Origin of the sequence: Sphingomonas trueperi, from assembly GCF_040545665.1 — a bacterium.
Lineage (GTDB): Bacteria > Pseudomonadota > Alphaproteobacteria > Sphingomonadales > Sphingomonadaceae > Sphingomonas > Sphingomonas trueperi_B.
The window spans coordinates 1-56,143 of sequence record NZ_JBEPMH010000006.1; the positions used below are offsets into that span (position 1 = coordinate 1).

48 protein-coding genes, 5 tRNA genes and 1 other RNA gene (1 of these 54 cut by a window edge) are annotated in these 56,143 nt (G+C 67.4%); 30 read left to right on the plus strand and 24 right to left on the minus strand.

The features are described from left to right. Nucleotides 1–228 precede the first annotated feature (228 nt). From thiE to tkt, 5 genes are all read right to left on the minus strand, one after another. Nucleotides 229–927 carry a thiamine phosphate synthase gene (gene thiE, locus ABIC65_RS17535; RefSeq protein ID WP_354310424.1) on the minus strand — a complete coding sequence of 233 codons (699 nt, stop codon included), beginning with the start codon at nt 925–927 and terminating at the stop codon, nt 229–231. Between the two features lie 142 nt (nt 928–1,069). Further along, the gene (locus tag ABIC65_RS17540; protein WP_354310870.1) at nt 1,070–1,987 is read right to left on the minus strand and encodes a class I fructose-bisphosphate aldolase; all 918 of its coding nucleotides are present in this window, start codon (nt 1,985–1,987) and stop codon (nt 1,070–1,072) included. A 304-nt stretch (nt 1,988–2,291) separates the two neighbouring features. Further along, nucleotides 2,292–3,482 (minus strand): phosphoglycerate kinase, encoded by a 1,191-nt coding sequence (locus tag ABIC65_RS17545; protein ID WP_354310425.1) that lies wholly within the window; start codon nt 3,480–3,482, stop codon nt 2,292–2,294. Between the two features lie 361 nt (nt 3,483–3,843). Next, a complete protein-coding gene (gene gap, locus ABIC65_RS17550) occupies nt 3,844–4,848 on the minus strand; it encodes a type I glyceraldehyde-3-phosphate dehydrogenase (protein WP_313538451.1) in 1,005 nt (334 codons plus the stop codon). Next, nucleotides 4,845–6,764, minus strand: a complete 1,920-nt coding sequence (gene tkt / locus ABIC65_RS17555; RefSeq protein WP_436286749.1) for a transketolase — start codon at nt 6,762–6,764, stop codon at nt 4,845–4,847. Before tkt ends, gap begins: the two co-directional genes overlap by 4 nt. Nucleotides 6,765–6,948: 184 nt before the next feature. On the opposite strand from tkt, the gene ABIC65_RS17560 reads away from it, so the two are divergent. The 5 genes from ABIC65_RS17560 (at nt 6,949) to ABIC65_RS17580 (ending at nt 8,436) form a co-directional block, all read left to right on the plus strand. Beyond that, nucleotides 6,949–7,173, plus strand: coding sequence for a hypothetical protein (locus ABIC65_RS17560; RefSeq protein ID WP_354310428.1), 225 nt, complete (start codon nt 6,949–6,951; stop codon nt 7,171–7,173). Next, on the plus strand, nt 7,173–7,481 hold the full coding sequence (locus tag ABIC65_RS17565; RefSeq protein WP_354310429.1) for a cell division protein ZapA: 309 nt from the start codon (nt 7,173–7,175) through the stop codon (nt 7,479–7,481). Before ABIC65_RS17560 ends, ABIC65_RS17565 begins: the two co-directional genes overlap by 1 nt. Nucleotides 7,482–7,494: 13 nt before the next feature. Next, nucleotides 7,495–7,654, plus strand: a non-coding RNA gene (gene ssrS / locus ABIC65_RS17570) — 6S RNA. 21 nt (nt 7,655–7,675) lie between these two features. Continuing rightward, nucleotides 7,676–8,230 (plus strand): 5-formyltetrahydrofolate cyclo-ligase, encoded by a 555-nt coding sequence (locus tag ABIC65_RS17575; protein ID WP_354310871.1) that lies wholly within the window; start codon nt 7,676–7,678, stop codon nt 8,228–8,230. Beyond that, a complete protein-coding gene (locus ABIC65_RS17580; RefSeq protein ID WP_354310431.1) occupies nt 8,227–8,436 on the plus strand; it encodes a DUF2842 domain-containing protein in 210 nt (69 codons plus the stop codon). Before ABIC65_RS17575 ends, ABIC65_RS17580 begins: the two co-directional genes overlap by 4 nt. A gap of 139 nt (nt 8,437–8,575) precedes the next feature. Here ABIC65_RS17580 and ABIC65_RS17585 read toward each other — a convergent pair whose 3' ends face one another. From ABIC65_RS17585 to ABIC65_RS17605, 5 genes are all read right to left on the minus strand, one after another. Further along, nucleotides 8,576–9,628 carry a hypothetical protein gene (locus ABIC65_RS17585; protein ID WP_354310433.1) on the minus strand — a complete coding sequence of 351 codons (1,053 nt, stop codon included), beginning with the start codon at nt 9,626–9,628 and terminating at the stop codon, nt 8,576–8,578. Nucleotides 9,629–9,804: 176 nt separating this feature from the next. Continuing rightward, nucleotides 9,805–11,451: a M28 family metallopeptidase gene (locus tag ABIC65_RS17590; RefSeq protein ID WP_354310435.1), complete on the minus strand. Its 1,647-nt coding sequence runs from the start codon at nt 11,449–11,451 to the stop codon at nt 9,805–9,807. 85 nt (nt 11,452–11,536) lie between these two features. Next, nucleotides 11,537–11,613 (minus strand) — tRNA-Asp (locus ABIC65_RS17595). A 70-nt stretch (nt 11,614–11,683) separates the two neighbouring features. Then, nucleotides 11,684–11,760 (minus strand) — tRNA-Asp (locus ABIC65_RS17600). A 46-nt stretch (nt 11,761–11,806) separates the two neighbouring features. Next, on the minus strand, nt 11,807–13,027 hold the full coding sequence (locus ABIC65_RS17605) for an AI-2E family transporter (protein ID WP_436286750.1): 1,221 nt from the start codon (nt 13,025–13,027) through the stop codon (nt 11,807–11,809). 130 nt (nt 13,028–13,157) lie between these two features. On the opposite strand from ABIC65_RS17605, the gene ABIC65_RS17610 reads away from it, so the two are divergent. After that, on the plus strand, nt 13,158–14,633 hold the full coding sequence (locus ABIC65_RS17610) for an FGGY family carbohydrate kinase (RefSeq protein WP_354310439.1): 1,476 nt from the start codon (nt 13,158–13,160) through the stop codon (nt 14,631–14,633). Here the strand turns inward: ABIC65_RS17610 and ABIC65_RS17615 are convergent. Then, nucleotides 14,626–15,129, minus strand: coding sequence for a DUF2306 domain-containing protein (locus ABIC65_RS17615; RefSeq protein WP_354310440.1), 504 nt, complete (start codon nt 15,127–15,129; stop codon nt 14,626–14,628). The two genes, ABIC65_RS17610 and ABIC65_RS17615, sit on opposite strands and share 8 nt — an antisense overlap. 137 nt (nt 15,130–15,266) lie before the next feature. Between ABIC65_RS17615 and ABIC65_RS17620 the strand changes: the two genes are divergently transcribed. Then, nucleotides 15,267–16,079 carry a LytTR family DNA-binding domain-containing protein gene (locus ABIC65_RS17620; RefSeq protein ID WP_354310442.1) on the plus strand — a complete coding sequence of 271 codons (813 nt, stop codon included), beginning with the start codon at nt 15,267–15,269 and terminating at the stop codon, nt 16,077–16,079. Nucleotides 16,080–16,144: 65 nt separating this feature from the next. On the opposite strand, the gene ABIC65_RS17625 is transcribed toward ABIC65_RS17620, so the two are convergent. Next, a complete protein-coding gene (locus ABIC65_RS17625; protein WP_354310444.1) occupies nt 16,145–18,838 on the minus strand; it encodes a TonB-dependent receptor in 2,694 nt (897 codons plus the stop codon). Between the two features lie 179 nt (nt 18,839–19,017). Between ABIC65_RS17625 and ABIC65_RS17630 the strand changes: the two genes are divergently transcribed. Then, on the plus strand, nt 19,018–19,803 hold the full coding sequence (locus tag ABIC65_RS17630; RefSeq protein ID WP_354310445.1) for a DeoR/GlpR family DNA-binding transcription regulator: 786 nt from the start codon (nt 19,018–19,020) through the stop codon (nt 19,801–19,803). A gap of 353 nt (nt 19,804–20,156) precedes the next feature. Here the strand turns inward: ABIC65_RS17630 and ABIC65_RS17635 are convergent, their stop codons facing one another. After that, complete coding sequence (locus ABIC65_RS17635; protein ID WP_436286745.1) at nt 20,157–21,905, minus strand: class I adenylate-forming enzyme family protein; 1,749 nt, start codon at nt 21,903–21,905, stop codon at nt 20,157–20,159. A 159-nt stretch (nt 21,906–22,064) separates the two neighbouring features. On the opposite strand from ABIC65_RS17635, the gene ABIC65_RS17640 reads away from it, so the two are divergent. The 6 genes from ABIC65_RS17640 (at nt 22,065) to ABIC65_RS17665 (ending at nt 29,652) form a co-directional block, all read left to right on the plus strand. Further along, the gene (locus ABIC65_RS17640; RefSeq protein WP_354310448.1) at nt 22,065–23,288 is read left to right on the plus strand and encodes a serine hydrolase domain-containing protein; all 1,224 of its coding nucleotides are present in this window, start codon (nt 22,065–22,067) and stop codon (nt 23,286–23,288) included. Between the two features lie 56 nt (nt 23,289–23,344). Next, the gene (locus ABIC65_RS17645) at nt 23,345–25,369 is read left to right on the plus strand and encodes a 3-hydroxyacyl-CoA dehydrogenase NAD-binding domain-containing protein (protein WP_354310449.1); all 2,025 of its coding nucleotides are present in this window, start codon (nt 23,345–23,347) and stop codon (nt 25,367–25,369) included. Between the two features lie 172 nt (nt 25,370–25,541). Further along, nucleotides 25,542–26,729, plus strand: a complete 1,188-nt coding sequence (locus ABIC65_RS17650) for an acyl-CoA dehydrogenase family protein (protein WP_436286746.1) — start codon at nt 25,542–25,544, stop codon at nt 26,727–26,729. Between the two features lie 160 nt (nt 26,730–26,889). Next, on the plus strand, nt 26,890–28,014 hold the full coding sequence (locus ABIC65_RS17655) for an acyl-CoA dehydrogenase family protein (RefSeq protein ID WP_354310873.1): 1,125 nt from the start codon (nt 26,890–26,892) through the stop codon (nt 28,012–28,014). Beyond that, complete coding sequence (locus ABIC65_RS17660) at nt 28,014–28,889, plus strand: acyl-CoA thioesterase (RefSeq protein WP_354310453.1); 876 nt, start codon at nt 28,014–28,016, stop codon at nt 28,887–28,889. Before ABIC65_RS17655 ends, ABIC65_RS17660 begins: the two co-directional genes overlap by 1 nt. 145 nt (nt 28,890–29,034) lie before the next feature. Further along, entirely contained in the window at nt 29,035–29,652 is a 618-nt protein-coding gene (locus ABIC65_RS17665) for a CAP domain-containing protein (RefSeq protein ID WP_354310455.1), read from the plus strand. Between the two features lie 7 nt (nt 29,653–29,659). Here the strand turns inward: ABIC65_RS17665 and mutL are convergent, their stop codons facing one another. Further along, nucleotides 29,660–31,498, minus strand: coding sequence for a DNA mismatch repair endonuclease MutL (gene mutL, locus ABIC65_RS17670; RefSeq protein ID WP_354310456.1), 1,839 nt, complete (start codon nt 31,496–31,498; stop codon nt 29,660–29,662). Between the two features lie 152 nt (nt 31,499–31,650). Between mutL and ABIC65_RS17675 the strand changes: the two genes are divergently transcribed. The 11 genes from ABIC65_RS17675 to ABIC65_RS17725 all read left to right on the plus strand — a co-directional run bounded on the left by ABIC65_RS17675 (nt 31,651) and on the right by ABIC65_RS17725 (nt 43,144). Continuing rightward, nucleotides 31,651–32,691 carry a rod shape-determining protein gene (locus ABIC65_RS17675; RefSeq protein ID WP_064313791.1) on the plus strand — a complete coding sequence of 347 codons (1,041 nt, stop codon included), beginning with the start codon at nt 31,651–31,653 and terminating at the stop codon, nt 32,689–32,691. Nucleotides 32,692–32,707: 16 nt separating this feature from the next. After that, nucleotides 32,708–33,607, plus strand: coding sequence for a rod shape-determining protein MreC (mreC, locus tag ABIC65_RS17680; RefSeq protein WP_354310458.1), 900 nt, complete (start codon nt 32,708–32,710; stop codon nt 33,605–33,607). Then, nucleotides 33,607–34,116, plus strand: a complete 510-nt coding sequence (gene mreD / locus ABIC65_RS17685) for a rod shape-determining protein MreD (protein WP_354310459.1) — start codon at nt 33,607–33,609, stop codon at nt 34,114–34,116. The genes mreC and mreD overlap by 1 nt, the downstream gene beginning before the upstream one ends. A gap of 3 nt (nt 34,117–34,119) precedes the next feature. After that, nucleotides 34,120–36,147, plus strand: a complete 2,028-nt coding sequence (mrdA, locus tag ABIC65_RS17690; RefSeq protein WP_354310460.1) for a penicillin-binding protein 2 — start codon at nt 34,120–34,122, stop codon at nt 36,145–36,147. Beyond that, on the plus strand, nt 36,147–37,265 hold the full coding sequence (gene rodA / locus ABIC65_RS17695; RefSeq protein WP_354310462.1) for a rod shape-determining protein RodA: 1,119 nt from the start codon (nt 36,147–36,149) through the stop codon (nt 37,263–37,265). Before mrdA ends, rodA begins: the two co-directional genes overlap by 1 nt. Nucleotides 37,266–37,364: 99 nt before the next feature. Next, nucleotides 37,365–37,440, plus strand: a tRNA-Lys gene (locus tag ABIC65_RS17700). Between the two features lie 31 nt (nt 37,441–37,471). Further along, nucleotides 37,472–37,547 (plus strand) — tRNA-Lys (locus ABIC65_RS17705). A gap of 334 nt (nt 37,548–37,881) precedes the next feature. Then, nucleotides 37,882–38,796 (plus strand): ubiquinol oxidase subunit II, encoded by a 915-nt coding sequence (cyoA, locus tag ABIC65_RS17710; RefSeq protein ID WP_354310463.1) that lies wholly within the window; start codon nt 37,882–37,884, stop codon nt 38,794–38,796. Between the two features lie 3 nt (nt 38,797–38,799). Beyond that, nucleotides 38,800–41,463, plus strand: coding sequence for a cytochrome o ubiquinol oxidase subunit I (cyoB, locus tag ABIC65_RS17715; protein WP_354310465.1), 2,664 nt, complete (start codon nt 38,800–38,802; stop codon nt 41,461–41,463). Continuing rightward, a complete protein-coding gene (cyoD, locus tag ABIC65_RS17720) occupies nt 41,460–41,846 on the plus strand; it encodes a cytochrome o ubiquinol oxidase subunit IV (protein WP_354310466.1) in 387 nt (128 codons plus the stop codon). Before cyoB ends, cyoD begins: the two co-directional genes overlap by 4 nt. Before the next feature lie 164 nt (nt 41,847–42,010). Beyond that, the gene (locus tag ABIC65_RS17725) at nt 42,011–43,144 is read left to right on the plus strand and encodes a DUF2252 family protein (protein WP_436286751.1); all 1,134 of its coding nucleotides are present in this window, start codon (nt 42,011–42,013) and stop codon (nt 43,142–43,144) included. A gap of 51 nt (nt 43,145–43,195) precedes the next feature. On the opposite strand, the gene ABIC65_RS17730 is transcribed toward ABIC65_RS17725, so the two are convergent. Beyond that, nucleotides 43,196–43,285 (minus strand) — tRNA-Ser (locus ABIC65_RS17730). Nucleotides 43,286–43,499: 214 nt separating this feature from the next. Between ABIC65_RS17730 and hspQ the strand changes: the two genes are divergently transcribed. The 4 genes from hspQ to ABIC65_RS17750 all read left to right on the plus strand — a co-directional run bounded on the left by hspQ (nt 43,500) and on the right by ABIC65_RS17750 (nt 45,339). Beyond that, on the plus strand, nt 43,500–43,880 hold the full coding sequence (gene hspQ / locus ABIC65_RS17735) for a heat shock protein HspQ (protein ID WP_354310468.1): 381 nt from the start codon (nt 43,500–43,502) through the stop codon (nt 43,878–43,880). Between the two features lie 136 nt (nt 43,881–44,016). Further along, complete coding sequence (gene rplU, locus ABIC65_RS17740; RefSeq protein ID WP_064313799.1) at nt 44,017–44,322, plus strand: 50S ribosomal protein L21; 306 nt, start codon at nt 44,017–44,019, stop codon at nt 44,320–44,322. Between the two features lie 30 nt (nt 44,323–44,352). Further along, nucleotides 44,353–44,622: a 50S ribosomal protein L27 gene (gene rpmA / locus ABIC65_RS17745; protein WP_064313800.1), complete on the plus strand. Its 270-nt coding sequence runs from the start codon at nt 44,353–44,355 to the stop codon at nt 44,620–44,622. 195 nt (nt 44,623–44,817) lie between these two features. Further along, entirely contained in the window at nt 44,818–45,339 is a 522-nt protein-coding gene (locus ABIC65_RS17750; RefSeq protein ID WP_354310470.1) for a GNAT family N-acetyltransferase, read from the plus strand. A gap of 44 nt (nt 45,340–45,383) precedes the next feature. Here the strand turns inward: ABIC65_RS17750 and ABIC65_RS17755 are convergent, their stop codons facing one another. Further along, complete coding sequence (locus tag ABIC65_RS17755) at nt 45,384–46,415, minus strand: SAM-dependent methyltransferase (protein WP_354310875.1); 1,032 nt, start codon at nt 46,413–46,415, stop codon at nt 45,384–45,386. A 188-nt stretch (nt 46,416–46,603) separates the two neighbouring features. Between ABIC65_RS17755 and ABIC65_RS17760 the strand changes: the two genes are divergently transcribed. Then, nucleotides 46,604–47,200: a TetR/AcrR family transcriptional regulator gene (locus ABIC65_RS17760; RefSeq protein WP_354310471.1), complete on the plus strand. Its 597-nt coding sequence runs from the start codon at nt 46,604–46,606 to the stop codon at nt 47,198–47,200. Between the two features lie 16 nt (nt 47,201–47,216). Here ABIC65_RS17760 and ABIC65_RS17765 read toward each other — a convergent pair whose 3' ends face one another. The 8 genes from ABIC65_RS17765 to obgE all read right to left on the minus strand — a co-directional run. Continuing rightward, nucleotides 47,217–49,181, minus strand: a complete 1,965-nt coding sequence (locus ABIC65_RS17765; RefSeq protein ID WP_354310472.1) for an ATP-binding protein — start codon at nt 49,179–49,181, stop codon at nt 47,217–47,219. 44 nt (nt 49,182–49,225) lie between these two features. Further along, nucleotides 49,226–50,428, minus strand: coding sequence for a serine palmitoyltransferase (gene spt / locus ABIC65_RS17770; RefSeq protein WP_354310474.1), 1,203 nt, complete (start codon nt 50,426–50,428; stop codon nt 49,226–49,228). Between the two features lie 5 nt (nt 50,429–50,433). Further along, nucleotides 50,434–50,676, minus strand: coding sequence for an acyl carrier protein (locus tag ABIC65_RS17775; RefSeq protein WP_066720263.1), 243 nt, complete (start codon nt 50,674–50,676; stop codon nt 50,434–50,436). An 83-nt stretch (nt 50,677–50,759) separates the two neighbouring features. Then, nucleotides 50,760–52,313, minus strand: coding sequence for a hypothetical protein (locus tag ABIC65_RS17780; protein ID WP_354310475.1), 1,554 nt, complete (start codon nt 52,311–52,313; stop codon nt 50,760–50,762). A gap of 35 nt (nt 52,314–52,348) precedes the next feature. Next, complete coding sequence (locus tag ABIC65_RS17785; protein WP_354310476.1) at nt 52,349–53,254, minus strand: NAD-dependent epimerase/dehydratase family protein; 906 nt, start codon at nt 53,252–53,254, stop codon at nt 52,349–52,351. Continuing rightward, nucleotides 53,251–54,396: a glutamate 5-kinase gene (proB, locus tag ABIC65_RS17790; protein ID WP_354310477.1), complete on the minus strand. Its 1,146-nt coding sequence runs from the start codon at nt 54,394–54,396 to the stop codon at nt 53,251–53,253. The genes ABIC65_RS17785 and proB overlap by 4 nt, the downstream gene beginning before the upstream one ends. Before the next feature lie 42 nt (nt 54,397–54,438). Beyond that, nucleotides 54,439–55,179, minus strand: a complete 741-nt coding sequence (locus tag ABIC65_RS17795) for a hypothetical protein (RefSeq protein ID WP_354310479.1) — start codon at nt 55,177–55,179, stop codon at nt 54,439–54,441. A 51-nt stretch (nt 55,180–55,230) separates the two neighbouring features. Further along, nucleotides 55,231–56,143: the 3' portion of a GTPase ObgE gene (gene obgE, locus ABIC65_RS17800; protein ID WP_354310481.1), read on the minus strand. Its footprint extends 143 nt past the window's final position; 913 of the gene's 1,056 nt are visible here — the last part of the coding sequence; its start codon lies off the right edge, out of view; the stop codon is at nt 55,231–55,233.

Genomic DNA, 56,143 nt, shown 5'->3' on the forward strand with positions numbered 1-56,143 from the left:
CTGAATTTCGGTGACCGTCGAAGCGTTCCGTTGAAGAGCACCGCGTCGGTGGAGTGGCTTCTATGCGCGGTCCGCCGGACCGTCAACGAGAAAATGAAACTTTCTGTCGTTTTCGTGACAGGGGCTCGAGAAATGGCGGAAATCCGGGATTTTTGAGCCCCGATAATCCCGGCGGGAATGACCGTTTGATGACCATCCCCGCCGAATCAGCGGCGAATCTCGCCAGAATCAGCCCTGCATCCCCGGAATCCCGGCGAAGGCACGCACTGCTTCGGCCTCGTCCCCGCCCCAGACGGCCTGGCTGACCGCGAGGAAGTCCGCACCCGCCTGCACCAGCGGGCTTGCATTGGCCGGGGTGATGCCGCCGATCGCCACGCAGGGAATCTCGAACAGCGCCGACCACCAGGACAGGATCACCGGCTCCGGGCAATGCTCGGTCGTCTTGGTGCTGGTCGGATAGAAGGCGCCGAACGCGACATAGTCGGCCCCCGCCTCGCCTGCTTCCATCGCCAGGTGCCGGCTGTCGTGGCAGGTCACGCCGATCTGGACATTGGGGCCGAGGATCACGCGTGCCTCGCGGGCATCGCCATCCCCCTGCCCGAGATGCACGCCGTCGGCGCCGAGACGCTTGGCGAGGCTGACGCTGTCGTTGACGATAAAAGCGACCTCGGCATCGGCGCAGATGCGCTGCAATGGCTCGGCGAGCTTGGCGGCCTGGTGCTGGTCGACATCCTTCACCCGGAACTGAAAGGCCGCGACGGGACCGGCATCGAGCGCACGGCGCAGGCGATCGGCGAAGCCGCCGGTCACGTCGAGCGGCGAGATCAGATAGAGCTGGCAGGGCGGGCGACGATCGTCGCGGACGAATTTCTCGGCAAAGCCTTCGAGGTTCGCTTCGTCTTCGAGATCGTCGAAGGGTTCGGACATGGGGTACTCCGCTGCTGAAATGTCGGCGGAACTCTACCGCCTTTGTCGGCGGGCCTTCCACCCCCTGTCCTTCGGGGTCAAGCAGCGGCAGTTATACGGCGGCGCCGTCCGGGCGAACCCGTCGGCGCCGCCGGGGCAGGTTTCAGGCCTCCTCGCCCTTGTAGATCGCGACCAGCTTGTCGAGCATCGCCAGCGCTTCAGCGCGCGGGCGCTGGAAGGTGTTGCGGCCGATGATCGAGCCCTGGCCACCGCCTGCGAGAATGTCGCGGGCGTCCTGGTACACGGCATCCGCGCCCTTCGACGCGCCGCCCGAGAAGACGACGATGCGGCGGCCGGCGAAGCAGCTCTGCACGACATGGGCCACGCGGTCGGCCTGGTTGGACCAGTCGGTGCCCTCGTAGAGCTTCTTGGCCTCGGCCTGCTCGATGTTCGCGGCGGGCAGCTTGACCTTGATGATGTGCGCGCCGAGCAGCGCCGCCATGTGCGCGGCATAGGCGCCGACGTCGAGCGCGAGTTCGCCTTCCTTGCTGAGCTTGCCGCCGCGCGGATACGACCAGATCACCGTCGCGATGCCGACCGACGCGGCCTGGGCGCGCATTTCCTTGATCTCCTCCATCATCTCGAACACGCCGTCGGCGCCCGGATAGATGGTGAAGCCGATCGCCGAGCAGCCGAGGCGCAGCGCGTCGTCGACGCCGCCGGTCACCGCCTGATCGATGCCGGTGGCCCAGCTGTTCGAGCTGTTGACCTTGAGGATCGTCGGGATCTGGCCGGCGAAGGTGTCGGCCCCCGCCTCGATCATGCCGAGCGGCGCGGCATAAGCCGAGAGGCCGGCGTCGATCGCCAGCTGGAAATGATAGTGGGGATCATAGGCGTCGGGATTGACCGAAAAGCTGCGCGCCGGGCCATGCTCGAAGCCCTGGTCGACCGGCAGGATGATCAGCTTGCCGGTGCCGCCGAGGCGGCCCTGCATCAGGATGCGCGCGAGGTTCGCCTTCACTCCGGGATTGTCGGAGCCGTAATTGTCGAGGATCGCTTTGACGGCCGGCGTGATGCCCATGATCTTCCTCACATTGGTAATCGATGTGCGGTCCCTATCGCGGCAAATTGGTAACGAAAAGGCTGACAACGCTGGTCACGTGCTGCAGAGCGGAAGTTATTTCGCAGCTGCGGAACAGCTCAATGACCTAGCGGTAAATTGGCTATCAATTGGTCTTTAGAAGCTGTCTCATTGAAGCGGTACCACTGCAACAGGCGCGGTCCGAACCGGGCGGAGGCCAAGAATCAAGCATTCGAGAAGCGCAAAAAGAAGGGGCGGAAACGCTGCTGCGCTCCGCCCCACGTCTTGCCAACTGTTATGAAGGTCAGCGGGCCAGTGCGGCGACGCCGGGAAGTTCCTTGCCTTCCATCCATTCGAGGAAGGCGCCGCCCGCGGTCGAGACGAAGCTGAACTCGCCCGCGACGCCCGCCTGGTTGAGCGCCGCCACCGTATCGCCGCCGCCGGCAACCGAGACGAGCTGGCCTTCCTTGGTGAGCGCCGCCGCGGTGCGGGCGAGCGACACGGTCGCGGCATCGAACGGCGGAATCTCGAACGCGCCCATCGGACCGTTCCAGACCAAGGTCTTGCAGGTCTTGAGCACGTCGGCGAGCGCCTCGGTGGCGGCGGGGCCGACGTCGAGGATCATCTCGTCGGCGCCGACTTCGTGGACATTGACGGTGCGGACCGGCGGATTGGCGCGGAATTCCTTCGCCACCACCACGTCGTAGGGCAGGTGGACGGTGCAGCCCGCGGCGTCGGCCGCGTCCAGGATCTCCTCGGCGGTGCCGGTCAGGTCATGCTCGCACAGGCTCTTGCCGACATCGACGCCGCGCGCGGCAAGGAAGGTGTTGGCCATGCCGCCGCCGATGATCAGGTGATCGACCTTGGCGACCAGGTGCTTGAGCACGTCGAGCTTGGTCGAGACCTTGGCGCCGCCCACTACCGCCGCGACCGGATGCTCGGGGTTGCCGAGCGCCTTGTCGAGCGCGTCGAGCTCGGCTTCCATCTGTCGGCCGGCAAAGGCGGGCAGCTTGTGGGCGAGGCCCTCGGTCGAGGCGTGCGCGCGGTGCGCGGCCGAGAAGGCGTCGTTGACATAGAGGTCGCCGAGCGCCGCGAACCGATCGACCACGGCCGGATCGTTCTTTTCCTCGCCGCCGAAGAAGCGGGTGTTCTCGAGCAGCGCGATGTCGCCGTCGTTCAGCGTCGCGACCGAGGCGGCGTCGCCTTCCCAGTCGATATAGCGAACCGAGCGACCCAGCACCTGTTCGAGCGGCTTCACCACCTGCGAGAGCGAGAATTCGGGGTTGGGATTGCCCTTGGGACGGCCGAAATGCGCGAGGATCAGCACCTTCGCGCCACGGTCGGCCAGTTCGGCGACGGTCTGGATCGCGGCGCGCAGCCGCGTGTCGTCGCTCACCTTGCCGTCGGCCATCGGCACGTTGAGATCCTCGCGGACCAGCACCCGCTTGCCGGTGATGTCGCCCATGTCGTCGAGCGTCTTGAAAGTGCGCGCCATGCTGAACCCCTCGCGTAATGAATTGCTGCGCGAGCGGCATCCTGTTGGCGGCGCGCTCGCACCCTGCGCTTGTGCCGTTGGCCGCCGTGCCGCCCCCGCCCTACCAGCGTCATCCCGGCGAAAGCCGGGATCCATTGGCCTGGACGTCTTGGCTCCTGCCTCGCCCGAGTGGCGAATGGATCCCGGCTTTCGCCGGGATGACAGAAGAAGAGTTGCCCAGCGACACTAAGGCCGCCTTGAGGATGGGAGGGGCTGGTCCTCGGGCTGATCGCCCGTCCAGCCGTCCTCCCCTCCCCTAGCCCCTCCCGCAAGCGGGAGGGGAATTTAGAAGCGTCCCCCGCCGAAGCGGAGGACTTCCGTGTTAGAGCCCCGCCATCACGGTCGCGGTGTCGACCATGCGGTTCGAGAAGCCCCACTCGTTATCGTACCAGCTGACCACGCGGACCAGCTTGCCGTCGATCACCGCGGTTTCCAGGCTGTCGACGGTCGACGATGCGGGCGTGTGCACGATGTCGGCCGAGACGATCGGGTCGGCGGTGTAGACCAGCACGCCCTTGAGCGGGCCGCTCTCCGACGCCGCCTTCAGCACCGCGTTGACTTCCTCGACCGAGGTGTCGCGCTTCGGCTGGAACGTCAGGTCGACGAGGCTGCCATCCGGCACGGGCACGCGGACGGCCGAGCCGTCGAGCTTGCCCTTCAACTCCGGCAGCACTTCGCCCACCGCGCGGGCGGCGCCCGTCGTGGTCGGGATGATCGACATCGCGGCGGCGCGCGCACGACGCAGGTCCGGGTGGATCTGGTCGAGGATCTTCTGGTCGTTAGTATAGGCGTGGACCGTGGTCATCAGACCGCGCTCGATGCCGATCGCGTCGTTGAGGACCTTGGCGACCGGCGCCAGGCAGTTGGTGGTGCACGACGCGTTCGAGACGATGGTGTGCTCGGCGGTCAGCTTGTCGTGATTCACGCCGTAGACGACGGTGAGGTCGACATTCTTGCCGGGTGCCGAGATCAGCACCTTCTTGGCGCCGGCGTCGATGTGCTTCTGGGCATCTTCGCGCTTGGTGAAGAAGCCGGTGCACTCCAGCACGATGTCGACGCCGTTCTCGGCGTGCGGCAGGTTGGCGGGATCGCGCTCGGCGGTCACTTTGATGCGCTTGCCGTCGACGACGATGTCGTTGCCGTCGGCTTCGACGGTGCCCGGATACTTGCCGTGGATGCTGTCACGCGAGAACAGCCAGGCGTTCGACTTGGCGTCCGAGAGATCGTTGATCGTGACCAGCTCGAGGCCGCTTTCCGGGCGCTCGAGGATCGCGCGTGCCACCAACCGGCCGATACGTCCGAAACCGTTGATCGCAACCTTGGTCATGCCTGTTCTCCGTTCAGCTTAGCGAGGATCTGCGGAACGATGGCGTCCGCAGTGAGACCGAAATGTTCGTACAGCTTTAGATAGGGACCCGAAGCGCCGAAGCCATCGACCCCGAAGCGCAAACCATCGTTTCCGGTATAGCGCTCCCAGCCGAAGGTGGTGCCAGCCTCGATCGATACCTTGAGCGCATCCTGCGGCAGGATGTCGCGCTTGTAGCCGGCGTCCTGCGCATCGAAGCGCTCGAAACACAGGACCGAGACGACATCGGCGCCGATGCCCTGGGCTTCCAGCGCCTCGCGCACGGCAACCGCGATCTCGACTTCCGAGCCGGTAGCATACAGCACCACCTTGCGGGGCGCTTCCGCCTCCAGCAGCGCGTAGGCGCCGCGCGCCGAGCGGTTCTCGGCGGCTTCGGTGCGCAGCTGCGGCAGGTTCTGGCGGCTGAGCGCGATCAGCGACGGGCCGTCGGTCTTGGCGAGCGCGGCTTCCCAGGCCTCGGCGGTCTCGACCGCGTCGCACGGGCGCCACACATCGAGGTTGGGGATGACGCGCAGGCTCATCAGATGCTCGACCGGCTGATGGGTCGGGCCGTCCTCGCCGAGGCCGATCGAGTCATGCGTCATCACATAGACGACGCGGGCGTGCTGGAGCGCCGAGAGGCGGATCGCACCGCGCGCATAGTCGGCGAAGACGAGGAAGGTGCCGCCATACGGGATCACCCCGCCGTGCAGCGCCATGCCGTTCATCGCGGCGGCCATGCCGAATTCGCGGATGCCGTAGTTGACGTAGCGGCCGCCATAATTGTCGGCGTCGAGCCGCTGCAGCCCCTTGGTCAGCGTGTTGTTCGAGCCGGTGAGATCGGCCGAGCCGCCGATCGTCTCGTCGAGGATCGCGTTGACCGCCTCCAGCGCCAGCTCGGACGCCTTGCGGGTCGCGACCTTCTGCGGGTTGGCGAGCAGGCTCTGGACATGCGGCTGGAGCAGGTTCGGCTGCACGTCGCCGCGGCGTTCCCAGCCGAGGCGATCGGGGTGGGCTGCGAGGCGCTCGGCCCAGGCGGCGTGCGGCGCGGCGCCACGGGCACCGGCGGCGAGCCAGGCGTCGCGGATGTCCTGCGGGATCTCGAACGCCGGGTGATTCCAGCCGAGCGCGACGCGGGCGGCGGCGACTTCGTCCTTGCCGAGCGGCGAGCCGTGGACCTTGGACGTGCCCTGCTTGTTGGGCGCGCCCCGGCCGATCACGGTGCGGCACTTGACCAGCACCGGCTTGTCGCTGGCGACTGCCTCGTCGAGCGCGCGGACGATGTCCGCCTCGTCATGGCCGTCACATTCGACGACGTGCCAGCCGGTGGCGCGGTAGCGCGCCGGGATGTCCTCGACCGAGGAGAGCGAGACCGCGCCGTCGATCGTGATCTTGTTGTCGTCCCACAGCACGATCAGGCGGTTGAGCTTGAGGTGCCCGGCAATGCCGATCGCTTCGTGGTTGATGCCTTCCATCAGGCAGCCGTCGCCGGCGATCACCCAGGTCTTGTGGTTGACCAGGACGTCGCCGAACACCGCGTTGAGGTGCCGCTCGGCGATCGCCATGCCCACCGCCATCGCCAGGCCCTGGCCCAGCGGGCCGGTGGTGCACTCGACGCCCGGCAGCTCGAAATTCTCGGGGTGGCCGGCGCAGGGGCTGCCGATCTGGCGGAAGTTCTTGATGTCCTCCAGCGTCGGGCGGGCATAGCCGGTCAGGTGCAACAGCGAATAGATCAGCATCGAGCCATGGCCGGCCGACAGCACGAAACGGTCGCGATCGGGCCAGGCGGGATCGGCCGGGTCGAACTTGAGGTAGCGCTGGAAGAGGACGGTGGCGACGTCGGCCATGCCCATCGGCATGCCGGGGTGACCCGAATTGGCGGCCTCAACCGCGTCCATGGAAAGCGCGCGGATGGCGTTGGCGCAATCGGCGAAGGATGCTGTCACGTGATATTCCCCGTCTGGTCGCGCACGCCTTTGGAAGCATGGGGGCCCGCCGTCAACCGTTCGACGAAGGCGTTACGACCTGCATTAACCGTGCTGCCCTTGCCGCTGCGCCGAACCATGCTATCCGGCGACGATAATGTCCGACCCAGTAGCAGATCGTATCGAGCGAGCGCTGAAGCGTATCGAAGTCGCCGCGACCGCGCAGACCCAGGCGCGCGCCAGGCTCGAGACCCGCAACGCGACGTTGCGCACGCGGGTCGAGTCGGCGCTGGTCGATCTGGACGCGCTGATCGCCCGCGAGCGGGAGCTGGAGGCGCAACTCGCCGGCGATGATGGTGACGCGGAAGAGGAGCAGGACTGATGGCGGAAATCACGCTCCAGGTCGCCGGCCGCAGCTACTCGGTATCCGCACGCGACGAGGACATGCCGCACCTGCGCGAGCTGGAGGCGCGGATCGGCCGCCATGCCGATGCCGCGCTGCGCGCCGCCGGCGGGCAAAGCGGCGAGCGCACCCTGCTCTATCTCGCGCTGATCCTCGCAGATGCGCTGGACGAAGCGGAGAAGAAGCCCGCGCCCGCCCCTGCTGTGCCCGAGGGGCTGTTGGAGCGGATCGCCGATCGGCTCGAAGCCGTCGCATCGGCCCTTGAGGAAAGCGACGCGACGTCCTAGATTAGAGCCGTGGCGGGAACTGCCCGGTGCGAGCCTTAGCAATTATCCCTGAGGCTATAATCTTCATCCATGGGAGCTGTCCCTGTGCAGATCCTGGTCTGCAACACATGGTTCCCACCTGACGTTCTGTGCGTCGGTGGATATTCAGGCCAACGGCCCATGGTGGTTCCCGTCACACCTTGCCCGCCAAACCGATGCTGAGCGACAAGCCCGCCCTCCGTGCGCGACTTCGCGCCGCGCGCGACCTGTTCGCCGCGCAATCTAGCACCGCGATCCGCGCGCCCGAGGCGTTCGTCGAACGGCTGACACCCGGCATGATCGTCGCCACCTATTGCCCGGTGGGCAGCGAGGCCGACCCGACCCAGCTCGCCGCCGCCGCTGCCGAGCGCGGCTGTGCGCTGGCGCTGCCGCATGTGATCGACCGCGCGGCACCGATCCGCTTCCTCGCCTGGGAGATGGGTGCGCCGCTGGTTGCAGGTCCGTTCGGCCTGCGCCAGCCGGACGCCGCCAGCCCCGAGGTCGCGCCTGACGTGATCCTGACCCCGCTGATCGGCTACGACCCGCGGCTCAACCGCCTCGGCCAGGGTGCCGGGCATTACGACCGCGCCTTTGCCCGGTTCGAGCAGGCCTGGCGGGTGGGCGTGGCATGGTCCGCGCAGCAGGTCCCTGCCCTCCCCGCTGACATCTGGGACGTGCCGCTTCACGCCGTGGTGACCGAGCAGGGCATGCTGTGGCACGCCGAGCCATGAACCCCAGCTGGCGCAAACCCGCCGGCGCGCTGGCGATCATCGGGCTGATCCTGGTCTGGGTGGTGCTGGTCGCGAGCTTCTCGGGGCAGATCGGGCGGCTGCCGATCCTGGTGCAGACCTTGGTGTATCTGGCGCTGGGGATCGTGTGGATCCTGCCGCTCAAGCCGCTGCTGCGCTGGATGGAGACGGGGCGCTGGCGGGCGTGAGCCAGCGCGTCCGCCTACGGAGAAATGACACGGCAGCATCCAGCGGCCCGGCGGCAAGCGCCCCCAATCTGCCGTTCAAGGCAAGACGCTCCGCCGATACCGAGCGCGGTGCAGGAACGCCCTTCGCTTCACGGCGAGGCTAGCGCTTGGTCGCAAAGGCCAAGGTGAGCCCGAAATCGGGCTGGCTCGAATCGACATCCTTCAGGCGGAAACCAAGGCCGCCGGCGAGTTCCTCCCCCGCAGGGCCATAGGCGGCGTAGGCAATCTGGCCGCCGCCGCTGACAAAACGCCCGGGCGCGCTCATCTCCGAGACCCTACCATCCTTCCGGATCGTGAACGTACCCAGATTTTCGGTTGCGCCGGTGAGGTCGTTCACGCCGGTCAACGTAATCGTGCCCGACAGGGTGCCGTTGGCGAAGTTGACGACCAAACTAACCTGCCCGTCAATTGCGTACACCGGAACGCCGTTCTTGTAGGAATCTCGCAAGCCTATCCCGGTCACGATGCCCTGATACGTCGTGTCGCTGCCGGGAAGCGCCGCACCCACCGGAGTCGTAATGCCGTATGAAAAAGCCCACACAGTATCCGGCCAAAGCAGGGGGGGCTTTGCCGGCAAGGTGCGCCGGTCGTAAATTCCGATCGACGCATAGGTCAGCGCGATCAGCGGATTTGTCGGACCAGGATTAAGCAGTCGCAGGCTATAAGAGGGAAAACGGGTACCAGGCACGCTGTAGAAGGAAAATGCCGGCGTCGATTCGGCCGCCACGCGCTGCGCTTCGCCGAAATCCTCATAGGTGATCGGCTCCGTCCAGGCCGGATCGTAGGTAGGGCTGTACACGCGATACGTTTTGCTGCCGGCAAAATACTTGAAGGTTGCATCCTGCGATCCTGCACCGACATGTTCAACGCCGGTTTGACTCGCGTCATTCCGGCCAAATAGCATAGTCCCATAGGGCGTGACGAACTGCTGATCGTAACGCAGATCGGTGAGCGTCGCGTTCGTCGGGGTTGGAGCAGGTGTCGGTGTCGGTACCGGTGTCGGTGTCGGTGTCGGCACGGGTGTTGGTGTCGGCGCGGGGATTGGCGTCGGGGAAGGTGTCACGACCGGGGCCGGCGTCGAGCTTGGGTCGTCTCCACCGCAACTGCTCAGAAACAAGCCTACCGCAGTCAGTGTATTCAAACGGTAGCGCATGATTAACCCCCTAAGCTCTACAAGCACCTCAATTAGCGAGCGATGGATGCTTGAGCAATGATAGCCGCGCTTCGTCAGCCGTCCTGACACTAGTTCAAGGCACTCTAATCCCTGCTCAGCAGGTTCAGGATCACTATTTCCCGAACGCAGTAGAGAATAAGGTTCGGATCAGCGCATCACTTTCGCTCGCGAATCGCCTTGAACTCCGACCCCGCCTTCCACGTCGGCCAGGCCGTCCCGTTCGCCAGCTCCGCCCCGATCGTACCGAGCAGGTCGATGTCCTGCACCGCCCCCGCGAGATTCCAGTCCGGCCCCCAGGCGTCGCAGGCCTGGTGATAGCACTGCCCCGTATAGGCATCGATCCACGCCTGCCCTGCCACCGTGCCGCCCTGCTTGAGGTCCGAGGCGCCGGCGATTCCCATCAGCAGCAGCGTCGGCACGCCCTGCTTGGCGAAGGAGAAATGGTCCGCCCGGTAGAACAGCCCGCGCTCGGGCAGGCCCTCGGGCGTTACCCGCCGCCCCTGCGTCGCGGCGACGCGGGCCATGTCGTCCTCCAGCGTGTTCTGCCCCTTCCCGACCAGCACCACGTCGTTGGCGAGCCCCGCGGTCTGCAGGATGTCGAGCGTCAGGTTGGCGACGGTCTTGGCCATCGGCACCACCGGATGCTGTGTATAGTAGAGCGAGCCGAGCAGCCCCCGCTCTTCCGCCGTCCAGGCCGCGAAGACGACGCTGCGCTTGGGCGCCGGCCCCGCCTTCATGCTCCGGGCGATCTCCAGCAGCCCGGCGATGCCCAGCGCATCGTCATTGGCGCCCGCGCGGTAGATGCGCCCCTTGGCATCGGGCTTGCCGACGCCGTAGGCATCCCAGTGCGCGCCGAACATCACCGCCTCGTCGGGCCGTTCGCTGCCGGGGATCTTGGCGAGGACATTGTAGCTGTCGACCTGCTCGGCCGTCACCGGCACGTCGGCGGAGAAGCGGACACCTTCCAGCGGCACCGGGCGGAAGCCCGCCTTGCGCGCCTCGACCTGCAGCTTGGCGAGATCGAGCCCCGCCGCCGCGAACAGCCGCGTCGCCGCCCCGCCCTCCAGCCAGCCCTGCAACGCCACGCTGGTCAGGTCCTCGCGCTTGCGGACGATGTCGTAATTCTCGCCGCCGCTGCTGACGACCACGTTCCAGCCATAGCCGGCGCCGGGCGTGTCGTGGACGATCAGCGCGCCCACCGCGCCGCGCCGGGCGGCTTCCTCGAACTTGTAGGTCCACCGGCCATAATAGGTCATCGTCCGCCCACCGAACGTGCCGGCGACCGCCTCGCCCTTCTCGGCGGAAAAGTCGGGATCGTTGACCAGGAACACTGCGACCTTGCCCTTCAGGTCGACACCCTTGAAGTCGTCCCACTGCCGCTCGGGCGCGGTGACGCCGTAGCCGACGAACACCACCTGCGCGTTCGTGATTCGCGCGGCGGCATCGGGGCGAATCGTCGAGACGTAGAGGTCCTTGGCCTGCTCGACCGGCATCGCGCCCTTGGGGCCGTCGAATCGCAGCGTCTGCGGCGCGCCCAGGCGGGTGTGGAGCAGCGGCACCTTCTGCAACCACTGGCCGTCCGGACCGGCCGGCTCCAACCCCAGCGCCTCGAATCGGGCGACCAGATACCCCAGCGCGCGGTCCTCGCCGCGGGTACCCGGCGCGCGGCCCTCGAACGCGTCCGAAGCCATCGTGCGGACGGTCTGTTCGATTCGTTTCGAATCGGCGGCGATCTGGGCCGAGGCTGGGAGGGCGGTGGTGGCGAGAAGCAGCGCGAAGGCGCGAACAGAAGTGCGGATCATCGCAGCGGCTTAGCGCAGAAACGGGCGGGCCTGCAAAGGGACCGGCCAGCGCGCATTTCCCGCATTTCCGGGGAGATGCGCCGCATGGCGCGAGTGACGGGGCTCGAACCCGCGACCTCCGGCGTGACAGGCCGGCGCTCTAACCAACTGAGCTACACCCGCTTGAAACCAAGCGAGGAAATCTTGGACGGCCAATCGCCGCCGGATTCCATCTGGAGTCCCGCAAGGCGAGTGGCGCGAGTGACGGGGCTCGAACCCGCGACCTCCGGCGTGACAGGCCGGCGCTCTAACCAACTGAGCTACACCCGCTTGAGCCAAGCGAGGAGGCGGCACCTAGCCGCGTGTTTTCGGGCTGTCAACCGGATTGATCGAGGTTCGCGCGACGACGCGAACGAATGTCCGCAGGATCGCGCACCAGCGTGCCCTGCTCGAACAGGAAACCGGCGATATCGGGCTTGCCGGCGGCGTTGAGCACGGTCTGGATGATGATCAGCAGCGGCACCGCCAGCAGCGCGCCGGTGGTGCCCCATACCCAGCCCCAGAAGCTCAGCGAGATCAGGATCATGATCGGGTTGATGGTCAGCCGGTGGCCGACGATCAGCGGCGTGACCACGTTCGCCTCGACGAGGTGCGCCGCGATCATGATCGCCGGCGGCACCATCGCCGTGCCGATATCGGCATAGGACATCAGCCCGCCCACCGCGAGCAGCAGCGCCGCGATGACCGGCCCGATGTAGGGGATGTAGTTGAGCAGCGCGACGAGGCCGCCCCACATCAGCGGCGTCGGCATGCCCATCAGCCACAGCGCGCCCGCGACGATCAGGCCGAGCGTCACGTTGATCAGCGTGATCGTGCCCAGATAGGCCGAGGTGTCGTCGACCACGTCCTGGATCACCCGCGCCGTCGCCATCGCGCCGCCGAAGCTGGCGCGGCTGGTGATCGCGCGGCGGCGCAGCCGAGTCCAGCCGGCGAGGAAGAAGTAGATGACGAGGATCGCGAAGAACATCTCGATCAGCGCCGACGGGGCCGAGGTGGTGAACAGGTCCATCAGCGACGTCGGCGGCTGGGCGGCCTGCACAACCGGCTGGCGCACCGGCGCCGATGCGAAGTTGTTGAGCGTCTTGTTCACGAACCGCTCGAGGTTCGAATAGAAGCGGATCAGCGGTTCCAGATTGTGCTGGATCTTGGGGATGCTCTCGGGCAGCCGCCGGATCCACTGCCAGGCCGGCACCACGATCGAGGCGAGCGCGACGTTGGCGGCGGTGAGGAACAGCAGCACGCAGATGAAGGACGCGATCGGCGCGGGCAGCCGGTGCCGCTCCAGCCATTCGAGCAGCGGCACCAGCGCGATCGCGATCACCAGCGAGGCGGTGACCGGCAGGAAGAAGCGCGAGCCAGCCTGGAGCGCGAAGGGCAGCGCCAGCACCAGCCCCATGCCGGCGATCAGCACCAGCGCGGCCATCAGCCGGTCGCGGCGCAGGCTGGGCGCGGGCTCTTCGCCCTCCCAGTCCCCGGGCAGATCGGCGGGCGCGATCGGATCGGGAACGCCCCCCGCCCCGCCGCCGTCTCCACCCATCATCCCGGTACGCTGGTCCACGCGAAAATCCCCTTCTGGTACAGTGTAGAGGCGCGATTGTGTTGCGGCAATGCGCGGCCCTAACACGGCGCAATTGCGGCGGGATGTGTTGCCAGCTAGCCTCAATTGCATGGCCGAATTGCTTCTGGTGATCGACGAGGGCACCACCTCGACTCGGGCGATGCTCTTCACGCCTTCCGGCCAATGTGTTGCGAGTAGATCTGCAGAACTGACGCAGCATTATCCCGGGCCCGGCCTCGTCGAACATGATGCGGGCGAAATCTGGCGGCAGAGCCACGCCTGCGCCGCGGCGATGGTTACGCTGGCGGGCGGCCCCCAGCGAATGGCCGCGATCGGCATCACCAACCAGCGCGAGACGGTGGTGTTCTGGGACAAGGTGACCGGCGAGCCGCTCGCCCCCGCGATCAGCTGGCAGGACCGGCGCACCGCGCCCTTGTGCCAGGCGATGCGGGAAGCAGGCGAGGAACCGGGCATCCAGGCCCGTACCGGGCTGCTGCTAGACCCCTATTTCTCCGGCACCAAGATCGCCTGGGCGATGACGAACTGGCCGCACCTCAAAGCGTTGGGCGATCGGCTGGCGATCGGGACGGTGGAGAGCTGGCTGGTGTGGAAGCTCACCGGCGGGCTGCACATCACCGACGCGACCAATGCCTCGCGGACGCTGCTGATGGGCCTGGCCAATGGCGGTTGGAGCGACGGGCTGGTCGAACAGTTCTGCGTACCCCGCGCCGCGCTGCCCGAGATCGTCGATTGCGCCGGCCGGTTCGGGGTGACCAAGGCCTTTGGCGGGGCGATCCCGATCTGCGGGCTTGCCGGCGACCAGCAGGCGGCGACGATCGGCCAGGCCTGCCTGACCCCAGGCGACACCAAGGCAACGTTTGGCACCGGCGCCTTCGTTCTCACCAATGCCGGCACGCTCCAGCCCCGCTCGCGCCACCGGCTGCTGGCGACGGTGCTGTGGCAGCTGGGCGGGCGGCGCACCTATGCGCTGGAGGGATCGGTGTTCGTGGCGGGCAGCCTGGTCCAGTGGCTGCGCGATTCGCTGGGGCTGATTGCCACCGCGGCGGAGAGCGAGGCGATCGCGCGCTCGGTGCCCGACAATGGCGGGGTCTATTGCGTCCCCGCCCTCACCGGCCTCGGCGCGCCCTGGTGGGAGCCGGAGGCGCGGGCGGCGATCTCCGGGCTCAGCTTTTCGTCCGGGCGCGCGCACATCGTCCGCGCGGCGCTGGAGGCGATGGCGCACCAGAGCCACGACCTCGAGACCGCCTTCGCCGCCGACGGCGCGCGATGGGGCCGGCTGCGCGTCGACGGGGGCATGATCACCAACGACTGGATCGCACAGGACCTGGCCGACATCCTTGCCCTGCCCGTCGACCGGCCCGATTTCGCCGAGACGACGTCGCTCGGCGCGGCGATGCTGGCAGGGCTGGGCTGCGGCATGTTCGACAGCCTCGACGACGCGGTGATGATGCGCGGCACGATCCGCACCTTCGAGCCCCAGATAGAGTCCAGCGTGCGTGCGGCGCGACTGGCGGGGTGGCGGGATGCGCTCGCACGCGTCGTGGCCGCGCCCGCCATCAGCTGAACAGCCAGCTGCCCAGCAGCCGCCCGGGAAGCAGCGTGAACAGCCCCGCGACGGCGAGGCCCAGATAGGTGAGCGACATCACCCGGCGGTGCGCCTCGATCCGGTGGCGGCGGGCAAGCAGGACGCCGCGCGGGATCATCACCAGCACCACCACCGACAGCAGATGGATCGGGCTGAGGCTGCCGGTCATGCCGCGCAGCCCGAAGCTGGAGAGCGCCGCGACCAGCATCAGCACCGCCCAGAGCTTGCCCAGCATGCGATGCAGCGCATCCCCCTTGCGTCGGACCAGCACATAGGCGCCAAGCGGCAGCGCCGGCAGCACGGCGACCAGGTGCACGACGAGCCAGAGGTTGCGCACGCTTGACCGGGCGACGGCGCCGCTTGCAAGGCCATGCACGAAGGCCAGCAATATGGCACCCCCGGCGATCACGCCCAGGGTGACGATCAGCCGGTCGCGCGCGGGGAGCAGGAAGCCGGAATGTGCAACGTCGTTCATCAGTATCTCCTTTCCGGCGATGATGCCGCGAGCCCCGTCGCGAGCGAGCGGCTTTGCGGCAATGGTCGGATCGGCTTCGCGAGGGGTTCCCTCACCAAACGGGCGTACCATTCGCGAAGCGTGAACGGGCAAGCGGCATGATCACCGGGCGCAGACTGGTCGCGGAGCTCGCGATTCTGGGCGGGCTGATCCTGGTGCTGGCGGCGCTCGGGCCGTTCGGATCCTACGCAACGCCGCTCGGCCCGCGCCTCCTGCATTGGGCGCTATACCTCGTCACCGGCTATGCCTTTTTCCGCCCGGTGATCGCCGCCGGCAGCGCGCTTGCTCGCCAGACGGGGATGTCGCGGCTCGTCGCGATTGCGGTCGCCTGCGTGTTCGGCGCCTTCCCGACGAGCATCATCTTCGTCTTCGCGGCCGCCGGTCCGGCATGGCGGTCGGTGACGGCCTCCGATCTCGCCGGCGCCTATCTGCAGACGCTGGTCGTCGGCGCGACGGTAACGATCGTGCAGCTGCTCGCCGGGCGCGGCGCGGTTCCCGCCGACACCGCCCCTGCCCCCTCGGCCACGCCACTTCCCGATCCGCAACCGACCGCCACTGTCGATGCCGCGCAGGGAGAGGCCGCGCCCGCCCTGCTCGACCAGTTGCCGCCCCATCTTCGCGGGCCGATCCTCTGCCTCGAGAACGAGGACCATTATGTCCGCGTCCACACCGCCCTGGGCAGCGCACTGGTGCTGATCCGGATGCGCGATGCCGTCGGGCAGCTGGAGGGCCATGGCGCGCGCGTCCATCGCAGCTGGTGGGTCGCTCGGCGCGCGGTGGCCGGCGCGGTCCGGCAGGATCGCAACTGGAAGCTGCGGCTCGTCGACGGCCGCGAGGTGCCGGTCGCCCGCGCAAGCGTGCCCGATCTGCGCGCACTGGGCTGGCTGGGCGACGAGCCGCCTGCCGCCTGACCCATAAAAAAGCTGGCCCGAGGCGAACCCCAGGCCGGCCAGGTGGATCCTCGGGGAGAGGAACGTCAGAACTTCACGCCGATTCCGGCGAAGACGGTGGTGCCGCTGCGCGTCTCGTTGTGCAGGCGGTGATAGATGCTGTTATACTGGACCTCGGTCTCGTTGGTGAGGTTGATCGCATCGAGCGTCAGCCGCACCCGGTCAGTGACGTTGAAGAACGCCGCCGCGTCGACATAGACGGTGCCGTCGAAGCCGTCCTTGCTGGCCGGGTTCTTGCCGTCATAGGCGGTGCGCAGATACGACGAACGATAGTTCATCGAGCCGCGGATGCCCCAGCGCTTGGTCTCGTAATAGAGCGTCGCGTTGGCGTTGGTGTTCGACAGGCCCGGGATCGGGCTGTCGACGCCCTTGTTCGGCGCATTGGAGTCGAGCAGCGTCAGGTTCGCCGCCATGCCCAGCTTGTCGAACGGCGCGGGCAGGAAGGTGAAGTTGGTCTGCGCAGCCATCTCGACGCCGGTCACATAGGCCTTGGCGAGGTTCACCGGCTGGGTGAACTCGGCGACGATCGTGCTCGGGGTCGCGCCCGGCACCATCGAGGTCGGCAGGCCGGTGGTGCTGTAGGGCACGTTCAGCAGCGTCTGGCTGGCCACGAGGTTGCGAATGTCCTTGTGGAACACGCCCAGCGAGACGAGGCCGATCTTACCGAAATACCACTCGGCCGAGGCTTCGACCGAATTGTCCTTGTACGGCTTGAGGTTGGGGTTGCCGATGCTCGCGGTGATCTTGCCGTTGTCGGCATTGGCGCTGCCCGAGGCCGCGACCGAGCTGAGGCCCGGGCGGTTGATGTTCTTGGCAGCCGCAACGCGGATCAGGAAGCTCGGCGTCACTTCCAGCGTGGCGTTGAGCGTCGACAGCACGCCCGAATAGTGCGAACTGGTGACGTTGGTGCCGATCGGCGTGTCGTTGCTGTTGGTGACGAAGCCGGTGCTGTCGAGGTCGGTGAAGTACGCCCGCAGGCCGATATTGCCGCGCAGGCGCATGCCGCCCAGCGGTGCGCTCCACTCGAGCTGGCCATAACCCGCCGTAGTGGATTCGATCACCTTGTAGGTGTTCTCGATATCGACCGCGCCGGCGACGGTGTGCGCGGCGTTGTAGGTCGCGAACGCCTTGGCATAGTCGCCGGTGATCCAGCTCGCCGCCTTGTTCTGGCTGAACACCACCGCATAGGGGGTGACCGGCGTGCCGGTGACCGCATGGAACTGGCCGTCATTGTACACTTCCGAGCCCGAGGTCTCGTAGCGGCGATAGCTACCGCCGGCACGCAGCGTGAAGACGTCATTGAGCTTCAGCGCGGCGTTGCCTACGCCTTCCTTCAGGCTGGTCTTGTTCCAGAATTCTCGGAAGTAGAATTCCTTGAACGTGTAGTTGGCCGGATCGGTGGTGTTCCAGCGATAGGCGTTGGTCGCGCCGGTACCGTCGGCGTCGTAGGTGGTGGTCATGCCGCCCTGCGCGCGCAGGTACAGCTTGTCGTCATACGGGGTGGTGTACTTCGAATCCTCATAGCCGACATGGCCGTCGAAGGTCAGGCTGTCGGTGGCTTCCCACTTGCCGGTGAGCGCGACCTGGTTGAACTTGTTCTTGTTGAGCGAGCGGCGATGCTCGCTGGCATAGGTCGCCTTGTCGACGCTGATCGCATCGACGAAGTTGGTGCTGTCCCAGTGGATCGAATTGATCTTCGAGCCGGTATCGAAGATCACCGAGCCCGAGGTGTTATCGGGCCGCGTCGCCAGGTGATATTCGTCGCGGTGCGTGGTGAACTCGCCGTGGAGCCCGTCGATCGTGAACAGCAAATTGTCCGACGGACGCCACTGGGTTGCGAGGGTCAGGCCGAGGCGTTCCTGCTTCGCGTCCCACACCGAGAGGCGGTTGCCCGAGGCGAACACCAGGTCACCCGACTTGAACTTGGCCTGCTGGTCGGCGGTGAGCGCCGAGATGTCGAGCCCCTTGTCGAGATAGCCGGCGATCTGCTTCGCGCTCAGCTGGGTCGGAGAATAGGTGTTGTAGCCCTGCTCCTCGGTCTTGCGCTTGGAATAGGCGACCGAAAGGAGGATGCCGAAGCGATCGCCCCAGTTCTGGCTGAGCATCGCGGCGACGCGCGGCTGGGCATCCTTGGTGAAGCTGTTGGTGCCAAGTTTGGCGGAGATCGCACCGGTCAGCCCCTGCTTCTGCTCGAGCGGCTTGGCGGTGAACAGGCCGACGGTGCCGGCCATGCCGCCTTCGGCCTGCGAGGCCTGGTAGCTCTTCTCCACCTCGACGCGCGAGAACAGCTCGGAGGCGAAGATGTTGAAATCGAAGGCGCGATCGCGCGAGCGCTGGCCGCGGCTATCCATCGCCGAGTCGACATTGCCCAGCACTTCCATGCCGTTGAGCTGGACGCGGGTGAAATCGGGGCCGAGGCCGCGCAGGGTGATGCGGCGGCCTTCGCCGGCCTCGCGGTTGATCGCCACGCCCGGCAGGCGCTGGATCGATTCGGCCAGGTTGAGTTCCGGGAACTTCGCCATGTCCTCGGCGACGATCACGTCCTTCATGATGTTCGAGTCGCGCTTCAGCTCGCGCGCCTTGGCGAGCGAGGCGATGTAACCGTTCACAACGATTTCGCCGTCGTCCTGCGACGGCGTATCCTGCGCTGCCGCGGCCATCGAAATGCAGCTCGCGCCGACAGCCAGCGCGGCGAGCGCCGCGCGGTAGGTGAATGCCATATTGCCCTCCCTTGTGGTGTGTGGGGGCCGGCCTGCCCTGGCTGCCCCGCAGCGGCGCCTAGGTTCGGTTCATGACGCGTATGTGACATTGAATGTTGTTTTGTGTGGATTTGAACGTTCTCGTGTGGGTTCTCCGGGACGGGTATCGCTGATACAGTGTGCGGATGGAAAGCTTGGACATGCCCGTCAGGGCCCCTTCGGCCCGCGCCACGCAGACCGCGCGGCTGACGACGCTGCTCGAACTGCTCGAGCAGCGCGGCCAATGGTCGATCGGCGAGCTAGCAGAGCGGTTCGACGTGTCCGAGGAGACGATCCGCCGCGACGTCCGCCAGCTGGAACAGGCCGGGCGGGTGCAGAAGATCCATGGCGGCGTGTGCCTGCCGGGCGGCGTGCTCGAGCCGCCCTATCGCCAGCGGCTGCGCGACCAGGCCGAGGCCAAGCAGCGCATCGCCGAGCGCGCGTTGGCGCTGGTGCGGCCGGGCATGACGCTGCTGCTCGATTCGGGCACGACCACTTTATGGCTGGCGCGCGCGCTGGGGCATGTGCGCGACCTGACGGTGATCACCAACAGCATGGAGATCGCCGCACAGGTGCTCGGCCATGCGGGGCAGCGGCTCTATGTGGCGGGCGGTGCGGTCGATCCCGACTATCACGCCGCGTTCGGCAGCGAGGCGATCGACTATTGCCGCCAGTTCGCGCCCGACCTGACCGTGCTGTCGATGGGGGCGGTCGATCCGGTGCGCGGCTTTCTCGATTTCGACGCGGGCGAAGCCGCGTTCAAGCGCAGCCTGCTCCCCCAGGCGCGGCGCGTCGCGGTGCTGTGCGACGCGACCAAGTTCGACAAGTCGGGCTTCGTCCATGTCGCGGGGTTCGGCGATGTGCACGACCTGGTGACGGACCAAGCGCCGCCGGAGGAGATTGCGGTGGCGGCCGCAGCGGCGGGGACGGCGGTGCATCTGGCGTGAGGGGCTGAGGCTCGATCTCCGCCTGCAATGCCCCCCTCCCGCCTGCGGGAGGGGTTGAGGGAGGGTGTGTGCGGGAAGCAGAGCACGCGCTCGAAGAAGCGGGCTGATGCCGCCTTCCACCCTTTCGACGTCCCGCCCGCTACCCTCACTCGCCCTCCCCTAACCCCTCCCGCAAGCGGGAGGGGGACAAGAAGCGGAAAGGGGACAAGCAGGATCAATCCTCCCCCGCCAGGGGGGTGGCGCCGAAGGCGACGGAGGGGGAGGATGCCCGAACCTCTCGGCCGGCGGGCGTCCTCCCCCTCCGAGCCGCTGCGCGGCCCACCTCCCCCTGGCGGGACAGGATATGGACGGCCTCACGCCGCCTTGTCTCTCAGAAACAGCGCCTTCAAATCCTTCTTCAGGATCTTGCCGTTGGCATTCCTCGGCAGCGTCTCGGCCGAGAAGCGGATCGCCACCGGCACCTTGAACGCGGCGATGCGCTCGCGGACAAAGGCCTGCAGCTCCGCCTCGGTTGCGCTGGTGCCCGGCGCGAGATGCACCACCGCCACCGGCTCCTCGCCCAGTGTGCGGTGGGGAATGCCGATCAGCGCCGCGTCGGTCACCGCCGGATGCGCGTAGAGCACGTCCTCCACTTCCGAGGAGTAGATATTCTCGCCGCCGCGGATGATGATGTCCTTGGCGCGATCGACGACATAGAGGAACCCCTCCTCATCGAGCCGCGCGAGGTCGCCGGTGCGCACCCAGCCGTCGCGGAAGGTCTCCGCCGTCGCCTCGGGCTTGTTCCAGTATCCCTTCACGATCATCGGCCCCTTGGCCCAGAGCTCGCCGACCTCGCCGACCGGCAGCTCGCGCGTGCCCTCGACATCCATGATCTTGAGCTCGGCGACCGGCACCGGCGGCCCTGCGCTGGTCGGCCGGGCGAGATATTCCTCGCCCAGGTGGTGGGTCACCGTCGCCATCGTCTCGGTCATCCCCCAGCCATTGCCGGGGAGCGCGCCGAACTCCTGGAAGATGCGCTTGACCAGCTCGGGCGCCGAGGGCGCGCCGCCATAGGAGATGCTCTCCAGGCTCGACAGGTCGTAGTGGTGGCGCTCGGGATGCTCGAGCAGCTGCCAGGCGATCGTCGGCACGCCGCCGGTCTGGTTGACCTTCTCGCGCTGGATGATCTCCATCGCCTCGATCGGCTCCCAGCGGCGCATGAACACCACCGTGCCGCCCGCCGCGATCAGCGCCATCAGCCCGGCGCTGCAGGCGGTGACGTGGAACAGCGGGATCACCAGCAGCCCGACCTTGTGGGGCGGCGCGGCCGGCGGCACCTCGCCCCGGCGCAGCATCGACCGCGCGACCGAATAGCCGGCGGTGAGGATGTTGGTCATCAGGTTGCGGTGCGTGCCCACCGCGCCCTTAGGATTGCCGGTGGTGCCGCTGGTATAGAAGAGCGTGACGTCGTCGTCCGGCGCGATCCCCACTTCCGGGAAGGCGATGTCGGCCAGCGCCGCCCAGCTGTTGCAGGGCCCCAGGATCGACTCCAGCGCGACCGCATCGCCCTCCAGCGGCGAACAGGCGCGGCTCACCACCACCTGCTCCAGATCGGGCAGCGCCGCGTAGCAATGCTTGAGCCGCTCGTGCCGCTCGCCGTCGACGAACAGCAGCTTGGCGCCCGAATCCTTCATGCCATATTCGAGCTCGGCACCCGTCCACCAGGCGTTGAGCGGCACCAGGATCGCGCCGATGCTCACCGCGGCGAAGAAGATCGTCGGCCATTCGGGCAGGTTGCGCATCGCCAGCGCGACGCGGTCGCCCTTGGCCACGCCCTTGGCCTGCATCCACGAGGCAAGATGGCAGGTTGCGCGGTAGTTTGCCTCGTAGCTGACCCGCTCGTCCTGGTAGATGGTGAAGGGCCGGTCGCCATAGCCGCGCGCCAGCCGCGCGAGGATCGCGGCGGTGGGCGGCGCGTTCTTCCACACGCGTGTGGGCACGCCGCGGATCTCCACGGTGTCCATTTCGAACTTGGCGCCGGGCGCGGTGAGCATGGCGTCCACGGCGGCGAGCGGGGCTTTGGGCCAGTCGGGGGGCAAGGGCACGATCGGTTCAAGGGTCAAGGCAGCGCTCTCCATCGACTTTCTGAACTTTGGGTTTGGCTCGTTGGCCAACCGTTTTCCACGTTAGTGTTGATTTGCCGCGCGCTCAAGGCAATAGAAAGCGGGCATCCGCCAGAAGGTGCATTGAACCGAATTCGAACGAGAGGTATGCCGCCAAGCATGGAAGTCGACGACCCGATCGCCCATGGATTCGATGCCGCCCGGCTGGCGCGGATCGATGCCTTTGTGAAGACGCGTTATCTCGACACCGGCAAGCTGCCGCACGCGCAGCTGCTGCTCGCGCGCGACGGGCGGATCGTCCACTTCTCGCACCAGGGCGCGGCGCGCGAGGGCGGCGCGGCGGTCGACGAATCGACGCTGTTCCGCATCGCCTCGATGACCAAGCCGATCACCAGCCTCGCCTTCATGCTGCTGCTGGAGAAAGGGCTGGTCGCGCTCGACACACCGGTCCACCATGTGCTATCCGAGCTGAAGGGCGTCGGCGTCTATGCCGGCGGCGGCAATGGCGAACCTTTCGTCACCACGCCGACCGCGCAGCCGATGCGGATGGTCGATCTGCTCCGCCACACCGCCGGCTTCACCTATGGCTTCCAGGAGCGCACCCCGGTCGACGCCGCCTATCGCGCCGGGCGGATCGAGAGCTGGCACGGCAACCTGACGCTCGACCAGTTCGTCGCCACCCTCGGCACGCTGCCGCTGGAATTCTCCCCCGGCGAGGCCTGGACTTATTCGGTCGCCACCGACGTGCTGGGCGCGGTGGTGGAGCGGCTTTCGGGAACGACGCTCGACCGCTTCTTCGCCGAGCGCATCTTCGGCCCCCTCGGCATGCACGACACCTTCTTCCAAGTGCCCGAGGACAAGGTCCACCGCCTCGCCGACTGCTGGACGATGCAGGAAGGCGAAGGCCGGGTGCTGTACGATCGCGGCGAGGCCTCCGCCTGGTCGCGCTTCCCCCGCCTGCTTTCGGGCGGCGGCGGGCTGGTCTCGACCGCGCTCGACTATCACCGCTTCAACACGCTGATGCTGAACCGCGGCGAGCTGGACGGCGTGCGGCTGGTCTCGCCCAAGACCGTGCAGCTGATGACGATCAACCACCTGCCCGGCGGCCGCGACCTCGCCAGCCTGTCGCGCGGGCTGTTCAACGAGACGACCAATGCCGGCGTCGGATTCGGCCTGGGCTTCGCGATCAACATGGACGTGGCCAGGACGATGATCCCCGGCTCGGTCGGCGAATTCTACTGGGGCGGGATGTTCTCGACCGCCTTCTTCGTCGACCCCGTCGAGCGGCTCTCGATGGTGTTCATGACGCAATTCTCGCCGTCGATGCTCTACCCGATCCGGCGCGAGCTCAAGACGATGATCTATTCGGCGCTCACCCGATGAGCGCCCCTCACCCCATCCCGGCCACGGCCGGTTTTCCGAACTAGGAGTTCGCATACATGTCCGTGATTACCACCAGCCGTCAGGGCCCTGTCCTGATCCTCACCTCCGACAATCCGCCGGTAAACGCGCTCGGCGCGGCGGTGCGGCAGGGGCTGCAGGCCGGCATCGAGGAAGCCAAGGGCGACGACAGCATCCAGGCGGTCGTCATCCTCTGCGCCGGCAAGACCTTCTTCGCAGGGGCCGACATCACCGAGTTCGGCAAGGCGATGGCCGAGCCGTCGCTGCCGGTGCTGGTCGACCAGATCGAGGCGCTCGACAAGCCGGTGATCGCCGCCGTCCACGGCACCGCGCTGGGCGGCGGGTGCGAGGTGGCGCTGGCGTCGCACTATCGCATCGCGGTGCCCTCGGCGAAGTTCGGTCTGCCCGAAGTGAAGCTCGGCATCCTCCCCGGTGCCGGCGGCACCCAGCGGATGCCGCGCGTCGCGGGCGTCGAAGTGGCGCTGGAGATGGCGACCAAGGGCGATCCGATCTCGGCCACCCAGGCCAAGGAAGCCGGCCTCGTCGACCGCCTTGCTGGTGAAGACAGCCTGCTCGCCGATGCGGTCGCCTTTGCGAACGAGGTGATCGGCAAGCCGGTCTCGCGCTCCAGCGAGCGCCCGGTCACCGTCGATGCGGAGACCTTCGCCAAGTTCCGCGCCGCCAATGCCAAGCGCTTCCGCGGGCTCGACGCGCCGAACACGATCGTCGACCTGATCGAGCAGACCGCCGGCAAGCCCTATGCCGAGGGCGTCCAGGCCGAGCGCATGGGTTTCATGAAGCTGATCATGGGGCAGCAGTCGGCGGCGCTCCGCCACATCTTCTTCGCCGAGCGCAAGGCCGCCAAGATCGACGGCATCGCCGACGACATCCAGCTGCGCGACATTCGCCGCGTGGGCGTGATCGGTGCCGGCACGATGGGCGGCGGGATCAGCATGAACTTCCTCTCGGCGGGCGTGCCGGTGACCATCGTCGAGATGGCGCAGGACGCGCTCGACCGCGGCACGGGCGTCATGCGCAAGAACTATGAGGCGACCGCCGCCAAGGGCCGGATGACCGCCGAGCAGGTCGAAAAGGCGATGGGCCTCCTCAAGCCCACGCTGAACTTTGACGATCTCGCCGAGTGCGACCTGATCATCGAAGCCGTCTATGAGAGCATGGACGTCAAGAAGGACGTGTTCGGCCGGCTGGACACAATCGCCAAGCCGGGCGCGATCCTCGCCTCGAACACCAGCTATCTCAACATCGACGAGATCGCCGCCGCCACCAGCCGCCCGCAGGACGTGATGGGGCTGCACTTCTTCTCGCCGGCCAACGTCATGAAGCTGCTCGAGATCGTCCGCGGCGCCAAGACCGCCGACGATGTGCTGGCGACCGCGATGGCTCTCAGCAAGAAGATCAAGAAGGTCGCGGTGATCGCGGGCGTCTGCTACGGCTTCATCGGTAACCGCATGCTGATGCCGCGCCAGGTGGAAGCCACCAAGATGCTGCTCGAAGGCGCCACGCCCGAGCAGATCGACAAGGTCCATGTCGCCTTCGGCATGCCGATGGGGCCGTTCCAGATGGCCGACCTCGCCGGCGTGGACATCGGCTGGCACCGCGACCCCAACCGCATCGAGAATATCCGCGACGCGCTCGCCGCCGAAGGGCGCTGGGGGCAGAAGAAGGGCGCCGGCTTCTACGATTATGACGAGAAGCGGCAGCCCTCGAACAGCCCGCGCGTCGCCGAGCTGATCGAGGAATGGCGCGGCAAGCTGAACGTGCCGAGCCACGACATCACCGAGGAGGAGATCGTCGTCCGCACGCTGTACACCATGGTCAACGAGGGCGCGCTGATCCTCGCGGAAGGCATGGCCCAGCGGGCGAGCGATATCGATGTGGTGTGGGTCTATGGCTACGGCTGGCCCCCGTACCGCGGCGGGCCGATGTTCTGGGCCGACACCGAAGGCCTCAAGAAGATCGTCGAGGGCCTGGAGAAATACGGCTTCGAGGTCGCCCCGCTGCTCCGCGAGAAGGCGGAAAAGGGCGAGAAGTTCAACCGGTGACCCTTTCTTTCCCTCTCCCGCCTGCGGGAGAGGGAGGGAGCGGCCGCAAGGCCGCGGAAGGGTGAGGGTGAGTAGGGCAAGACGGAACACCCGTCACCCTCACCCTCCCACCGCCTATCGGCGGCGGGCCCCTCCCTCTCCCGCAGGCGGGAGAGGGGTTCGGTAGGAGAGGATGATGACCGAGCAGCTTGAGCAGTTCCGTGAGCAAACCCGCGCCTGGCTGGAGGCGAACTGCCCGCCCGCGATGCGCGAACCGATCCGGTCCGAGAAGGACATCGTCTGGGGCGGGCGCAATCCCGACTGGGCGCATCCCGACCAGAAGCTCTGGATGGACCGCATGGCCGAACGCGGCTGGACCGTGCCCGACTGGCCGACCCAATATGGCGGCGGCGGGCTTTCCCCGGCCGAAACCAAGATCCTGCGCGAGGAAATGAAGCGGATGGGCGCGCGCACGCCGCTCAACAGCTTCGGCATCTCGATGCTCGGCCCGGCGCTGCTCAAATACGGTACCGAGGAGCAGAAGCTCGAGCACCTCCCCAAGATCGCGCGCGGCGAGATCCGCTGGTGCCAGGGCTATTCCGAGCCCAATGCCGGCTCCGACCTAGCGGGCCTCCAGACCTGGGCCGAGGATGCCGGCGATCATTATGTCGTCAACGGCCAGAAGGTATGGACCAGCTATGCCGACAAGGCCGACTGGATCTTCTGCCTGGTGCGCACGTCCAAGGAGACCAAGCAGGGCGGCATCAGCTTCGTGCTGTTCGACATGGCCTCGCCCGGCGTCTCGACCAAGCCGATCCTGCTGATCTCGGGCTATTCCCCGTTCTGCGAAACCTTCTTCGACAATGTGAAGGTGCCCAAGTCCCAGCGCGTTCACGACGAGAACAAGGGCTGGGACGTCGCCAAATATCTGCTCGGCCATGAGCGCGAGATGATCTCGGGCATGGGCCTCGACCGGGCGGGCGGCAATCCGCTGATCGAGGGCGCGATCGCGACGATCGGGCTGGACGATCAGGGCCGGCTCGCCGATCCGATCCTGCGCGCCCAGATCGCGCTGTTCGAGGTACGGATGCGCGCCTTCTCGGCGATGTCCGAGCGCTTCCTCGACGAGCTCAAGGCCGGCCGCGCCCACCCTGCCCAGCCGAGCATGATGAAATATGTCGGCACCGAGCTGAACAAGCAGCGCCACGAGCTGATCATGGCTGCCGGCGGCTCGGATGCGCTGGAATGGGAGAGCGAAGCCTCGGCCAAGGGCGCCAGGCCCCGCGCCTGGCTGCGCACCAAGGCCAATTCGATCGAGGGCGGGACGAGCGAGATCCAGCTCAACATCGTCGCGAAGCGGATCCTGGAGCTGCCGGGCTGAGGGCTGGGCATTCCCTCTCCCGCCTGCGGGAGAGGGAGGGAGCCGCCGAAAGGCGGCGGAAGGGTGAGGGTGTGTGGGGCGCAGGATGGCCCCGCCCTTCGCCCGACTCACCCTCACCCCAACCCTCTCCCGCAGGCGGGAGAGGGAGATGGAGATACCGATGCCGCTCTACCTCAACGACGAACAGACGATGCTCCGCGACACCGCCCGCGACTTCGTCGCCGAACACGCCCCCGTCCGCCACCTCCGGTCCTTGCGCGACGCTAAGGACCCCACCGGCTTCAGCCGCGAGCTGTGGAAGCAGTTCGCCGAGATGGGCCTTACCGGCATCCTGATCCCCGAAGCCTCGGGCGGCCTGGGCCTCGGCCATGTCGAGGCGGGCGTGGTGCTGGAGGAGATCGGCCGCAACCTCACCCCCTCCCCCTTCCTCTCCACCGCCGTCGCCGCGGTCGAGGCGCTGAAGGGTACGGCGCATGCCGATCGCTGGTTCCCCGGCATCGCGGCGGGCGAAGCGGTGATCGCGATCGCGCATGACGAGAAGCCCAAGTTCGGCCGCGCCGTGGCGCTCAAGGCCGAGCGCGCGGGCAACGGCTTCCGCCTGAGCGGCACCAAGCGCTTCGCCCATCACGCCCATGCCGCCGACCTGATCCTCGTCACCGCGCGCACCGCCGGCAGCGACACCGACGCGGCAGGCATCACCCTGTTCGCGATCGACCCCAAGGCGGCGGGCCTCGACCTCCGCCCCGAGCGCCTCGCCGATTCCAGCCTCGCCGCGCACGCGACCTTCGACGGCGTCGAAGTCACCGCCGATGCGGTGGTGGGCGAGATCGACGCGGGTGCCGATCCTCTCGGCCGGCTGCTGCGCGCCGCAGGGGCCGGCGCCTCGGCCGAACTGCTCGGCGTCGGCGCGGGCGCGAGCGAGATGACGCTCGGGTACCTGAAGGAACGCAAGCAGTTCGGCACGCTGATCGGCAGCTTTCAGGCGCTTCAGCACCGCGCCGCGCATCTCTACAGCGAGATGGAGGTCGCCCGCGCCGCGACGCTCAAGGCGCAGCAGCTGCTCGATGCCGGCGAACCCGCCGACGAGGCGGTCGCCATCGCCAAGGCGATGACCGGCCTTGCCACCACGCTTGCCGTGCAGGAGGGTATCCAGATGCACGGCGGCATCGGCATGACCGACGAATATGACATCGGCTTCTACATGAAGCGCGCCCGCGTGCTCGCCGAGATGTTCGGCGATTCCAACTATCATGCCAATGCGCTGGCGGAGGCGGCCGGCTACTGATGACCGACGCGAAATCCCCCGAAGACCTGGTCGCAGCCCTCACCGCGCTGCTCGACGTCGAGACGCTCGACACCGATCTCTATCGCGGCGCGCGCCAGCCCGGCGGCGTCGGCCGGGTGTTCGGCGGGCAGGTGATCGCCCAGGCGCTGCAGGCGGCGCAGCGCTCGGTAGAGGACGGCAAGGTCGCGCATTCGCTCCATGCCTATTTCATGCGGCCCGGGGACGAGAATTACCCGATCCTCTACCGAGTGGTTCGCGATTTCGAGGGGCGCAGCTTCGCCAATCGGCGCGTGATCGCGATGCAGAAGGGCAAGCCGATCCTCAACATGGCGGCCTCGTTCCAGCTGCCCGCCGAAGGCCTGCACCACCAGGACGCGATGCCCGAGGTGCCGCCGCCCGAGGACCTCCGCTCCGAAGCCGAACTGCGCGAGGAGATCCGCGACCAGATCCCGGAGAAGTTCAAGCGCTTCTTCCTCCGCGCCCGGCCGATCGAGATCCGCCCCGTCAACCCGCGCAACTGGTTCCAGCCCGAGCCGCGCGAGCCGCGGCAATATAGCTGGTTCCGCGTCGTCGCCCCCCTGCCCGACGAGCCCGCGCTCCACCGCGCGATGCTCGCCTATGCCAGCGACATGACGCTGCTCGGTACCTGCATGCTCCCCCACGGGGTCAGCTGGATGAGCGGCCAGGTGCAGACCGCCAGCCTCGACCATGCGTTGTGGCTGCACGAGCCGTTCCGCTTCGACGAGTGGCTGCTCTATGCCACCGACAGTCCCTGGGCCGGCCACACCCGCGGCTTCAACCGCGGCAGCATCTATGCGCGCGACGGCCGGCTCGTCGCGAGCGTGACTCAGGAAGGGCTGATCCGCACACGCTAACCGCTCGTCCCGAAGACCGTCCTTTTCATCTCGCCTACGCAATTATTACGCTTGATTATCCACGAGTCGTGCAGATACACCCGAGCCGGGAGGTTTGGGGTTTTATCCTATGTCGTATCGCGTGTTCGCGATATGCGCGCCTCTCGTGTCGCTGTTCACAGCGACGGCGCTGCATGCGCAATCGCTTGAGGACTCGGTCCTCGCCCAGATCAATGCTGCGCGGGCCGACCCCCGCGCCTATGCCGAGAAGTTGCGGGAATATCGCAGCTATTTCGACGGTGCGGTCGTCTATATGCCGGGCGACTATAACGGCATTCTCACCCGCGAGGGCACGGTGGTGGTCGACGAGACGATCGCCTTTCTCGAACGGCAGGAGCCGCTGCCGCCGCTCACCCAGGCCGATATCCTCGCGCTGGCTGCGGTGGACTTTTCCCGCGAACAGGGCGCGCTCGGCGCACGGGGGCATCGCGGCGCCGATGGCAGCGATCCCGGCGTCCGGGTGAAGCGCCGCGGCGGCGATATCTTCGTCGGCGAGGCGATCGCCTATGGCTTCGACAATGCCGAGGAGGTGGTGCGCCAGATGATCGTCGACGACGGCGTGCCCGATCGCGGCCACCGCCGCCTGCTGTTCGATTCCAAGCTGAAGTTCGCCGGGATCGGCTGCGGGCCGCACAGCAAGATGGAGCATATCTGCGTCGTCGACGTCAGCGCGACCAAGGACGGCCGGCCGGTGCGCCTCCGCTACGCCCTGCAGCAGCGCTGACCGGCCGTCACTTCCGGCCGAACAGCTTCTCGATGTCGCCATGCGCCAGCTTCACCCAGGTGGGGCGGCCATGGTTGCACTGCCCGGAATGGGGGGTGACCTCCATCTCGCGGAGCAGCGCATTCATCTCGGCGACCGAGAGGATGCGGCCGGCGCGCACCGAGCCATGGCAGGCCATGGTCGCGGCGACATGGTCGAGCCGCTCCTTGAGGCTCAGCGCCTCGTCGAAGCTGGCGAGTTCGTCGGCGAGATCGGTGACGAGGCCGTGGACGTCGCCGGTGCCGAGCGCGGCGGGCACCGCGCGGACCAGCATCGCGCGCGGGCCGAAGCGTTCGAGCTCGAGCCCGAAGGCGCGCAGTTCCTCGACCCGCGCTTCGAGCCGGTCGCAACCGGGTTCGTCGAGCTCGACCACTTCGGCGAGCAGCAGCGCCTGGCTGGGCACGGTGCCGCCGGCCATGGCACGGCGCATGCGCTCCAGCACCAGCCGCTCGTGCGCGGCGTGCTGGTCGACGAGGACGAGGCCGTCCTGCGCCTCCGCGACGATATAGGTCTTGGCGACCTGCCCGCGGGCGACGCCGAGCGGAAAATCGGTGCCGAGCGGGGCTTCGTGGCGCGCGGGCTCGGCCCGGGCGTAGGGTGCGGCGGCGAAGAAGGTGCCGGAGTCGCGCACGGCGCCGGAGTACCTTCCAAGCCCCTCCCCTTCAGGGGAGGGGTTGGGGTGGGGCTGTGTCTCACCGAGACCAACCGACGTTCTGGAATCCCTCCACCCCAACCCCTCCTCCAAGGAGGATGGGCTAGAGGAGGCCCCGCCCCCCGGCTGCCACAAGCCCAGCGCCGCCTCGCTCGGCCGCTGCACGCTGCGATGCCCCGCGGCATCCAGCGCCCGCCGCAGCCCGCTGACGATCAGCCCCCGCGCCAGCGCCGGATCGCGGAAGCGCACTTCGGTCTTGGCGGGGTGCACGTTCACGTCGACCACCTCGGGCGGCACGTCGAGGAACAGCGCCACCACCGGGTGCCGGTCGCGCGCGAGCATCTCGGCATAGGCGCCGCGCACCGCGCCGACGAGCAGACGATCCTTCACCGGCCGACCGTTGACGAACAGATATTGGTGGTCCGCCACGCCGCGGTTGAAGGTGGGAATGCTCGCGACCCCGCCGAGCACCAGTCCCTCGCGCTCGAAATCGATCGCGACGCTGTTTTCCTGCAGCGCCCGGTCGGTGAGCGCAGCGACCCGTGCGGGCCGGCTCTCGCCCCCCTGCACGCTCAGCACCCGGCGCCCGTCATGCTCGACCGCGAAGGCGATGTCGGGCCGCGCCATGGCGAGCCGCTTCATCCCGTCTAGACAGGCGGCATATTCGGCGCGGGTCGAGCGCAGGAATTTGCGCCGCGCGGGCACCCGGCCGAACAGCGCCTCCACCCGCACCCGCGTGCCGGGCGGCAAGGCGGCCGGTCCTTCGGCGATCCGCGCCCCATTATCTACCGTGAGCGACCAGCCTTCGGCGCCGCGCACCCGGCTTTCCAGCGTCAGCTGCGCGACACTTGCGATCGAGGGCAGCGCCTCGCCGCGGAAACCCAACGTCGCGACGTGCTCGATATCGTCGGTCGGCAGCTTGGAGGTGGCGTGGCGCTCCAGTGCGAGCGCCATTTCGGCGGGCGCCATGCCGCAGCCATCGTCGATCACCTCGATCAATTCGATGCCCCCGCCGGCCAGCTTCACGGTGATCCGTGTAGCGCCTGCGTCGATTGCGTTTTCAACGAGTTCCTTGAGGGCGCTGGCAGGGCGTTCGACCACCTCGCCGGCAGCGATACGGTTAACAAGATGTTCGGGCAGGCGGCGTATTGACATGCCATCCGCTGTAGCCCAAGCGACGGCCTCCCGCGACCCGCATCCGCAAGACACCAGGCCGGAGGAAACTCTGTCCCGGAACGGGTTCGGGCCAAACAATTTGTGCGAGCAGCCGGACGGGGGGCGCCCAACCCGGCAGGACGGATCAATAGATGGCTTTCTCCCGCATTTTCAAATTCATGTCGCATGACATGGCGATCGATCTGGGTACTGCGAATACCGTTGTTTATCTGCGCGGACGCGGCATCGTGCTCAACGAGCCGTCGGTCGTCGCGGTCGAGACGCTGAACGGCGTGAAGAAGGTCAAGGCCGTCGGTGACGACGCCAAGCTGATGATGGGCAAGACCCCCGGCTCGATCGAGGCGATTCGCCCGCTGCGCGACGGCGTGATCGCGGACATCGATGTCGCCGAGGAGATGATCAAGCACTTCATCCGCAAGGTGCATGGGCAGCGCCGCTTCATGCGCTGGCCGGAGATCGTGATCTGCGTGCCGTCGGGCTCCACCTCGGTCGAGCGCCGCGCGATCCGTGACGCCGCGTCGAACGCCGGCGCCAGCCAGGTGTGGCTGATCGAAGAGCCGATGGCCGCCGCGATCGGCGCCGACATGCCGGTGACCGAGCCGATCGGCTCGATGGTCGTCGATATCGGCGGCGGCACCACCGAAGTCGCGGTGCTGAGCCTGCGCGGGCTCGCCTATTCGACCAGCGTGCGCGTCGGCGGCGACAAGATGGACGAGGCGATCGTCTCGTACGTCCGTCGCAACCACAACCTGCTGATCGGCGAAGCCACCGCCGAGCGGATCAAGCAGGAAGTCGGCGTCGCCAAGCCGCCGGTCGACGGCATCGGCAAGACGATCCACATCAAGGGCCGCGACCTCGTCAACGGCGTGCCCAAGGAAATCCAGATCAACCAGGGCCAGATCGCCGAGGCGCTGTCCGAACCGGTCAACACCATCGTCGAGGGCGTCCGCATCGCGCTGGAGAACACCGCGCCGGAACTGGCCGCCGACATCGTCGACCAGGGCATCGTCCTCACCGGCGGCGGCGCGCTGCTGCACGGGCTGGACGAAGTGCTGCGCGACGAGACCGGCCTGCCCGTCACCGTCGCCGACGATCCGCTGACCTGCGTGGCGCTGGGCACCGGCCGCGCGCTCGAGGATCCGATGTTCCGCGGCGTTCTCCTCCAGGTCTGACGAAAGGCCAACGGCGATGGCGCCGCCACGGAATCGGCGCCCGGGGTTTTCGCGACGGGCGCAATATGGGCTGTTCTTCAGCTATGTGGCGGCGATCGGCCTGTTGCTGATCGGCGGCGGGCTGGTGCTGGTCTCGCGCTACAACCCGCATGCGTTTGCCGCGCTGCGCAGCACCGTCGCCGAAGTTACCACCCCGGTCTCCTCGGGCCTCGACATGGTGCGGCGCGGCGTCGGCAGCGTGCCGACGGCGATCAGCAGCTATTTCGGGGTGCGCGGCGAGAATTCGCGGCTCAAGCGCCAGATCGAGGCCGAGCATGCCGCGCTCCAGCGCGCATTGGGGCTCGAGCGCGAGAACCAGCGGCTGCGGCTGCTGCTCAAGGTGCGCGACGCCACGCCGGAGACGATCGTCGTCGCCCGGCTGGTCAATTCCTCCGCCGCCAGCACCCGCCGCTACGCCACGCTCAACGCCGGCAGCTGGCAGCGCGTCGGCCAGGGACAGCCGGTGCGCGACGGCGACGGGCTGATCGGCCAGGTGGTCGAAGCCGGTCCCAATGCCTCGCGCGTGCTGCTGATCACCGATCCGGACAGCACCATCCCCGTCCGCCGCGCGAGCGACGGGCTGCCCGCCATCGTTACCGGCAAGGGCGACGGTACGCTCGACGTGCGCGCCGCCAATGCCGCCGCCAATCCCTTCCGGCCGGGCGACCTGCTCGTCACCTCGGGCACCGGCGGCGTGTTCCCGCCCAACATCCCGCTGGGCAAGGTCAGCACGATCGGCCGCGATTCCTCGGTCGTCACGCCCGCGAGCAACCCCGACATGGCCGATTTCGTGATGGTGCTGCGCGTGTTCCTGCCCGAGCCGGCGCCGCCGCCCCAGGCCTTCCCGACCCCCGCCGCTACGCCCAAGGCCAAGTGATGGCGCTCGACCTCCAGCCACTGGGAGTGCCCTCGCCGCGCCCCCGGGCGCGCTGGCTTGCCCCTTTGTCGATCGCGCTCGCCTCGCTGGTGACGATCCTGCCGGTCATCGCGACCGTGCCCTTCCTGCCGCCCTTCGGCCTGCTGATGCTGCTGGCCTGGCGGCTGCTGCGGCCCGATGCGCTGCGCGTGTGGGTCGCCGCCCCGCTCGGGCTGTTCGACGATCTGCTCAGCGGCCAGCCCTTCGGCTCGGCGATGTTCCTGTGGATGGCATGCATGTTGATCATCGACGTGCTAGAGACGCGCATCGTGTGGCGAAACTTCTGGCAGGACTGGCTGATTGCCGCGGGCGCGACCGCCTTCGTGCTGATCGCGGGGCGGTTCCTCGCGTCCCCCATCTCGGCCAAGGTTGACGCCGCGCTGCTGCTCCAGGCAGGCGCCTCGGCGATGCTGTTCCCGCTCGCCTCGCGGCTGTGCGCCTGGCTCGACCGTGACGTGGTGAAGGCCTGAGCCATGGTGCGGATCACCGAAGCAGCCCAGACCTACAGCTTCTCCCGCCGCGCGGTGGTGCTCGGCGCGGCGCAGGGTGCCGTCGGCATGGTGCTGGCCGGGCGCATGGCCTGGCTGTCGGTGGTCGAGAACGAGCAGTACAAGCTCAAGGCCGAGAGCAACCGCGTCAACAACACGCTGATCCCGCCGCGCCGCGGCTGGCTGCTCGACCGCAGCGGCAAGCCGCTCGCCAGCAACCGCACCGATTTCCGCGTCGACCTGATCCCCGATCGCATCGTCGACAAGGACAAGCTGCTCGCCGAGCTGACCCGGTTGCTCAACCTCGCCCCCGAGGATCTCGCCCGGATCGAGACCGACCTCAAACGCGCCGGCGGCTTCCGCCCGGTGCAGGTGGTGGAAAATCTCGACTGGGACCGCTTCGCCGCGGTGCTGGTCCGCCAGCCCGAGCTGCCCGGCGTGGCCCCCACCCGCGGCTATGCGCGGCACTATCCGCTGGGCGCCGGAGTCGGCCATCTGATCGGCTATGTCGGCACCGCCTCGGCCGAGCAGTTCAAGGCGGACAAGGATCCGCTGCTCGTCACCCCCGGGTTCAAGCTGGGCAAGGACGGGCTGGAGAAGACGCTCGACCACCGGCTCCGCGGTAAGCCCGGCGCCAAGCGGGTCGAGGTGACCGCGCATGGCCGCCCGGTGCGCGAGCTGGAAACCCGCGCGGACACGCCCGGGGAGAGCATCAAGCTCACCATCGACGCCGGCCTCCAGGAATATGTCGCGCGGCGGCTCGGCACCAATTCGGGCTCGGCGATCGTGATCGATGTCGCCTCGGGCGACATCCTCTCGATGGTGTCGATGCCGTCCTATGATCCCAACAGCTTTTCCGACGGCATCAGCCAGCTGGAATGGAAGATGCTGTCCGAGGACGATCACGTGCCCTTGATGAACAAGGTGCTGCAGGGACTCTATCCGCCCGGCTCCACCGTCAAGCCGATGAACGGCCTGGCGCTGATGGCGGCGGGGGTGAGCCCGCACGACCGTGTCGTCTGCTCGGGCGCGCTTCGCGTGGGCAACGGCGTGTTCCACTGCCACAAGAAGGGGGGGCACGGGCCGCTCGACCTCAAGAACGCGATCATGCAGAGCTGCGACATCTATTTCTACGAGATGGTCCGCCGCGTCGGCTATGATGCGATCGCGCCCATGGCCCGGATGCTGGGCATGGGCCAGAAGTTCGACATGCCCTTCACCACCCAGCGCTATGGCACCGTGCCGGACAGCGCGTGGAAGCTGAAGAAATACCATCATCCCTGGACGGTGGCGGATTCGCTCAACGCCTCGATCGGCCAGGGCTATGTGCTGGCGAATCCGCTGCAGCTGGCGGTGATGGCCAGCCGGCTCGCCTCGGGCAAGATCCTGGTACCGCGGCTGCTCTCGAACGGCCCCTCGGGCGCCCAGCCGCTGCCGGTGAGCCCGGAGGATCTCGCGATCGTCCGCGATGCGATGTACGGCGTGATCAACGGCGGCGGCACCGGCGGGGCGGCGCGGATGTACGTGCAGGGCGTCGCGCTGGCGGGCAAGACCGGCACCGCACAGGTGCGCCGCATCACCATGGCGGAGCGCCGCACCGGCGTGCTCAAGAACGGATCGCTGCCGTTCAAGATGCGCGACCACGCGCTGCTCGTGTGCTTCGCGCCGCACGACAATCCGAAATATGCCGCCGCGATCGTGCTCGAGCATAACGGCCACACCGTCCGCAATCTCGACACGCCGCTGATCGGCCGGGACATCATGACCTATCTGTTCGATCGCGATCAAGCGATGAAGACGCTGGCCGAAGTCGAGCCCACCTGGGGCGGCGACTACACGACGCGGATGGCCGCCCAGTCCGCAGCCTTTCGCGCCGCCCAGGCCACCCCGCCCCCGCCTGCGCCCGAGGATACCGAGGAAGCGGCAAGCAGCCTTGCCGACCAGGCCGCCAACAGCACCGCCGATTCGACCAAGCGCGACGTGGCGCCCACCGGCAGCGTGGAGGGCGACTGATGGCGCGGCCCGGCAATGGCATTGTCCCCATGCAGGTCGCCCAGCTGCCCTGGAAGATCCTGTTCCTGGTGCTGGCGATCGGCGGCTTCGGCCTCGTCGTGCTCTATTCGGCGGCCGGCGGCAGCATCAAGCCCTGGGCGTTCAACCAGGGAATCCGCTTCCTGCTGTTCCTCGGTGTCGCGCTGGCGATGTCGCGCGTGCCGGTGCGGTTCTGGTCGCAATGGTCGCTTCCCATCTACGGCGCGCTGGTGGTCGCGCTGCTCGGCGTGGAGGCGCTGGGCAAGGTGGCGGGCGGCAGCCAGCGTTGGATCAGCCTGGGCGGCTTCCAGTTCCAGCCCTCCGAGCTGATGAAGCCGATGATCGTGCTCGCGCTCGCCCGCTTCTACGAGATGCTGCCAGCCAGCGAGACGCGCAAGTTCGTGGCGATCTGGCCGGCCTGCGTGCTGATCGGGGTGCCGGCGCTGCTCGTCATCATGCAGCCCGATCTCGGCACCGGGCTGATGATCACCGGCTGCGGCGTCATGGTGATGTTCCTGGCGGGCGTGCCCTTGCGGCTGTTCATCGCCGGCGCGCTGGCGGTGTCGGTAGCCGCCCCCCTCGCCTTCAACTTCGTGCTGCACGATTACCAGCGCAACCGCGTGCTGATCTTCCTCGATCCCGAGCGCGATCCGCTGGGTACCGGCTATCACATCACCCAGTCGAAGATCGCGATCGGATCGGGCGGCATCTTCGGCAAGGGCTTCCTGCAGGGCACGCAGAGCCACCTCGACTATCTCCCCGAGGGCCAGACCGACTTCGCGCTGGCGACGATGATGGAGGAATGGGGGCTGGCCGGCGGCGTGTTCCTGATCGTCGCGTTCGGGATGCTGATCGCCTGGGGCGTCGGCGTCGGCATGCGCGCCAAGACGCGGTTCGGGCGGCTGACCGCGGCGGGGCTCTCCGGCACGATGTTCCTCTATTGCTCGATCAACATGGCGATGGTGATCGGCCTGGCGCCGGTGGTGGGCGTGCCGCTGCCGCTGATCAGCTTCGGCGGCACCGCGGTGATGACCTTCATGCTGTGCCTGGGAATCCTCCTCTCGATCGACCGCGACGGCCGCACCAAGACGCGCTGGTGATTTTTTCATTTTTGGGGTTTACAAGCCGCGCGAGGCGACGCTAAAGGCGCGCCTCCGAAGCGGCGGTGCCCCACCAAGGGCGCCATGCAGAAGCCGGATGGACACATAGCTCAGTTGGTAGAGCAGCTGACTCTTAATCAGCGGGTCCTTGGTTCGAGCCCAAGTGTGTCCACCACTTCCTCTTCTGCCCAGACGCCTTCCGGTATGGACACATAGCTCAGTTGGTAGAGCAGCTGACTCTTAATCAGCGGGTCCTTGGTTCGAGCCCAAGTGTGTCCACCATCTCCCTACATCAGGAAATTTTTCCGGCTGCTCCTTGGACGTGAGGAGCGCGGGCAGGTCACATCTGTCTTGACCGTCCGGAAGGCTGTCCACGCAACGCAGAGGCGCCACTTCCGGAATGTGATGGCCGCCACGTACGCACGTTAGCCTTCACCGTTGCACCGCAACATCAGACCACCCGCGCCAACCCCGATCAATACCTCCCGGCACCGCCATGTCACGTTCGCGGCAAGCGAAGACGCGTCCGCGACAGGACGTCTCAACATGCCGAGGTGAACGTGAAACAGCAGCAAGGGCCCGCCCTGTCGAGGCGACGTGCCGGGGTCGGACCGCGATGACCGCGCGCGCCCCTAATCCCCTCTCCCCGTGGCGGTGCACCGGCGCGGGCGCGCTCGTGCTGCTCCTCGGCGGGTGCAATCGCGGCGTGCTGGATCCGCAAGGGCCGGTCGGCGTCGCCGAGAAGACGCTGCTGCTCAACGCTACGGGTATCATGCTGTGCGTGGTCGTGCCGGTGATGATCGCCACGCTCTGCGTCGCCTGGTGGTTCCGTGCCGGCAACACCCGCGCACGCTACCGGCCGACCTGGACCTATTCGGGCAAGGTCGAGCTGATCATCTGGTCGATCCCGGCGATGATCATCCTGCTGCTCGGCGGCGTCACCTGGATCGCCTGCCACCAGCTCGATCCGGCCAGGCCGCTCGCCTCGTCGCAGCAGGCGATCGAGGTGGAGGTGGTGTCGCTCGACTGGAAGTGGCTGTTTATCTATCCGCAGCAGGGCATCGCCAGCGTGAACCGCGTCGTCGTGCCGGTGGGCGCGCCGGTGCACTTCCGGCTCACCTCCGCCACGGTGATGAACAGCTTCTTCGTGCCCCAGCTCGGCGGCCAGATCTACACCATGACCGGCATGGTCTCGCAGCTGCACCTGATCGCGGATCGGGCCGGCAGCTATGACGGGCTCTCCGCCCAGTTCAGCGGCGACGGCTTCTCGGACATGCACTTCCGCTACGATGCGGTGCCGCGCCGCGCCTTCGATGCCTGGATCGCCGCCGCCAGGGCCGCCGGACCGGCGCTCGACACCGCCGGCTATGTCGCACTCGCCAAGCCCAGCTCGGCCGTGGCGCCGATCACCTATGCCACGGTCGATCCGACGCTGTTCGATCGCATCACCACCGGCAAGCCGATCGCGACCGCTGCGGTCGCTCCCCATTCCATGGCCGCCCACCACGGCGCCAGCAACAAGGGCTTTTGACGGATGCTCGGCAAACTCACCTGGAGGGCCATTCCGTTCACCGAACCGCTGCCGCTGATCACCTCGGCGGTCGTGCTGGCGGTGATCGCGGGAGTACTCGCCTGGATCACCGCCAAGGGCCATTGGGGCACTCTCTGGCGCGAATGGATCACCTCGGTCGATCACAAGCGCGTCGGCATTATGTATGTGCTGCTGGGCCTGATCATGCTGCTGCGCGGCTTTTCCGACGCGCTGCTGATGCGCACCCACTTGGCGATGGCCTCGGGCATCAACCAGGGCTACCTCCCGCCCGAGCATTTCAACCAGATCTTCTCCGCCCATGGCACGATCATGATCTTCTTCGTGGCGATGCCGCTGGTGATGGGGATGATGAACTTCGTGCTGCCGCTCCAGCTGGGCGTGCGCGACGTCGCCTTTCCGACGATGAACTCGATCAGCTTCTGGTTGACCGCTTCGGGCGCGCTGCTGATCAACGTCAGCCTGTTCGTCGGCGAATTCGCGCGGACCGGCTGGCTCGGCTATCCGCCGCTCAGCGAGCTGCAATATTCGCCCGGGGTGGGCGTCGACTATTATCTATGGTCGGTGCAGATCACCGGGGTCGGCACGGTGCTGTCCGCGGTCAACCTGGTGACGACGATCCTCAAGCTGCGCGCGCCGGGCATGGCCTATACGCGCATGCCGGTGTTCTGCTGGACCGCGCTGGCCTCGAACCTGGTGATCCTGGCGATCTTCCCGATCCTCACCGCCTGCCTCGCGATGCTGACGCTGGACCGCTATCTCGACTTTCACTTCTTCACCACCGATGGCGGCGGCAACACGATGATGTTCGTCAACCTGGTGTGGATGTGGGGCCATCCCGAGGTCTACGCCCTCGTGCTTCCCGCCTTCGGCATCTATTCGGAGGTCGTCTCCACCTTCTCCAGCAAGCCGCTGTTCGGCTATCGCTCGATGGTCACCGCCTCGATGGTGATCTGCGTCCTGTCGTGCATGGTGTGGCTGCACCATTTCTTCACGATGGGCGCGGGTGCCGACGTAAACGCCTTTTTCGGCATCGCGACGATGATCATCGCGGTGCCGACCGGCGTGAAGATATTCAACTGGCTGTTCACCATGGTCGGCGGCCGCGTGCGGTTCGAAGTGCCGATGCTGTGGACGGTCGGCTTCATGATCACCTTCGTCACCGGCGGCCTCACCGGCGTGCTCCTCGCGGTGCCGCCGGTGGACTTCATCGTCCACAACTCGCAGTTCCTCGTCGCCCATTTCCACCACGTGATCATCAGCGGCGTCGTGTTCGGGCTGTTCGCCGGCTACAGCTACTGGTTCCCCAAGGCGTTCGGGTTCCGCCTGCACGACGGCTGGGGCAAGGCGGCCTTCTGGTGCTGGTTCTTCGGCTTCTATCTCGCCTGGATGCCGATGTACGTGATCGGCCTGCAGGGCGCGACGCGCCGCATGCAGCATTACAACGACCCGAGCTGGCAGCCCTATGAGATCGCCTCGGCATGCGGTGCGCTCGTCATCCTGTGCGGCGTGCTCTGCCAAGCGATCCAGCTCTTCGTCTCGATCCGCAACCGCGACACGCTGCGCGACGTGACCGGCGATCCCTGGGACGGCCGTTCGCTCGAATGGTCGACCAGCTCGCCGCCGCCGGCGTTCAACTTCGCGGTGCTCCCCGACGTGCGCGGCGAGGAGGCCTATTGGGGCATCAAGCAGCGCGCCATCGCCCAGCTGCACCTCGCCGAGGCGCCCGCCTATCACGCGATCGAAATGCCGCGCCCCTCGCCGATCGGCGTGATCACCGCCTTCTTCGCCAGCTTCGCCGGCTTCGCGTTGATCTGGCATATCTGGTGGCTGGTGGTGCTGAGCGTGGCGGCAGGGTTCGTCGCCCTCGCCAGGTTCGGCTGGCGCCGCGAGGACGAGGTCGAGATACCGGCGGCCGAGGTCGCCCGTCTCGACCAGGCCCGGCGCGCTACCCGCACCAGCGCGCTCGCCGAGGTCACGGCGGCACGCCAGGAAGCAGCGCATGCCGCACTCGCCCTGGAGCAAAGCGATCCCCATCAGCTGGGCCATAGGGGTGCCGAGACCGACGTCGGCGACAGCGGCCCCGCCGACAAGACGGTCGTCGCCGGCTTCGGCTTCTGGGTGTTCCTGCTGACCGACATCATCATGTTCTCGGCGCTGTTCGCCACCTATGCGGTGCTCGCGCACGCCACCGATGGCGGACCGACCGCGAAGATGCTGTTCAGCCGAACGACGGTGGGGATCGAGACGGTCTGCCTGCTCTTCTCGACCTTCACCTGCGGCCTCGCCTTGCTCGCGGCCAAGCGGCGGAACGTGGGGCTCACCCAACTGATGCTCGCGCTCACCGGCGTGCTGGGGGCCGCCTTCCTCTCGATCGAGCTGCGCGAGTTCGCCGGCATGATCGCACAAGGGGCAGGACCGTCGCGATCGGCATTCCTCTCGGCCTTCTTCACGCTGGTCGGCTATCACGGCTTCCACGTCGCCGCCGGGCTGGTCTGGCTGGTGTCGCTGGCCGCGCAGATCGCCACCCGCGGGTTCGCGCCGAAGGTGCAGCGCAAGCTGCTCTGCTTCAGCCTGTTCTGGCACGCCCTCGACATCGTCTGGGTCGCCGTTTTCACCATCGTCTATCTGTTTGGAACCAGCCTATGACCGACCATCCTACGCATGCCGGCCACAGCGATGCTGCGCCGGGCGAAGAGCGGGACAGCTTCCTCTCGGGCAGCGCCGGCTATATCATCGGCCTGCTGCTGGCGCTGGCGCTGACGGCAACCTCCTTCTGGGCAGCCGAATCCGGAGCGCTGTGGCGTCCCGGCGTGCCGATCGGGCTGTGCGTGCTGGCGGTGGCGCAGATGGGCATCCATCTGGTGTTCTTCCTCCACATCACCACCGCGCCGGACAGCACCAACAACGTCCTCGCGCTCGCCTTCGGCATCATCATCGTGGTGCTCGTCGTCGTCGGATCGATCTGGATCATGGACAATCTCAACGCCAACATGATGCCGATGGACCAGGCGATGCACCTGCAGCCCTGAGGCGACGCCTGCATTCCGGAGCGGGGCGGCGGCGCATTGACTCTGGCGGGCAACAGTTCGTTACGTTTGCTGGTCTCGTGCGTTGCAGCATCATGGCCAAGAAACCCGCACCGCTCTCCCCCGCCGAACGCAGCACCATCCTCGAAGCCAACCGCACATTGAAGATGGCGCGCTCGGCGCACGCCTATGTCCGCGGCAACACTGCCAAGTTCTACGACTGGCTGGAAAGCTCGCCGGTCTCCGCGCGCGTGCCGCAGGGTCCCTCGATCTGGATCTGCGGCGATTGCCATGTCGGCAATCTCGGGCCGCTCTCCAACGGCGAGGACCGCGTCGAGGTGCAGATCCGCGACATGGACCAGGCGGTGATCGGCAACCCCGCGCACGACCTCATCCGCCTGGGCCTCTCGCTCGCCACCGCGGCGCGCGGTGCCGATCTGCCGGGTGTCGTCACCGCGCGGATGCTCGAGGAGGTGATGGAGGGCTATGCCGCCGCCATCCATGATCCCACCAGCGGTGACCCCGGCGTGGAGCCCGAGGTGGTGCAGAGCGTCAAGCGTCGCGCGCTCGGGCGGCGCTGGCGGCACCTCGCCAAGGAGCGGCTGGAGGCGGTGGAGCCGCAGATCCCGCTGGGCAAGCGCTTCTGGCCGATCCAAGACAAGGAACGCGCCGCGCTGGAAGCGGCGCTCACCAAGCCCTCGATCCTCAGCACGGTGCTCGCGATGGACGATGAGGAGGCCGAGCGCGAGATGCGCCTGGTGGATGCCGCCTATTGGAAGAAGGGCTGCAGTTCGCTCGGCCTGCTGCGCTACGCGGCGATCGTCGCGCTGCCGGATGCCAAGGGGCGGCTGGACTATGCGCTGATCGACCTCAAGGAGGCGGTCGATCCCATCGCCCCCGCCGCGCCGGGTGCCGAACTGCCCGAGGACAATGCCGATCGCGTGGTCGCCGCCGCGCGGGCGCTCTCGCCGCATCTCGGCCGCCGCACGGCGCCGGTGCGGATGCTGGGGCGCTCGCTGTTCGTGCGCGAGCTGGCGCCGCAGGACCTGAAGCTGGAGCTCGACCAGTTCACCCGCGGCGAGGCGGTGAAGTCCGCCCGTTACCTCGCCTTCGTCGTCGGCAAGGCGCATGCCCGCCAGATGGACACCGACGCGCGGGAGGCATGGCTGGAGATCCTCGCCGAGGATCGCCGCGGCAAGCTCGATACGCCGTCCTGGCTATGGGAGAGCGTCGTCTCGCTCGCCGGCCGCCACGAGGTCGGCTATCTCGAGCATTGTCGGCGCTATGCAGTCGCTGCGTGATACTGTGTGGGAAAGGGGCGCCGATCCGTTCGACGCGCCAGCGGGTCCCTATGGCGGAGAGGGAGGGATTCGAACCCTCGGAACCCTTACGAGCTCAACAGTTTTCGAGACTGCCCCGATCGACCACTCCGGCACCTCTCCGCTAGGGAGGATACGCGCTTCGGAAAGTCCCGAGCAGCGTACCGGTCGCTGTGAGGCGCGGCCACTAGCGCAAAGTTTTGGGGGCCGCAAGCAGGGTCTTTCAAGTTTTTTCGCGATCGCGGAAAGCGCGTGCGCCACCCCGCCCCTTCCCGGATCGGGAACGGCAGGCCGCGCCACCGTTGCCGTTGCGCCTCCGCAACCCTAGATTGGTGCCATGTCAGAAACCAATGGTTCGCTTCTTTCCATCGACTCGGGCACGCCGATGCCGCCGATCGCCAGCGCGCGCTTCGCCATCGGCGACGTGGTGCGCCACCGCCTGCTCGATTTCCGCGGCGTGATCTTCGACGTCGACCCCGTCTTCGCGAACACCGACGAATGGTATGATTCGATTCCCGTCGACATGCGGCCGGCCAAGGACCAGCCCTTCTATCACCTGCTCGCCGAGAATGCCGATTCGGCCTATATCGCCTATGTCAGCCAGCAGAATCTGGTGGCGGACGACAGCGACGAGCCGGTCGACCATCCCGGAATCAGCGGGCTTTTCGACAGCTTCGATGCCGGTCGATACCGGCTGAAGCCCAACCACCGCCATTAAGCACGCGTGACTCGGAAAATCGCTGTTTCGTCTTGCGAAACGGTTGACAATCCCGCCCCCCTCGCATAGTTGCGCCCTTCCTCCTGCCGAGGTGCAACCTTGGCGGGCACATGCATTTGAACCAGAGAAGAGACCGATGTTCGCTATCGTGCGCACGGGCGGCAAGCAGTATCGCGTTGCCGCAGGAGACAAGATCGTCGTCGAGAAGCTCGACGGCGAAGCCGGTTCGTCGGTGACGCTGGGCGACGTCCTGCTGGCCGGCGAAGGCGGCGAGCTGAAGGCTACCGACGGCCTGACCGTTTCTGCCGAAATCGTCGCGCAGGCGAAGGGCGAGAAGGTCATCGTCTTCAAGAAGCGTCGTCGTCACAACTATCGCCGCAAGAACGGCCATCGCCAGCAGCACACGATCCTCAAGATCACTGCTATCGGCGCGGCCAAGTAAGCGACTGACGAGACACGAGGAGTATAGACAATGGCACATAAGAAGGCAGGCGGCTCGTCCCGCAACGGTCGCGACTCTGCTGGCCGCCGTCTTGGCGTGAAGAAGTTCGGCGGCGAGACGGTTCTCGCCGGCAACATCCTCGTGCGTCAGCGCGGCACCAAATTTTACCCGGGTGTGAACGTGGGCATGGGCAAGGACCATACCCTTTTCGCGCTCGTCGAAGGCCGCGTGTCGTTCAAGGAAGGCAAGCTTGGTCGCAAGTTCTGCTCCGTAGACATGATTGCCGAGGCGGCCGAGTAACATCGGGCGACCGTACGGGTTGCCCACCAGGGCGACCCGGGTTCGGATGAACCAACCGAAAAAGGGAGACGGGTCGCCCCGGTCTCCCTTTTTTCATGCTCCCTGCAATCGCAGCGCAACACCCGCACGCCATGGAACCGGCGTGGGGAGCTGCAGGACCGAGGAGTGGTGGTCATGTTCGTGCGGACCCAGAGATTGACGTTACGTCCCGGCTGGCCCGAGGACGCCCCCGCCCTTGCCCGGGCGATCGACCATGAGGCCGTCGTGCGCAACCTGTCGCGCGTGCCCTGGCCCTATTCGATCGAAGCGGCCGAGACCTTTCTCGCGCATTGGACCGACACGCGCTTCCTGGTGTTCGAGCACCAGGGCGGCAGCGTGGCGCTGATCGGCTGCATCGGCATCGACAGCGCCGGGGACGAACGCCATGAGCTCGGCTATTGGTACACGCCCTCCGCATGGGGCAAGGGCTATGCCACCGAAGCGGCGCGCGGCGTGCTCGCCGCCGCACGAGCCGCCGGCATCCGCCGGGTGACGTCGCGCCACGCGGTCGACAACCCCGCCTCGGGGCGCGTCCTGCGCAAGCTGGGTTTCCAGCCGACCGGACATGTCGAGCCGCTCTGGTCCAAGGGTCGTGGCGGCGAAATGGCGTGCATCGGCTTCGAGCTGGATCTCGAATTGCAGGGTCTGGGATGCGGAGACATGCGCGCAGCCGCCTGAGCGGTGTCCCCGCACGGTTTAGTGCGGGGGCACCGAGACACGTTTCATAATGCCTTGCGGATAAGGACCCCGAACGAGGTACACACGAATCCGTCGATGGAAAGTTTCAGGTGCGATGGGGCACCCAGGCTTCCTTGATCCTCGGGCTCGCGCTCGACGTGCCAAGGCGGCACGTCGATGAAGCCATCCAATACCCCGTCTCCCGGATCGAAGTTCAACGGCATCATGTGGTGGCCGGAGCGGGCGAGGCGCTCAGAAAGTGCCTCGAGATGCTTTCGCTGAAAGAGCACGGTCACCCAGTTGTCGATGGTCGGGCCATTCGGCTCGACGTTGAACTCCAGCGTATGAACTGCCGTTCCGCCAGGCCGCAACGTATCGAGCGAACGCTCGATGAAGCGCAGCCCCTTCTCTATGCTTCCGAGATGCTCCAGCGCGCAGATAGACCAGCAAAAGTCATATCCCTGCAGCCGGTCCGGAATGTCGTTCATATCAACCATGTCGATCGTGACATGGCGTTCAAACTCCTCCCGCGTCACCAGATGCGGGATGTACGGGACCGCAGCCGAACCGAGATGCTGGTTGCTTTTCGTCCAGCCGCTCTGGAAAGCCTGCGCCTGCGAATAATCGGTGGCGGTGACATGAATGCCCTGGGCAGCAAGATAGCTCGGAATCGGCTCCGCGCCGCATCCGAAGCCGAGACCACGCTGCCCCTGCCTCAGATGTCCCGCTTCGAACAAGGACTGCAGCACATAAGCAAATTCCCAAAGCTTGCGGTGGTACACCACTGGCGTACGAATTGCGTTCGCCCAATGTGCCGCCCAGTCGCTTTGGATATCGGCCTGGGTGCAGCCCTTCGATCCCAGACCAACAATGCGCGCCTCGGTACCCTCCGGCGGCGGCAGCGCCGCGGCCATTTTCCTTGCAAGATCATAGCCCAACGCCTTTACGTTCAGTTCGAGGATACGAACTTCCTTGACGATATTGTTCAGGGCGTTCCTGTTCGGCCGTGAACGTTTGTCGACCAGCGCGACAAGACGCGTGAGTACGCTTTTTTCAACCTTCCTACGCAACCACATTTTTCCCCCACCCCCCATTTGGTTCGCAGCTGAACCGAACACATGGCAGAGCAAAGGTAAAGCCGCTATTGCTGGGGGCGGAGAGCTGGACAACCAGAAAGGCGAAGAAGCAGTGGGGAGCGCATGACCATGCCACTTCTGCACACTGCAGGGCGACCCAGCTTGCAACCAGTTAGGATCAATGCCTGTTGACCACCAAGTCGGCGCGACGGCGCCTCTCTCCCGAAGAATCGCGTGACGCCGCGCTGGAAGCGGCGCGCGCGCTGCTGATCGAGGACGGCCCGCAGGCGGTAACGCTCAAGGCGGTCGCGGCGCGGATCGGGCGGACGCATGCCAATCTGCTCCACCATTTCGGCTCGGCGGCGGGGCTGCAGAAGGCGCTGGCCGCCAGCATGGCGGAGACGGTCACCGCCAAGATCGGCGAGGCGGTGCTGCGCGCCCGAACCACCGACCACGACCTGCGCGAGGTGGTGAACCTCACCTTCGATGCGTTCGGCCGCGAAGGCGCCGGGGCGCTGGCGAGTTGGATGCTGCTGACCGGGAACCAGGATGCGCTCGACCCGATCCTCGAGGCGATCCACCGGCTGGTCGACCGGATCAGCGAGAGCGAGGATGCCCGCGCCCCGCTGCGCGAGGAGACGCTGCAGCTGACTCTGATGGCGCTGGGCGACGCCCTGCTCGGCGCCCCCATGGCCCGCGCGCTGGGCCTGCCGCGGGAGAAGGCCCGCGAGCTGGCCGCTGCGATGCTGCGCGAGCGGATCGAGGCGGCGAGCGAAGGGCAGTAACGCGCGGCCGCGCTCCCTACTCCGCCGCCTGCCCCATCCGCTGCGCCTCGCCCGCCACCGCCTCGCGTACCGCGCGCGAGAGCGCCGCAACGGTGAACGGCTTGCGCAGCACCGGGCGGTCGCGGAGCTGTTCGGCGCTTGCCTCGCCGGTGAAGCCGGTGACGAACAGCACCGCGACGCCGTGCAACGTCGCCTCTACGGCCGCGATCATCTCCGGGCCGGTCTGGCCGGGCATCAGCACGTCGGTCATCACCAGGTCGAGCGAGGCCATGGATGCGATCGCCGTCGGCGCATGCAGCGGATCGGCGCAGCCCACCGCGCGGTGACCCAGCTCGCGCAGTGCCGCCAGCGTCGCGGCCAGCACGCGCGGATCATCCTCGACGACGAGGATGTCGTAGCTGTCGCCCGCCTTGTCCTCCGCGGCCTCGACCAGCACGGGCGCCGCGACGGCGCCGGTCAGCGCGCCCTTGTAGCGCGGCAGGTACAGCGTGACCGTGGTGCCGGCCTCGGGCGCGGTCTCGATCGCGATGCCGCCGCCCGACTGGCGGACGAAGCCGAAGATCTGGCTGAGCCCAAGCCCCGTGCCCTTGCCCACCGGCTTGGTGGTGAAGAAGGGCTCGAACACGCGCTCCAGCACCTCCGGCGTCATGCCGCAGCCGGAGTCGCGCACCGCGACCGAGACATAGTCGCCCGCGGCGCAATGCCCCACCTCGTTGGCCGCGAGCCGCGATTCGCCGGTGGTGATCACCAGCGTGCCGCGCCCGTTCATCGCGTCGCGCGCATTCACCGCCAGGTTGAGCACCGCGTTTTCGAGCTGGTGGCGATCGACCCAGATCCGCCAGCCCATCCCGCGATCCTGCGCCTCGACCCGGATCGCGTCGCCCAGCGTGCGATCGAGCAGGTCGCGCATGCCGCGAATCAGCGCGCCGGCATCGACCGGCTCGGGCGCGAGCGATTCGGAGCGCGAGAAGGCGAGCAGCTGGCGGGTGAGCGCGGCGGCGCGGTGGGCACCCTCCATCGCATTGTCGAGGTGGCGCGCGGCCTCGCGGGGATCGCTTTCGATCTGGCGCCGCGCCAGTTCCACGCCGCCCAGCACAACCGCCAGCATGTTGTTGAAATCATGTGCGATGCCGCCGGTGAGCTGGCCCACCGCATCCATCTTCTGCGCCTGGCGGAGCTTGGCCTCGGCAACCTCGCGCTCGCGCGCTTCCTCGCGCAGCTGGGCGGTGGCGGCGGCGACGGCTTCGCGCAATTGCCCGGTCCGCTCGCGCTCCCAGGCGGCATCGGCATCGGCAAGCGCGCGGTCGCCCTGCGCCTCGATCGCCAGCCAGCCGAACACTACCGCGCCCAGCGCGATCACCAGGCCGAAGCCGCTGAGCACGCGCGAGGCATAGCTGCTGTTCTCGATCAGCTGTGCCGCCGCGCGGGTGCGATCGCGCAGCAGGCGGCGTTCCTGCTCGACGATGTCGTCGAGGATCGACTCGACCTGCTTGCGCGCCGGGCTCTCGCGGACCTGGTAATAGGCGCCGAACGCGTCGCTGTTGCGCTTGAAGGTGGTGTAGAGCGCGGTCGCGTCCAGCTCCTTGCCGCGCTCGGCGAAGACGCGCTGGAGCTGACGGACCTGCGCGAACAGCGTCGGGTTGTCGCCGGTCAGCTGGCGCAGGCGCTGGAGCTGTTCGCCGGCCTTGCCCCATTGGTCGCTATATTGCTGGCCGAGATTGCGATCCGCGCTCACCACATAGCGCCCCAGCGCCGCCTCGGCCGAGGCAATGCCGCCCGTCAGCTGGTTGGCTCGCAGGATCACTTCGAAGCTGTGCTGCTGGAGCGCGATGGCGCGATCGCGCTCTAGGTCGGTGCGCTGCTGGATCAGGATCAGCGCGCCAAGGACGAGCACCCCGGCCACCGCCAGGGCACCCAGCAGGACCAGGCGCCAGTTCTTCGCGTGAACCGAACGCTCCAGAGACGGGATCGCTTCGCTCATCCGGCCCCGACTCTAGGCGCTTGGAACCGAAGTGGAAAGACCGGTTAGGCGATGACCCCGACGGCCTGGCCGGCCGCGCGGAACATGCCCAGCACGCGCTCGATCTGCTCGGGGCGATGCTCGGCACAGAGCGAGCAGCGCAGCAGGAAGGTGCCGGCCGGGGTCGCCGGCGGGCGCGCCATGTTGACGTACAGGCCGTTCTCCAGCAGCGCCTGCCACATCATCACCGCCTGTTCCTGGTCCTCCAAGATCACCGCGACGATCGCGCTTTCGGGCTTTTCGGTGCCGAGCTTGAAGCCCATCGCCGTCAGCCCGCCGTGCAGCGCCCGCGCGTTTTCCCACAGACGGGCGCGCTTCTCGTGTGCGGTCGCCAGCTTGCGGATCGAGGTCGCCGCGGTCGCCACCACGCTGGGCGGCAGCGAGGCGGTGAAGATGTACGGGCGGCAGGCCAGCCGGATCGCCTCGAACTTCGGGTGGTTCGAGATGCAGAAGCCGCCGACGGTGCCGACCGACTTGGAGAAGGTGCCGACGACGAAATCGACGTCCGCTTCCAGCCCCTGGTCCTCGTACACGCCGCGACCGTTGGGCCCGAAAAAGCCCATCGAATGCGCCTCGTCGACCAGCACCATCGCGCCGTGCTTCTTGGCGACGGCGACCATCTCCCTGAGCGGCGCGATGTCGCCGAGCATCGAATAGACGCCCTCCAGCACCACCAGCTTGCCCGCCTCTGCCGGCAGGCGGCTCAGGCGCTTGTCGAGGTCGGTCACGTCATTGTGGCGGAAGCGGACGATCTCGGCATTGCCCTGCTTGCAGCCGTCATAGATCGAGGCGTGGCTGTCGGCGTCGAGCACGATATACTCGCCCTTGCCGACCAGCGTCGAGAGCATGCCCAGATTGGCCATGTAGCCGGTCGAGAACACGATCGCGCCCGACACGCCGTAGAAGTCGCGCAGCGCCTGCTCGACTTCCATATGGTCGCGGAAGGTGCCGTTGAGCATGCGGCTGCCGTTGGTGCCCGAACCGAACTGGTCGAGCGCGTCCTTGCCGGCCTGGATCACGTCCGGATCGAACGTCATGCCCATATAATTGTAGGTGCCGAGCAGGATCGTGTCCTTGCCCTTGATCACCGCCTCGGTGGGCGACTTGACCTGCTCCATCACGATCGCGAACGGATCGATGACGCCGCTGTCGAGCAGCGCCTGGCGCTCGGCGATCAGGCCGTCGAACTTGCTCATCAGGTCGGTCATGGCGATCAGCCCTTGAGCTTCTGCACGGCGTCGACCAACTGGCCGACATTCTCGATCTCGGCCTGCATGTTCATGGTGATGACGATGTCGAACTCGTCCTCGATCGCGGCGACGAAATCCATCACCGTCAGGCTGTCCCATTCGAGATCGCCCGCGAAGGTGGTGGTTTCGGAAAGCGCGACGCCCTTCTTGTTGAAGGGCTCGATCTGCGCGGCGACGATGTCGAAGATTTCTGCACGGTCAGTCATGCGGCCGGTCCTTAGATTGATCGGTCGCAGGTGCCAAGCGAATGCGGCGAAACCGGGCCCGTGGCGGGGCAGTGCCCCAAAGGTCAGGCCGCCGCCGCCGCGTCCTCGCTGCCCGTGGTGAGCACGCTGTGCACCCAGAGGTCCATCTGCCCGGCGATCTTCTGGAGCAGGCCGGGGTGGAAATGGGTAACGTCGGCCATCTCTTCATAGCTGTCGAGCAGGTCCGGCACTTCGAGCACGAAGATCCGGCCGGGATTCTCGCGCGCCACCTGCCGCCAGATCGCGTTGAACAGCCGGCAGCGCTCGGGCGAGTGGTTGAGGCCGAGGCGATATTTCTCGATCGGCGCGTCTTCGGGGGGCAGCACCACCAGCATGCGCAGGTCGTTCTCGATCAGGTGGATGCACAGCCGCAACACGCACTTCTGGTAGACGCCGCGCTCCAGCAGATGCCATTTCCCCGGCCATCGATTGTCCAGATAGTCGATAGTCGCGCCATAGACGAGGAAGGGCGGGAAGTGCTGGGCCTTGTAGCTGTCGTCGTCCATCATCCGTAGCGCGAACAGACGCGGATTGTTGTCGAAGTCGATCGCCGGGCGAAACTGGCTGTAATGCGCGATGCCGCCGGACTGGCAATCGAACATGATGCGGATCCCCGCCTCGCCTGCCGACTGGCCGCTGAGTTCGGCGCGGATCGCGGCGCGCACCTCGGGTTCGTTGAAGCCATGGTCCTGGATCCAGTCGGGCGTCACCCGGCTGAACCGGCCGTCGAGCGCGCTGAAATCGGCTTCCGGCCAGTTCACCCGGATCTTGTTCAGCGCATATTCCTCCAGCCCCATGTGCATCGCGCGGCACGAGAAGGTGAAATGTACCAGCCGCTGGTCGACGCGGTCGTACATCACGAAGCCGACCAGCCCGTAGCGGCCATATTTGTCCCACGCGAAGATCGACCAGCTGTCGTGCCGGGTGACGTTGATGATGTCGCGCTCGAGCTGGGCGGGGTCGACCCGCGACTGGGTGTAGTTGAGCTGGTTGGCGCGGTTGATCAGCTCGGCGATCCGCGGCGCGAACTCGAGATTGTCCATGAGGAACGGCGCGCAGGCGCACAGGCCGGAGGCACGCAGGAATTCCTCGTTGGACTGGCCCACCCCGGCGCCGCGATCGCGTTTCTTGGCCTCCAGGATGCGATACTCGGCGACGCGGCTGCGGGTGCCGGTCTGGAGCGCGAGCAGCCCGGCGAGCTGTTCGTCGGCATCCGCCGCGGTCGCATCGAGCGTCTGGATCTCGGGGAGCGCGTGGCGAACCTCGGCGAGGTTGTGCGGGTTGTCGTCGACGAAGAGGACGTTGACCGCGCGCAATTGCATATCGGCGATGATGCCGCGGATCGCCTCGGCCTTGGGAGTGAAGGCGATATGCGGGAAGACGAACTCGTCCCACAGCCCGAACGCCTCCAGCCTCGCCTTGGCCGCGTCGAAATCGTTCTTCGAGCAGATCGAGGAAACCACGCCGCGCGCGTTGAAGGCGCGGACCATCTCGGCGCGCTGCTCGAACAGCGCGACTGTGTCGCCATCGGCGAGCGTGCCGCGCCACAGCGTGTCGTCGAGGTCCCAGAGGATGAGCTTGATCGGGGCGTTCCACATGCCCCCTTTATAGAATGGTTAAGCGGCGCTTGGGCTCAGAGCAGATCCTTGGCGCGATACCAGCGCGCGGTTTCGGCCAGACCCGCCTCGGTTTCCACCTGCGGCGTCCAGAGATTGGCGGGAGCACGGTTGGCAGGGTTCGCCACCCAATCGGGATGGCAGAAATAGGAAACGCGATCGGGCGTCAGCTTGGCGCGCTTGCCGCGCAGCGCCCGGTCGACATAGGCGCCCGCCAGCAGCACCGCCTGCGGCAGCGAGAGCGCGAGCACTTTGCGCCCCACGGCGCGGCCGATGGCATGGGCGAACTCGGGATGCGTCCAGCCCCCTGCCCGCCCGTCATCGGGGTCGATCTCGCCGGGGAAGCGATCCGCGGCGGCGAGCGCGAGCAGCAGCCGGCCGAGATCGTCGACCTCGATCACCGAGATTCGGCCGCCCGGCGGCAGCAGCGCCAGCCCCAAGCGCGCGACGCGGAACAGCTCGAGCATTTCCAGATCGCCCGGGCCGTAGATCGCCGGCGGGCGGACGATCGTCCAGTCCAGCCCCGATTCGCGCACCAGCTTGTCGGCCTCGCCCTTCGACCAGCCATAGGCGGAGAGCTGCGGCTCGCGGCTGGCGAGCGAGGAGACGTGGACGTAGCGGCGCACGCCTGCGGCCTTGGCCGCGTCGAGCATGTTGGCGGTGCCGGTGATGTTGCCGTGCGCGAACCCGTCGCGATCGGGCGCGTTGACCACGCCGGCGACATGGATCACCGCATCGGCGCCGGTGCAAAGCGCCACCAGCGCTGATGTCGCATCGAGATCGCCGCGAATCCAGGTGACGCCCTCGCGCACCGGCTGATCGCGACGGGTGAGCGCGCGGACCTGATGCCCCGCCTCCAGCGCCAGATCGATCAGCCGCGATCCGACGAAGCCGGTGCCGCCGGTCACGGCGAACACGCTCACAGCAGCGCCATGTGGCTGCGGTGGACCAACGCGGCGCGCGGGGCATAGCCGAGAATCTCGACCAGCTCCTCGCTCCGCCGCCCGACGATGCGTGAGGCATCGACATGGCCATATTCGGCGAGTCCGCGCGCCATATGCCTGCCGTCCGGCCCCACCACCACCACGAGGTCGCCGCGCGCGAACCGCCCTTCGATGCGGGTCGCGCCGGCAGCAAGCAGGCTGCGGCCTTCCTTCAGCGCCTGCGCGGCGCCCTCATCGATATGGACCGCGCCTTTCGCGGTGAGCCCCCCGCGCAGCCAGGCCTTGCGCGCCGCCGCGCCCTTCTGGCCGAGGAACAGCGTGCCCCGCCCGCTCGTCGCCAGCCGCGCCAGCGGATGCTCCACCCGCCCGTCGGCAATGGCGAGATGCGCGCCGGCGCTGGTCGCGATTCGTGCCGCCTCGATCTTCGAGACCATGCCGCCCGAGCCCATGCCCGAGGCCGAGCCGCGATCGGCCATCGCCTCGATCCGCTCGTCGATGATGTCGACCAGCGCGATCAACTGCGCATCGGGATTGGTGTTGGGGTTGGCGGTGTAGAGCCCGTCGACGTCCGACAGCAGCACCACGCCGTCGGCATTGGCGGCGCTCGCCACGCGGGCGGCGAGCCGGTCATTGTCGCCGAAGCGGATTTCTTCCGTAGCGACCGAATCATTCTCGTTGATCACCGGCACCACGCCCAGCCGCAGCAGCCGATCGAGCGTCGCCGAGACGTTGAGATAGCGGCGGCGATCCTCGAGATCGTCGAGCGTCACCAGCATCTGCGCGGCGGTCATCCCCTGGTCGTGGAGCAGTTCGGCCCAGATGCTCGACAGCGCGATCTGGCCGGTCGCGGCCGCCGCCTGCGCATCCTCCAGGCTCGCCCGGCCACCCTTGGGCAGCTTGAGCCGCCGCGCGCCCAGCGCGATCGCGCCGGAGGAAACGATGACGAGCTGCTGCCCCTCGCGCGCCCGGGCACCGAGATCGGCAACCAGCGCCGCCAGCCAGTCGCGGCGGATCTCCCCCTCGCGGTCGACGAGCAGCGAGGAGCCCACTTTCACGACCAGCCGGCCGCAGGTCGAGGGGCTGAAGCCGATGGCGTCGGCATGGCGGGCGAGCGCGGACATGGTCGCGCTCTTAGCGGTGCGGTTCGGCATCTGCCAAGCCGATCAGACGATCGATTCGCGCTGGAGGTCGCTGCAATGGCCGACGCCGGTGTCCTTGAGCCGCGCGATCACCGCGTCGCGGGTGTCGCTGTCGCCAGCGCGGATCTCGCCCAGCTCGGCGGCGGTGAGCAGCACCACGGGCACCGCGCGGACCGGCGAGAGCGGCATGTCCTCGATCCGCGTGTCGAAATCGGGCTCCGGCCCGCCGATCATCACGCCCAGCACGTCGTCGGCGGTGAGGAAATGCGCCGGCAGGCGCGCGGCGATCGCCGCTGAGCTGGAGACGCTGGTGAGTTCGAGCGGGATCGGCCCATGGCGTTCGAGCGGGCGGAGGATGCCCTGCTCCTCCGCGACGATCGCCGCCACCCGGCGTAGCACCTCGAGCATCCAGCCATCGCCCGCCACCTGCGCCGGGGCACCCTCGCCCGGCCCCTCGACGAACAGCTCGATCTCGAAGCCGTTGGCGGTTGCGGTCTCGTCGAACGGATCGGACAGGCCGTCGGTCGCGAGCAGGATCGCGTTGCCGCGGTGGATCAGCCGATAGGCCTCGTGCCCGCCCGGCCAGAGCGAACCGGCCGGCGCGGACGAAAGGATGCGGTCGCTCGCCGGCCCCAGCGCCGACCAGAACAGGCCCCGCGCTTCGGCCGAGCGCTCGGCGACGCTGGCGATTCGGTGTAGCTCGGGTCGGCTAACCGCCTGCGCCTTCGCACCAAACAACCCACGCAACCAGCCGAACGCACCCATCCGCGTCTCTCCTAAAAGGAATCAGACGGGCAGCGTTGCCCTAGAAATGCGTCAGACCGGCGACCATTGAACCGGTTCTTCACCATCTTCGGCGGTTTCATCGGCAGCCCGATTCTCGTTCGGGCCGATGATTTCCAACAACTGGTCGAGCACCCAGTCGACACCGGTGCCCGCCGCGCCGGACAGCGGAATGACTTGCGCGCCGCTGGCCTCTTCGAGTTCGGCCGAGAGCGCGGCGATCAGTTCGTCGTCGAGCGTGTCGATCTTGTTGAGCGCGATCACCGTCGGCTTGTCCGACAGGCCGGCGCCGTACGCCTCCAGCTCGTCGCGGACGATGCGGTAGCTGGTCGCCACGTCCTCGTCATTGGCGTCGATCAGGTGGAGCAGCACGCGACAGCGCTCGATATGGCCGAGGAAGCGGTCGCCGATACCGGCGCCGTCCGCCGCGCCTTCGATCAGGCCGGGAATGTCGGCGACCACGAACTCGCGCTGCTTGTGCCGCACCACGCCCAGCTGCGGCCGGGTGGTAGTGAAGGCATAGGCGCCCACCTTGGCCTGCGCGTTGGTGACCGCATTGATGAAGGTCGACTTGCCGGCATTGGGCAGCCCGACCAGCCCCGCATCGGCGAGCAGCTTGAGGCGCAGCCAGACCCATGCTTCCTCGCTCGGCCAGCCGGTGCCGTGCTGGCGCGGCGCGCGGTTGGTCGAGGTCTTGTAGGTTGCATTGCCGCGGCCGCCGTCGCCGCCCCGCAGGAAGACGATGCGCTGGCCCTCCTTGGTGAGGTCGGCCAGCAGCGTGCGCTCGTCGTCGTCGGCGAGGATCTGGGTGCCGATCGGCACCTTGATGACCAGGTCTTCGCCGCCCGCGCCGGTACGGTTCGAGCCCGATCCGCCGCTGCCGCGCGGGGCGCGGAAATGCTGGGTGTAGCGGAAGTCGATCAGCGTGTTCAGGCCGGCGATCGCC

What these genes read in the sequence shown, in the direction of transcription:
- cyoA (WP_354310463.1), top strand. Translation starts at nt 37,882, where the DNA reads ATGACCGCGCGCGCCCCTAATCCCCTCTCCCCGTGGCGGTGCACCGGC.
- ABIC65_RS17755 (WP_354310875.1), bottom strand. Translation starts at nt 46,415, where the DNA reads ATGTGGTTGCGTAGGAAGGTTGAAAAAAGCGTACTCACGCGTCTTGTC.
- cyoD (WP_354310466.1), top strand. Translation starts at nt 41,460, where the DNA reads ATGACCGACCATCCTACGCATGCCGGCCACAGCGATGCTGCGCCGGGC.
- thiE (WP_354310424.1), bottom strand. Translation starts at nt 927, where the DNA reads ATGTCCGAACCCTTCGACGATCTCGAAGACGAAGCGAACCTCGAAGGC.
- ABIC65_RS17765 (WP_354310472.1), bottom strand. Translation starts at nt 49,181, where the DNA reads ATGAGCGAAGCGATCCCGTCTCTGGAGCGTTCGGTTCACGCGAAGAAC.
- ABIC65_RS17615 (WP_354310440.1), bottom strand. Translation starts at nt 15,129, where the DNA reads ATGAACGACGTTGCACATTCCGGCTTCCTGCTCCCCGCGCGCGACCGG.
- rpmA (WP_064313800.1), top strand. Translation starts at nt 44,353, where the DNA reads ATGGCACATAAGAAGGCAGGCGGCTCGTCCCGCAACGGTCGCGACTCT.
- mrdA (WP_354310460.1), top strand. Translation starts at nt 34,120, where the DNA reads ATGGTGCGGATCACCGAAGCAGCCCAGACCTACAGCTTCTCCCGCCGC.
- ABIC65_RS17540 (WP_354310870.1), bottom strand. Translation starts at nt 1,987, where the DNA reads ATGGGCATCACGCCGGCCGTCAAAGCGATCCTCGACAATTACGGCTCC.
- ABIC65_RS17610 (WP_354310439.1), top strand. Translation starts at nt 13,158, where the DNA reads ATGGCCGAATTGCTTCTGGTGATCGACGAGGGCACCACCTCGACTCGG.
- rplU (WP_064313799.1), top strand. Translation starts at nt 44,017, where the DNA reads ATGTTCGCTATCGTGCGCACGGGCGGCAAGCAGTATCGCGTTGCCGCA.
- ABIC65_RS17560 (WP_354310428.1), top strand. Translation starts at nt 6,949, where the DNA reads ATGTCCGACCCAGTAGCAGATCGTATCGAGCGAGCGCTGAAGCGTATC.
- ABIC65_RS17660 (WP_354310453.1), top strand. Translation starts at nt 28,014, where the DNA reads ATGACCGACGCGAAATCCCCCGAAGACCTGGTCGCAGCCCTCACCGCG.
- ABIC65_RS17590 (WP_354310435.1), bottom strand. Translation starts at nt 11,451, where the DNA reads ATGATCCGCACTTCTGTTCGCGCCTTCGCGCTGCTTCTCGCCACCACC.
- ABIC65_RS17575 (WP_354310871.1), top strand. Translation starts at nt 7,676, where the DNA reads ATGCTGAGCGACAAGCCCGCCCTCCGTGCGCGACTTCGCGCCGCGCGC.
- ABIC65_RS17545 (WP_354310425.1), bottom strand. Translation starts at nt 3,482, where the DNA reads ATGGCGCGCACTTTCAAGACGCTCGACGACATGGGCGACATCACCGGC.
- gap (WP_313538451.1), bottom strand. Translation starts at nt 4,848, where the DNA reads ATGACCAAGGTTGCGATCAACGGTTTCGGACGTATCGGCCGGTTGGTG.
- ABIC65_RS17675 (WP_064313791.1), top strand. Translation starts at nt 31,651, where the DNA reads ATGGCTTTCTCCCGCATTTTCAAATTCATGTCGCATGACATGGCGATC.
- ABIC65_RS17565 (WP_354310429.1), top strand. Translation starts at nt 7,173, where the DNA reads ATGGCGGAAATCACGCTCCAGGTCGCCGGCCGCAGCTACTCGGTATCC.
- ABIC65_RS17780 (WP_354310475.1), bottom strand. Translation starts at nt 52,313, where the DNA reads ATGTGGAACGCCCCGATCAAGCTCATCCTCTGGGACCTCGACGACACG.
- ABIC65_RS17655 (WP_354310873.1), top strand. Translation starts at nt 26,890, where the DNA reads ATGCCGCTCTACCTCAACGACGAACAGACGATGCTCCGCGACACCGCC.
- ABIC65_RS17580 (WP_354310431.1), top strand. Translation starts at nt 8,227, where the DNA reads ATGAACCCCAGCTGGCGCAAACCCGCCGGCGCGCTGGCGATCATCGGG.
- hspQ (WP_354310468.1), top strand. Translation starts at nt 43,500, where the DNA reads ATGTCAGAAACCAATGGTTCGCTTCTTTCCATCGACTCGGGCACGCCG.
- mreC (WP_354310458.1), top strand. Translation starts at nt 32,708, where the DNA reads ATGGCGCCGCCACGGAATCGGCGCCCGGGGTTTTCGCGACGGGCGCAA.
- ABIC65_RS17775 (WP_066720263.1), bottom strand. Translation starts at nt 50,676, where the DNA reads ATGACTGACCGTGCAGAAATCTTCGACATCGTCGCCGCGCAGATCGAG.
- ABIC65_RS17640 (WP_354310448.1), top strand. Translation starts at nt 22,065, where the DNA reads ATGGAAGTCGACGACCCGATCGCCCATGGATTCGATGCCGCCCGGCTG.
- ABIC65_RS17585 (WP_354310433.1), bottom strand. Translation starts at nt 9,628, where the DNA reads ATGCGCTACCGTTTGAATACACTGACTGCGGTAGGCTTGTTTCTGAGC.
- mutL (WP_354310456.1), bottom strand. Translation starts at nt 31,498, where the DNA reads ATGTCAATACGCCGCCTGCCCGAACATCTTGTTAACCGTATCGCTGCC.
- ABIC65_RS17630 (WP_354310445.1), top strand. Translation starts at nt 19,018, where the DNA reads ATGCCCGTCAGGGCCCCTTCGGCCCGCGCCACGCAGACCGCGCGGCTG.
- cyoB (WP_354310465.1), top strand. Translation starts at nt 38,800, where the DNA reads ATGCTCGGCAAACTCACCTGGAGGGCCATTCCGTTCACCGAACCGCTG.
- tkt (WP_436286749.1), bottom strand. Translation starts at nt 6,764, where the DNA reads ATGGACGCGGTTGAGGCCGCCAATTCGGGTCACCCCGGCATGCCGATG.
- ABIC65_RS17625 (WP_354310444.1), bottom strand. Translation starts at nt 18,838, where the DNA reads ATGGCATTCACCTACCGCGCGGCGCTCGCCGCGCTGGCTGTCGGCGCG.
- ABIC65_RS17605 (WP_436286750.1), bottom strand. Translation starts at nt 13,027, where the DNA reads ATGGGTGGAGACGGCGGCGGGGCGGGGGGCGTTCCCGATCCGATCGCG.
- ABIC65_RS17795 (WP_354310479.1), bottom strand. Translation starts at nt 55,179, where the DNA reads ATGGGTGCGTTCGGCTGGTTGCGTGGGTTGTTTGGTGCGAAGGCGCAG.
- ABIC65_RS17650 (WP_436286746.1), top strand. Translation starts at nt 25,542, where the DNA reads ATGATGACCGAGCAGCTTGAGCAGTTCCGTGAGCAAACCCGCGCCTGG.
- proB (WP_354310477.1), bottom strand. Translation starts at nt 54,396, where the DNA reads ATGTCCGCGCTCGCCCGCCATGCCGACGCCATCGGCTTCAGCCCCTCG.
- ABIC65_RS17620 (WP_354310442.1), top strand. Translation starts at nt 15,267, where the DNA reads ATGATCACCGGGCGCAGACTGGTCGCGGAGCTCGCGATTCTGGGCGGG.
- ABIC65_RS17645 (WP_354310449.1), top strand. Translation starts at nt 23,345, where the DNA reads ATGTCCGTGATTACCACCAGCCGTCAGGGCCCTGTCCTGATCCTCACC.
- ABIC65_RS17725 (WP_436286751.1), top strand. Translation starts at nt 42,011, where the DNA reads ATGGCGCGCTCGGCGCACGCCTATGTCCGCGGCAACACTGCCAAGTTC.
- rodA (WP_354310462.1), top strand. Translation starts at nt 36,147, where the DNA reads ATGGCGCGGCCCGGCAATGGCATTGTCCCCATGCAGGTCGCCCAGCTG.
- mreD (WP_354310459.1), top strand. Translation starts at nt 33,607, where the DNA reads ATGGCGCTCGACCTCCAGCCACTGGGAGTGCCCTCGCCGCGCCCCCGG.
- spt (WP_354310474.1), bottom strand. Translation starts at nt 50,428, where the DNA reads ATGACCGACCTGATGAGCAAGTTCGACGGCCTGATCGCCGAGCGCCAG.